This window comes from Herbaspirillum camelliae (genome assembly GCF_001929405.1).
In the GTDB taxonomy this organism is placed as follows: Bacteria; Pseudomonadota; Gammaproteobacteria; order Burkholderiales; family Burkholderiaceae_D; genus Herbaspirillum; species Herbaspirillum seropedicae.
Genome location: NZ_KV880769.1, coordinates 1,982,885 through 2,040,297, shown reverse-complemented (window position 1 = coordinate 2,040,297; position 57,413 = coordinate 1,982,885). Strand labels below are relative to the sequence as shown.

General features: G+C 56.4%; 54 protein-coding genes and 1 pseudogene (1 of these 55 cut by a window edge). 32 read left to right on the top strand and 23 right to left on the bottom strand.

Going from position 1 to position 57,413, the window contains the following annotated elements; genetic code table 11:
* From BGK68_RS09085 to BGK68_RS09075, 3 genes are all read left to right on the top strand, one after another.
* A protein-coding gene (locus tag BGK68_RS09085; RefSeq protein ID WP_013232620.1) for an MFS transporter crosses the window boundary here: on the top strand, positions 1-1,176 show its 3' portion. Its footprint begins 111 nt before the window's first position; 1,176 of the gene's 1,287 nt are visible here — the last part of the coding sequence; the start codon falls outside the window, past its left edge; it ends in the stop codon at positions 1,174-1,176.
* Positions 1,177-1,273: 97 nt separating this feature from the next.
* Entirely contained in the window at positions 1,274-1,999 is a 726-nt protein-coding gene (locus BGK68_RS09080; protein WP_075256827.1) for an SDR family NAD(P)-dependent oxidoreductase, read from the top strand.
* A 123-nt stretch (positions 2,000-2,122) separates the two neighbouring features.
* Positions 2,123-2,920 carry an IclR family transcriptional regulator gene (locus BGK68_RS09075; protein ID WP_075256826.1) on the top strand — a complete coding sequence of 266 codons (798 nt, stop codon included), beginning with the start codon at positions 2,123-2,125 and terminating at the stop codon, positions 2,918-2,920.
* A gap of 46 nt (positions 2,921-2,966) precedes the next feature.
* On the opposite strand, the gene BGK68_RS09070 is transcribed toward BGK68_RS09075, so the two are convergent.
* Together BGK68_RS09070 and BGK68_RS09065 are read right to left on the bottom strand one after the other, a co-directional pair.
* Positions 2,967-4,595, bottom strand: coding sequence for an alkaline phosphatase D family protein (locus BGK68_RS09070; RefSeq protein ID WP_075256825.1), 1,629 nt, complete (start codon positions 4,593-4,595; stop codon positions 2,967-2,969).
* 205 nt (positions 4,596-4,800) lie between these two features.
* A complete protein-coding gene (locus BGK68_RS09065; protein WP_075259755.1) occupies positions 4,801-5,643 on the bottom strand; it encodes an oxidoreductase in 843 nt (280 codons plus the stop codon).
* Between the two features lie 164 nt (positions 5,644-5,807).
* On the opposite strand from BGK68_RS09065, the gene BGK68_RS09060 reads away from it, so the two are divergent.
* Positions 5,808-6,776 (top strand): AraC family transcriptional regulator, encoded by a 969-nt coding sequence (locus tag BGK68_RS09060; protein ID WP_075259754.1) that lies wholly within the window; start codon positions 5,808-5,810, stop codon positions 6,774-6,776.
* A 56-nt stretch (positions 6,777-6,832) separates the two neighbouring features.
* Here the strand turns inward: BGK68_RS09060 and BGK68_RS09055 are convergent, their stop codons facing one another.
* On the bottom strand, positions 6,833-7,738 hold the full coding sequence (locus BGK68_RS09055; RefSeq protein ID WP_075256824.1) for a LysR family transcriptional regulator: 906 nt from the start codon (positions 7,736-7,738) through the stop codon (positions 6,833-6,835).
* A gap of 113 nt (positions 7,739-7,851) precedes the next feature.
* Between BGK68_RS09055 and BGK68_RS09050 the strand changes: the two genes are divergently transcribed.
* Both BGK68_RS09050 and BGK68_RS09045 read left to right on the top strand, forming a co-directional pair.
* Positions 7,852-8,646, top strand: a complete 795-nt coding sequence (locus tag BGK68_RS09050; RefSeq protein ID WP_075256823.1) for an alpha/beta fold hydrolase — start codon at positions 7,852-7,854, stop codon at positions 8,644-8,646.
* A 233-nt stretch (positions 8,647-8,879) separates the two neighbouring features.
* Entirely contained in the window at positions 8,880-10,082 is a 1,203-nt protein-coding gene (locus BGK68_RS09045; RefSeq protein ID WP_075256822.1) for an ammonium transporter, read from the top strand.
* A gap of 112 nt (positions 10,083-10,194) precedes the next feature.
* On the opposite strand, the gene BGK68_RS09040 is transcribed toward BGK68_RS09045, so the two are convergent.
* Positions 10,195-11,142, bottom strand: a complete 948-nt coding sequence (locus BGK68_RS09040) for a LysR family transcriptional regulator (protein WP_075256821.1) — start codon at positions 11,140-11,142, stop codon at positions 10,195-10,197.
* A 245-nt stretch (positions 11,143-11,387) separates the two neighbouring features.
* Between BGK68_RS09040 and BGK68_RS09035 the strand changes: the two genes are divergently transcribed.
* The 11 genes and pseudogenes from BGK68_RS09035 to BGK68_RS08985 all read left to right on the top strand — a co-directional run.
* Positions 11,388-12,713, top strand: a complete 1,326-nt coding sequence (locus BGK68_RS09035) for a cation:dicarboxylate symporter family transporter (RefSeq protein WP_075256820.1) — start codon at positions 11,388-11,390, stop codon at positions 12,711-12,713.
* Between the two features lie 23 nt (positions 12,714-12,736).
* Positions 12,737-13,297: a carboxymuconolactone decarboxylase family protein gene (locus BGK68_RS09030; protein WP_075256819.1), complete on the top strand. Its 561-nt coding sequence runs from the start codon at positions 12,737-12,739 to the stop codon at positions 13,295-13,297.
* Positions 13,298-13,308: 11 nt separating this feature from the next.
* A complete protein-coding gene (locus BGK68_RS09025; RefSeq protein WP_075256818.1) occupies positions 13,309-14,142 on the top strand; it encodes an SDR family NAD(P)-dependent oxidoreductase in 834 nt (277 codons plus the stop codon).
* Between the two features lie 11 nt (positions 14,143-14,153).
* Complete coding sequence (locus tag BGK68_RS09020) at positions 14,154-14,969, top strand: amidohydrolase family protein (RefSeq protein WP_075256817.1); 816 nt, start codon at positions 14,154-14,156, stop codon at positions 14,967-14,969.
* Positions 14,970-14,981: 12 nt separating this feature from the next.
* The gene (locus tag BGK68_RS09015) at positions 14,982-16,274 is read left to right on the top strand and encodes an MFS transporter (protein WP_075256816.1); all 1,293 of its coding nucleotides are present in this window, start codon (positions 14,982-14,984) and stop codon (positions 16,272-16,274) included.
* Between the two features lie 3 nt (positions 16,275-16,277).
* Positions 16,278-17,219 carry an SMP-30/gluconolactonase/LRE family protein gene (locus tag BGK68_RS09010; RefSeq protein WP_075256815.1) on the top strand — a complete coding sequence of 314 codons (942 nt, stop codon included), beginning with the start codon at positions 16,278-16,280 and terminating at the stop codon, positions 17,217-17,219.
* A gap of 43 nt (positions 17,220-17,262) precedes the next feature.
* Positions 17,263-18,051, top strand: a complete 789-nt coding sequence (locus BGK68_RS09005; RefSeq protein WP_083657769.1) for a molybdate ABC transporter substrate-binding protein — start codon at positions 17,263-17,265, stop codon at positions 18,049-18,051.
* Between the two features lie 24 nt (positions 18,052-18,075).
* The gene (locus BGK68_RS09000) at positions 18,076-18,972 is read left to right on the top strand and encodes an alpha/beta fold hydrolase (protein ID WP_233149274.1); all 897 of its coding nucleotides are present in this window, start codon (positions 18,076-18,078) and stop codon (positions 18,970-18,972) included.
* Between the two features lie 33 nt (positions 18,973-19,005).
* Positions 19,006-19,905, top strand: a complete 900-nt coding sequence (locus tag BGK68_RS08995) for an alpha/beta fold hydrolase (protein ID WP_075256814.1) — start codon at positions 19,006-19,008, stop codon at positions 19,903-19,905.
* 200 nt (positions 19,906-20,105) lie between these two features.
* Complete coding sequence (locus BGK68_RS28605; protein WP_075256813.1) at positions 20,106-21,650, top strand: methyl-accepting chemotaxis protein; 1,545 nt, start codon at positions 20,106-20,108, stop codon at positions 21,648-21,650.
* 501 nt (positions 21,651-22,151) lie between these two features.
* Positions 22,152-22,250: pseudogene (locus tag BGK68_RS08985) on the top strand (transposase); the annotation flags it as partial.
* 70 nt (positions 22,251-22,320) lie between these two features.
* Here BGK68_RS08985 and BGK68_RS08980 read toward each other — a convergent pair.
* The 5 genes from BGK68_RS08980 to BGK68_RS08960 form a co-directional block, all read right to left on the bottom strand.
* Positions 22,321-22,872 (bottom strand): DUF5131 family protein, encoded by a 552-nt coding sequence (locus tag BGK68_RS08980; protein WP_075256812.1) that lies wholly within the window; start codon positions 22,870-22,872, stop codon positions 22,321-22,323.
* A gap of 95 nt (positions 22,873-22,967) precedes the next feature.
* Positions 22,968-24,296, bottom strand: a complete 1,329-nt coding sequence (locus BGK68_RS27420) for an ATP-binding protein (protein ID WP_143433004.1) — start codon at positions 24,294-24,296, stop codon at positions 22,968-22,970.
* On the bottom strand, positions 24,293-26,305 hold the full coding sequence (locus BGK68_RS27415; RefSeq protein WP_143433003.1) for a transposase: 2,013 nt from the start codon (positions 26,303-26,305) through the stop codon (positions 24,293-24,295). Before BGK68_RS27415 ends, BGK68_RS27420 begins: the two co-directional genes overlap by 4 nt.
* The gene (locus BGK68_RS08965) at positions 26,296-27,273 is read right to left on the bottom strand and encodes a PDDEXK family nuclease (protein ID WP_075256809.1); all 978 of its coding nucleotides are present in this window, start codon (positions 27,271-27,273) and stop codon (positions 26,296-26,298) included. The genes BGK68_RS27415 and BGK68_RS08965 overlap by 10 nt, the downstream gene beginning before the upstream one ends.
* Before the next feature lie 209 nt (positions 27,274-27,482).
* The gene (locus tag BGK68_RS08960; RefSeq protein WP_075259751.1) at positions 27,483-27,740 is read right to left on the bottom strand and encodes a DNA-binding protein; all 258 of its coding nucleotides are present in this window, start codon (positions 27,738-27,740) and stop codon (positions 27,483-27,485) included.
* 46 nt (positions 27,741-27,786) lie between these two features.
* Here BGK68_RS08960 and BGK68_RS08955 point away from each other — a divergent pair, with 46 nt between their 5' ends.
* From BGK68_RS08955 to BGK68_RS08935, 5 genes are read left to right on the top strand one after another with little or no spacing between them, the layout of a single operon-like run.
* Positions 27,787-28,296, top strand: coding sequence for a helix-turn-helix domain-containing protein (locus tag BGK68_RS08955; protein WP_198937183.1), 510 nt, complete (start codon positions 27,787-27,789; stop codon positions 28,294-28,296).
* The gene (locus BGK68_RS08950) at positions 28,297-29,814 is read left to right on the top strand and encodes a TniQ family protein (protein WP_075256808.1); all 1,518 of its coding nucleotides are present in this window, start codon (positions 28,297-28,299) and stop codon (positions 29,812-29,814) included.
* An 8-nt stretch (positions 29,815-29,822) separates the two neighbouring features.
* Positions 29,823-31,292, top strand: coding sequence for a TnsD family Tn7-like transposition protein (locus BGK68_RS08945; protein WP_075256807.1), 1,470 nt, complete (start codon positions 29,823-29,825; stop codon positions 31,290-31,292).
* 31 nt (positions 31,293-31,323) lie between these two features.
* On the top strand, positions 31,324-31,917 hold the full coding sequence (locus tag BGK68_RS08940) for a 3'-5' exonuclease (RefSeq protein ID WP_075256806.1): 594 nt from the start codon (positions 31,324-31,326) through the stop codon (positions 31,915-31,917).
* The gene (locus tag BGK68_RS08935; protein WP_075256805.1) at positions 31,914-32,378 is read left to right on the top strand and encodes a 3'-5' exoribonuclease; all 465 of its coding nucleotides are present in this window, start codon (positions 31,914-31,916) and stop codon (positions 32,376-32,378) included. Before BGK68_RS08940 ends, BGK68_RS08935 begins: the two co-directional genes overlap by 4 nt.
* A 233-nt stretch (positions 32,379-32,611) precedes the next feature.
* On the opposite strand, the gene BGK68_RS08930 is transcribed toward BGK68_RS08935, so the two are convergent.
* Genes BGK68_RS08930 through BGK68_RS08920 form a run of 3 tightly spaced genes read right to left on the bottom strand, consistent with a single transcriptional unit; the run spans position 32,612 to position 35,988 of the window.
* A complete protein-coding gene (locus BGK68_RS08930) occupies positions 32,612-33,511 on the bottom strand; it encodes a plasmid partitioning protein RepB C-terminal domain-containing protein (protein WP_075256804.1) in 900 nt (299 codons plus the stop codon).
* Positions 33,508-34,425, bottom strand: a complete 918-nt coding sequence (locus BGK68_RS08925; protein ID WP_075256803.1) for a ParB/RepB/Spo0J family partition protein — start codon at positions 34,423-34,425, stop codon at positions 33,508-33,510. The genes BGK68_RS08930 and BGK68_RS08925 overlap by 4 nt, the downstream gene beginning before the upstream one ends.
* Before the next feature lie 9 nt (positions 34,426-34,434).
* On the bottom strand, positions 34,435-35,988 hold the full coding sequence (locus tag BGK68_RS08920; RefSeq protein ID WP_075259749.1) for a recombinase family protein: 1,554 nt from the start codon (positions 35,986-35,988) through the stop codon (positions 34,435-34,437).
* A gap of 1,146 nt (positions 35,989-37,134) precedes the next feature.
* Between BGK68_RS08920 and BGK68_RS08910 the strand changes: the two genes are divergently transcribed.
* From BGK68_RS08910 to BGK68_RS08890, 5 genes are all read left to right on the top strand, one after another.
* A complete protein-coding gene (locus BGK68_RS08910) occupies positions 37,135-38,679 on the top strand; it encodes a methyl-accepting chemotaxis protein (protein ID WP_075256801.1) in 1,545 nt (514 codons plus the stop codon).
* A gap of 213 nt (positions 38,680-38,892) precedes the next feature.
* Positions 38,893-40,022 (top strand): IS3 family transposase gene (locus tag BGK68_RS08900; RefSeq protein WP_143433002.1). Its coding sequence is split into 2 segments (ribosomal slippage): positions 38,893-39,145 and positions 39,145-40,022, totalling 1,131 coding nucleotides; the frame shifts between segments, so codons are not numbered across the junction.
* 92 nt (positions 40,023-40,114) lie between these two features.
* Positions 40,115-40,321: a hypothetical protein gene (locus BGK68_RS27405; RefSeq protein WP_143433001.1), complete on the top strand. Its 207-nt coding sequence runs from the start codon at positions 40,115-40,117 to the stop codon at positions 40,319-40,321.
* A gap of 701 nt (positions 40,322-41,022) precedes the next feature.
* The gene (locus BGK68_RS08895; RefSeq protein WP_233149272.1) at positions 41,023-41,886 is read left to right on the top strand and encodes an alpha/beta hydrolase; all 864 of its coding nucleotides are present in this window, start codon (positions 41,023-41,025) and stop codon (positions 41,884-41,886) included.
* A 143-nt stretch (positions 41,887-42,029) separates the two neighbouring features.
* A complete protein-coding gene (locus BGK68_RS08890; protein WP_075256798.1) occupies positions 42,030-42,692 on the top strand; it encodes a TIGR02466 family protein in 663 nt (220 codons plus the stop codon).
* Positions 42,693-42,728: 36 nt separating this feature from the next.
* Here the strand turns inward: BGK68_RS08890 and BGK68_RS08885 are convergent, their stop codons facing one another.
* Positions 42,729-43,178 carry a hypothetical protein gene (locus BGK68_RS08885; protein WP_075256797.1) on the bottom strand — a complete coding sequence of 150 codons (450 nt, stop codon included), beginning with the start codon at positions 43,176-43,178 and terminating at the stop codon, positions 42,729-42,731.
* Between the two features lie 30 nt (positions 43,179-43,208).
* Between BGK68_RS08885 and BGK68_RS08880 the strand changes: the two genes are divergently transcribed.
* Entirely contained in the window at positions 43,209-44,240 is a 1,032-nt protein-coding gene (locus BGK68_RS08880; protein ID WP_324617599.1) for a GlxA family transcriptional regulator, read from the top strand.
* A 43-nt stretch (positions 44,241-44,283) separates the two neighbouring features.
* Here the strand turns inward: BGK68_RS08880 and BGK68_RS08875 are convergent, their stop codons facing one another.
* The 3 genes from BGK68_RS08875 to BGK68_RS08865 all read right to left on the bottom strand — a co-directional run bounded on the left by BGK68_RS08875 (position 44,284) and on the right by BGK68_RS08865 (position 46,296).
* Entirely contained in the window at positions 44,284-45,108 is an 825-nt protein-coding gene (locus tag BGK68_RS08875; RefSeq protein WP_075256796.1) for an alpha/beta hydrolase, read from the bottom strand.
* Positions 45,109-45,239: 131 nt separating this feature from the next.
* Positions 45,240-45,845 carry a class I SAM-dependent methyltransferase gene (locus BGK68_RS08870; protein ID WP_075259747.1) on the bottom strand — a complete coding sequence of 202 codons (606 nt, stop codon included), beginning with the start codon at positions 45,843-45,845 and terminating at the stop codon, positions 45,240-45,242.
* Between the two features lie 76 nt (positions 45,846-45,921).
* Positions 45,922-46,296, bottom strand: coding sequence for a winged helix-turn-helix transcriptional regulator (locus BGK68_RS08865; protein WP_069372993.1), 375 nt, complete (start codon positions 46,294-46,296; stop codon positions 45,922-45,924).
* Between the two features lie 123 nt (positions 46,297-46,419).
* On the opposite strand from BGK68_RS08865, the gene BGK68_RS08860 reads away from it, so the two are divergent.
* Positions 46,420-47,403 carry an MBL fold metallo-hydrolase gene (locus BGK68_RS08860; RefSeq protein WP_075259746.1) on the top strand — a complete coding sequence of 328 codons (984 nt, stop codon included), beginning with the start codon at positions 46,420-46,422 and terminating at the stop codon, positions 47,401-47,403.
* A gap of 24 nt (positions 47,404-47,427) precedes the next feature.
* Here BGK68_RS08860 and BGK68_RS08855 read toward each other — a convergent pair whose 3' ends face one another.
* Positions 47,428-48,315: a LysR family transcriptional regulator gene (locus BGK68_RS08855; RefSeq protein WP_075256795.1), complete on the bottom strand. Its 888-nt coding sequence runs from the start codon at positions 48,313-48,315 to the stop codon at positions 47,428-47,430.
* A gap of 173 nt (positions 48,316-48,488) precedes the next feature.
* Here BGK68_RS08855 and BGK68_RS08850 point away from each other — a divergent pair, with 173 nt between their 5' ends.
* Genes BGK68_RS08850 through BGK68_RS08840 form a run of 3 tightly spaced genes read left to right on the top strand, consistent with a single transcriptional unit; the run spans position 48,489 to position 53,233 of the window.
* Entirely contained in the window at positions 48,489-49,727 is a 1,239-nt protein-coding gene (locus BGK68_RS08850; RefSeq protein WP_233149271.1) for an MFS transporter, read from the top strand.
* A 31-nt stretch (positions 49,728-49,758) separates the two neighbouring features.
* On the top strand, positions 49,759-51,255 hold the full coding sequence (locus tag BGK68_RS08845) for an N-acyl-D-amino-acid deacylase family protein (protein WP_075256793.1): 1,497 nt from the start codon (positions 49,759-49,761) through the stop codon (positions 51,253-51,255).
* 22 nt (positions 51,256-51,277) lie between these two features.
* Positions 51,278-53,233, top strand: coding sequence for an amidase (locus BGK68_RS08840; RefSeq protein WP_075256792.1), 1,956 nt, complete (start codon positions 51,278-51,280; stop codon positions 53,231-53,233).
* 169 nt (positions 53,234-53,402) lie between these two features.
* Here the strand turns inward: BGK68_RS08840 and BGK68_RS08835 are convergent, their stop codons facing one another.
* The 6 genes from BGK68_RS08835 to BGK68_RS28255 form a co-directional block, all read right to left on the bottom strand.
* Complete coding sequence (locus BGK68_RS08835) at positions 53,403-54,296, bottom strand: Rossmann-like and DUF2520 domain-containing protein (protein ID WP_075256791.1); 894 nt, start codon at positions 54,294-54,296, stop codon at positions 53,403-53,405.
* Positions 54,297-54,986: 690 nt separating this feature from the next.
* Entirely contained in the window at positions 54,987-55,214 is a 228-nt protein-coding gene (locus BGK68_RS27400; protein ID WP_143433000.1) for a hypothetical protein, read from the bottom strand.
* Between the two features lie 63 nt (positions 55,215-55,277).
* Positions 55,278-55,694 carry a hypothetical protein gene (locus BGK68_RS27395; protein WP_143432999.1) on the bottom strand — a complete coding sequence of 139 codons (417 nt, stop codon included), beginning with the start codon at positions 55,692-55,694 and terminating at the stop codon, positions 55,278-55,280.
* 126 nt (positions 55,695-55,820) lie between these two features.
* Complete coding sequence (locus BGK68_RS08825) at positions 55,821-56,120, bottom strand: hypothetical protein (RefSeq protein WP_075256789.1); 300 nt, start codon at positions 56,118-56,120, stop codon at positions 55,821-55,823.
* A gap of 64 nt (positions 56,121-56,184) precedes the next feature.
* Complete coding sequence (locus tag BGK68_RS08820; RefSeq protein WP_075256788.1) at positions 56,185-56,757, bottom strand: class I SAM-dependent methyltransferase; 573 nt, start codon at positions 56,755-56,757, stop codon at positions 56,185-56,187.
* 25 nt (positions 56,758-56,782) lie between these two features.
* Positions 56,783-57,413: MFS transporter (locus BGK68_RS28255; RefSeq protein WP_233149270.1), on the bottom strand; the 631-nt coding region annotated here is incomplete at its 5' end.

Genomic DNA, 57,413 nt, shown 5'->3' with positions numbered 1-57,413 from the left:
ATCGCCAATCACTCGGTAAGCCAGGAACTCAATCTCTCCGCCTCGCAGATGGGCCTGTTGCTGTCAGCCTTCTCGCTGGCCTATGCCTTCTCGCAATTGCCCATCGGCGCCATGCTCGACAAGTTCGGCGCACGTGTGATGCTGGGCGCGGGCATGTTCATCTGGTCGGTGGCGCAGCTGGCCGGCGGCTTCGTCAACAACCTGCAGCAGTTCCTGGTGGCGCGGGTCTTCCTGGGGCTGGGCGAAGCGCCGCAGTTCCCGGCCGGCGCCAAGGTGGTCTCGGAATGGTTTGCCATGCGCGAGCGCGGCGGACCGACCGGCATCTTCGTGGCCTCCTCCACCATCGGACCGGCGCTGGCGCCGCCCATCCTGACGATCCTGATGCTCTCCTTCGGCTGGCGCATGATGTTCGTCATCATGGGCGTGCTGGGCATCGCCGTCTCGGTGGGCTGGTACCTGTTCTACCGCAATCGCAACGAAGTCCAGCTCACGCCCTCCGAAGTGCTCTACCTGGCCGATGACCACGACAACGATCCCAACGCCAATGCCAAGCTGAGCTGGAGCGAATGGAAGAGCCTCTTCACCTACCGCACCACCTGGGGCATGCTGTTCGGCTTCATGGGCGTGATCTACATGGTGTGGCTGTACCTGACCTGGCTGCCGGCCTACCTGGAGCATGAGCGCCACCTCTCCATTGCGCGCACCGGCTGGGTGGTGGTGATTCCCTACATCTTCGGCACACTCGGCATGCTCTCTTCCGGCTATATCGCCGATGGCCTGATGAAGCGCGGCATGCCCGCCATCCGCAGCCGCAAGTGGCCGATCTGCGCAGGCCTGATCGGCGCCGGCGCCTTCACCATCCCGGCGGCCTACACCCCCAGCACGACCATGGCCATCGTCTACATCTCGCTGGCCATGGCCTTCGTGAACATGGCTTCGGGCGGCGCATGGGCGCTGGTGTCGGTGGCCATTCCGCGCCGCCTGGTGGCGTCGCTGGGCAGCATGCAGAACTTCGGCGGCTATCTCGGCGGCTCGCTCGCCCCCGTGATCACAGGCGTGGTGGTGGACCAGACCCACTCCTTCGTCAACGCCCTCCTGATCAGCGCCGCCGTCGCCTTTGCCGCAGCACTGGTCTACATGTTCGTGGTGGACAAACCCATCGAGTCGCACGCCTGATCCTCCCCACCGTCATGCACCAGTAGCCTGACCCGATGCCGCCGCCTACGGGTAGCGGCATCCAGCCAGTCTCCTGCCACTCACCACAAGGAAAACAATGAGCTTCATTCCCGATCTGCTCAAGGGCAAGACCGCCCTGGTCACCGGCGGTACGCAAGGCATAGGCGCGGCTGTCGCGCGACAACTGGCTGCGCTGGGCGCACGCGTGATCGCGGCCGGCCTGCCGCCCTTTGCGCATGAAGAGTTCGAAGGCAGCGGCATCACTCTGGTGGAGATGAACGTGGCCAGTGAAGAGAGCGTACACGCTGTATTGTCCGGTCTCACGCAACTGGACATCGTGGTCAACTGCGCCGGCATCATCAAGCGAGGTGCGGAACTGGAGACGGAAGTATTCGAGCAGGTCATCGCCGTGAACCTCACCGGCACCATGCGCGTATGCGCCGCCGCGCGCGAGCTGCTCAGGCAGTCCAGGGGCTGCATCGTCAATACGGCATCCATGCTCAGCTTCTTCGGCGGCGGCCTGGTGCCGGGCTATAGCGCCAGCAAGGGCGGCGTGGCGCAACTGACCAAGTCGCTGGCCATTGCCTATGCCGCTGACGGCATCCGCGTCAATGCGGTGGCCCCCGGCTGGATCGCCACCCCGCTGACCCAGGCCCTGCAGGACGACCCCGTGCGGGCCGGCCCCATCCTGGCGCGCACCCCGCTGGGCCGCTGGGGGCAGCCGGAAGACGTCGGCCAGGTAGTGGCCTTCCTGTGTTCACCAGCGGCGTCCTTCATGACCGGCGCCATCGTGCCGGTGGATGGCGGCTACCTGGTGGCCTGAGCCATCCGCCCCGCTTTCACGTGCAATGCCATTTGCCCGCGCCGATGCTCCAGGCGGCGCGGGATTTTTTACGCAGGGGCTCCGCTATAATCTCCCGCGACTCCGTTTCCATCGCCCGCGCTCATGCCCGCCCACGACCCACATCCAGACGACGCCACCAGGATCGCCGGCACCGCCGCCTTCTCCAAGTTCATGGTGGTGCTGCAACTGATCGCCGACCAGGACGCGCCATTGAACATTGCGCAACTGTCCGCTCTGTCGGGCTATCCGCGCCCCACGGTCTATCGCATCCTGGCCGCGCTGATGGCCGAAGGCATGGTAGTGGAAAACCCGCGCAACAAGCAGTATGAAGTCGGCCCGCGTCTCATCAATCTCGCCAGCCGCGCCTGGGACCGCAGCGACATCCGCACCACCGCCATCGAGTCCTTGCGCCAGCTGCGCGACCTCACGCGCGAGACCGTGCACCTGGCCGTGCCCAGCGATCACAGCATGGTCTATATCGAGAAGCTGGAAAGTCCGCAAGCGGTGCGCATGGATTCGCGCATCGGCACCCGCGTGACCTTGTATTCGAGTTCAGTGGGCAAGGCCTATCTGGCCGGACTGGAGGAAGCCCATCGCGAACGTCTGATGCGTACGCTGCATCTGCAAGCCTTCACCGCCAACACGCATACCGAACTGGCCGCCCTGCGCGCCGATGTGGAAGACACCCGCGCACGCGGCTACGCCGAAGACCGCGAGGAAAACGAAGCCCAGATTTTCTGCTACGGCGCGGCCATCGTCGGTGCCGATGGCGCGCCGGTCGCCTGCGTGAGCGTGAGCATTCCGCTCTATCGTCGCCTGCCCGATGCACAGCAGGCCTATGTGCAGCCACTGCTGCAAGCCTGTGCGACGATCTCGCGCAAGCTCGCCGGACCGGGCTGATCCCGGTCCGGCCTTGCTACAACACATCCATCAAGGGATCACCCGATCAGGCCTCCGGCGGCAACTCCACCTTGTAGATCTCCTTGCCGTCCGTGTTGTGCAGCGTGACGGTGAGCGTCTTGCTCTTCGCATCGATCTTGCCGATGCCAAAGAATTGCAGCAGTTCCGCCGGTGAGCGGTTCTGCTTCATGTCCGCCGGGATGCTGACGAAACGCACATCCGGACCGAAGGTGCGATCGATCTCGCCAGGCCCGAAGGTGCCGGCATTGATCGGCCCGCCGACGAATTCCCAGAAGGGCTTGAAGTCGGTGAACTGGGCCCGCTCCGGTGCGTAGTGCGTGGCCGAGGCGTAATGCACGTCGGCCGTCACCCAGACCACGTTCTTGATGTCATGCTGCTTGATGAAGCGCAGCAGCTCGGCCACTTCCAGTTCGCGTCCGGACGGCTTGCCATTGTCGGCATTGGCCCAGGCTTCGAAGGTCCCCTGGGGCACATCCGGGTTCAGGTCCGGCACCACGATGGAGAGCGGCATATCGCTGGCGATCAGCTTCCAGGTCGAGCGCGAACGCAGCAGCGCCTGCTTGATCCAGCGCATCTGCTCGGGGCCGAGGAAATCGGCATCGTGCCCGCCCTTCTGGCGGTTGGGCGAATTGCGGCCGCGATAGCTGCGCTCGTCCAGCATGAACACTTCCAGCAGCGGCCCATGGTTGAACGCGCGATAGATGCGGAAAGGATCGGCGCTGTCGATGCGGAAGGGATTGTGTTCGAACATGGCCTGACGCGCGCGGGCGGCCAGCACATCGATGTTGCGTTCGTCGTAGCGTTTTTCCGCCGCGCCGATCTCCTGGCCCGGATACCAGTTGTTGCGCACCTCGTGGTCGTCCCACTGCACCAGGAAAGGCACTTCGGCGGCGAAGCGGCGCTTGTTGGCGTCCAGCATGTTGTAGGCGAAGTTGCCGCGATAGTCGTCCAGCGTCTGCGCTACCTTGGACTTGGCTTCGGTCACCACATTGCGCCACAGGCTGCCATCGTCCAGCTTCACTTCAGCCTGGATCGGACCATCGGCATAGATCTGGTCACCCGAATGAATGAAGAAATCCGGCCGGAAGCGGCGCATGCTTTCGTACACGCGATAACCGCCCCACTGCTCGTTGATGCCCCAGCCCTGGCCGGCTTCATCGCCCGAGAAGGCAAAGGTGATGTCACGCGCCTGGCCGTGCACGGATGCCGGCATCATGAGACTGCCGGTAAGCGGCTCGCTCAGCGCCGACTCATGCACCAGGTCCTGGAAGCGTACGCGGTAGTAGATGCGCTGACCGGCAGGCAAGTCGCGCAGGTCCACGCGGGCGGTGTAGTCCTCCCGCGCCAGCGCCGTGGGGCCAGCGATACGGACGGGGTTGGTGAAGTTCTCGCTGGTCGAGTACTCGACCAGCATGCGCGCATTGCGGTCGGCCCGCGCCCAGAGGATGGCGCTGTCGCGGGTGACATCCCCGCTCATGACGCCGCCCGGAAATTGCGGGCGCAGGCGTTCGGAAGTGACGATGGCCGGTGCGGCCGGGGTGGCGGACAAAGCGGCCGGGCTGGCAAGCGCGGCGGCGGCGCCGACGGTGGTGACCGCACTGTCGCGCAGGAAGCGGCGGCGGCTGTGGTCGGCTGGCGGGTTCTGGTCTGGCATGGCGACTCCTGTGAGGGGGTGAGCGATACACGGGGGGATTGCAATTTAGCAATCGAATGTGACCGTCCGATGAAACCCGCCTGACCAATACTGACCCACAGAGAATGCCAACCACCACTTGAGAAAATGCGGCCGCGAGGCCGCGTGCTCATGCTGCTACCTGCGACAAACGCAAGCCGATGTCGCCAATGCGATGCAAGGGCATTTACTGGAAGTCAGTCGAAACAGAGACTTTTTCCCACGCATCGATGTCCGCCCCCATCTTCGCCATCTTCTCCCGTACCAGTTTCACTGCATCGCTGCCGAGCAAGAGATGGATGGGCGCGTCAGGAGCGCAGGCAATATCGAGCAGCACTTGCGCCGCCTTGGCAGGATCGCCGAGTTGACGTCCGCTCTTGTCCTGACGCGCAGAACGAATCGGGTCGATCACCGCATCGTAATCGGGAATGCTGCGCGGCGAGCGCACCATGGACCGCCCAGCCCAATCGGTACGGAAAGAGCCTGGCGCCACTGCGGTGACCTTGATACCGAAATCAGCCACTTCCTTGGCAAGCGTTTCGGAAATGCCTTCCAATGCAAACTTGCTGCCGCAGTAGTAGGCGATACCGGGCATGGTAATGAAACCACCCATGGAGGTGATGTTGATGATATGACCGCTACGAAGGGCACGCATCGACGGCAGCACCGCTTTGATCATGGCGACGGCGCCGAATACGTTGACGTCGAACTGACGCCGCATTTCATCCAATGATGACTCTTCAAGAGCGCCTTCGTGTCCATAACCAGCGTTATTGACCAGGACATCGATCGGCCCCACACCCTCGACCGCCGAGGCGATTGCCCCGTCAATGGAGGAGAAATCGGTCACGTCGAGGACGATAGCCTTTGCGCCTCCCGGGGCGATGTTCTCAAATTCTCGTTTGGCGTCCTGGCTTCGTACTGTGCCTATTACTGAATGACCTGCCTGCAAGGCGGCATCCGCAAAAGCATGACCGAATCCTGAACTGACGCCGGTGATCAGAAAGTTCAATTTCCTGGATACTCCCATCGCTATCTCCATCTATCCTCTGATAAAACCTCCCTGAGGAACCCATGCAGTTCCTCACCCGGGGAAGTCGATGAGGTGGATGATAGGCAAGCGCGTCAGATCGCGCCATGTCGGTTGGCATTCAATGTTTGCCTAAAACTATGAAAACACCTATGTTGGAAGGCATGAAGAAATCGGCACCGAAAGAATTGCGTGGGCATTTGAGTCCACAATTGAGTGCGCACCAGCGCATGGTGGAGCTGCTTACCCAGCTCGCTCCTGAGGAAGGCTATCACCTGTCGCGGCTTGCGGATGTCAGGTTCTTGAGGTCCAACCGCGCGTTGACTGAAACGCCCGTCTTGTACGAGCCGGGCATCGTCGTGGTCGTTCAGGGACGAAAGCGCGGATTCCTGGGCGGACAGACCTATCTCTATGACGCGCAACACTATCTGGCCGTCTCCGTTCCCGTGCCCTTCACGATGGAAACCGACGCCAGTGCGAAGGCGCCGTTGCTGGCAATCTACTTCCGGCTGGACTTTCAACTTCTTGCGGAGGTGCTCTTGCAGATGGACGAGGCCGATATATCCGCAAGCCCGCAGACCATGTTTGCTACGCGCATGGACCACAGGATGCAGGCATCCGTTCTCCGTTTTCTGGAAGCCGTGAGTATCCCGATGGAAGCGCGGATCCTGGGCAAGGCATTGGTGAAGGAAATCTATCTGCGCGTACTGACCGGCGAGCAGGGCGCCTCGATGAGAGCAGCGCTGCGCAATGATGGACAGTACGGGAAAGTGGCCAGGGCAATCCGGAAGATCCACGCCGCCTACGCAGACAAACTGGACGTTGAACAGCTTGCGCAGGAAGCCGGGATGAGCCCGCCTTCCTTTCACGCGCATTTCAAGTCGGTCACGGCCACTTCTCCGATGCAATATCTCAAGTCGACGCGCTTGCATCAGGCGCGTTTGCTGATGCTGCGCAACGGCCTGACGGTGGCCGCCGCAAGCGCACGCGTCGGCTATGAAAGCGCATCGCAGTTCAGCCGTGAATTCAAACGTCTGTTTGGAAGGTCCCCGGTTCAAGAGGTGGCGCGGATGAGAAGTGCGTACGCGCTCCCCGATCCGGAACCGTCCGCGATGTTTGTGTCATCGCATTAAGGTCGTAGGTAATCTGCCGTCTCCTTGACGTCGAGGTGAACCGCACCCCAGTGTTGCTACCCGTCCCATGGAGGATGATTGCCGAAGTCCTTGGCAAGATAGTCGACGAAGCGCCGCACTTTTACCGGGATTCCCCGCGCGCTCGGATAGACCGCTTGGATGGCCAATTCAGAAGTGCGGTAATCCGGCAGCAATGCCAGCAGCCGCCCCTCCCTGATGTGCTCGCCAAAGACGAAGGCTGGCCCGTAGGCCACGCCCGCACCAGCCAATGCGCAGGCCAGCAGCATCTGCATGTTGTTGGCCACTACCCGACAGGGGCCGTCGATGCGATACGAGCGCTGCGATGCGTCGATGAAGGTCCAGTCCCCGGCGGACACGGCCTCGCTGAAGGCCAGACGCGGTGCGGCCGCCAGATCGGCTGGCGTAAGCGGCATGCCATACCGTTTGATAAATTCCGGCGCGGCGCACACGACCATGGGGCAGGAGGCAAGACGACGCATGACAAGCGCGGGATCGTCGAGTCGCCCGATGCGGATGGCGACGTCCACGCCGGCATCGAGCAGGTCGATATAGCGATCGCCCAGCAAGACTTCCACGTTGACCTCGGGGTGGTCCGCCACATAGCGCGCGACCACCTCGCCCAGATGCATCGCACCGAAGGTGATCGGCGTGGCCACACGGAGGGTTCCGCGCACGCTGGCCTGGGCGGCGGCGGCTTCCCGGTTCGCCTCATCGAGCGCGGCAAGAATGTGCCGACAACGTTCGTAGTAGCTCCGGCCCACATCGGTGAGGCTCAGGCTGCGTGTCGTACGCTGAAACAAACGGGCATTCAATTCGGATTCGATCTGGCTGACGTGCTTGCCCGCCATCGCTGGCGACAGTTTCAAGCGCCGCGCCGCCCCGGCAAAACTGCCTTCCTCCACCGCCACCACGAAGACATGGAGGCTCATCAGTTGGTCCATGCCACTTCCTTATTCGATCTTCACAGTATCGACTGTAGCTAACAATTCGCCAATTATAAATTTAAGGAATCGAATATAACATTGCCTTACCGAATCACACAGGGAGCAGAGAAATGAAAATCGAAACGAACGGAATCCGCATCCATGTGACCCTGCAAGGCAGCGGTGAGCTGGCGCTGGTGTTCCTGCATTACTACGGTGGCTCGTCGCGCACCTGGGATGCGGTGGCGAAAAGACTGGCAGACCGGTACCGGATCATCGCCACCGATCATCGCGGCTGGGGTCAATCCGATGCGCCTGCCGAGGGCTATGGCATTGCCGATCTGGCAGCCGACGCCGAGGGCGTCATCGCGGCGCTGGGGCTGCGACGCTTCATCCTCGTGGGGCATTCCATGGGTGGCAAGGTCGCGCAACTGATGGCGTCGCGCCGGCCGCACGGGCTCGAAGGGCTGATCCTGGTGGCGCCGTCGCCACCCTCGCCCATGCTGCTTTCCGATGAGCAGCGCAGGATGCTGGTCGGCGCCTACCAGTCGCGGGAATCGGTGGAGTTCGTCCTCGATCATGTGCTCACGACCCAGCCCCTGAGCGCCGCCATGCGGGCCCAGGTCATCGAGGACAGCTTGCGGGCAGCGCCGCAGGCCAAGCGCGCCTGGCCCAACGTCGCGATGGCGGAGGACATCACGACCGACGTGGCTGCCATCGATGTCCCTACCCTCGTCATCTCTGGAGAGCACGACCAGGTAGACCGGGTAACGACATTGCAGGCCGAGCTTCTGCCGCGTCTGCCGCACGCAGTCCTCCACATCCTGCCCGGCGTGGGCCACCTGTCGCCACTGGAGAGCCCCGAAGCGGTGGCGCAGCAGATCACCAGCTTCATCGGCGCCCTGTCGGAGAAAAAACCGGGCTGAACGGGAAGGGGGAGGTGCAGGCCATGCATGCTGCGCACCAAAATGCAGCCCACCTCCCTCACCCCGGCGGAATATGCACGAAGTTCGTGCGCCACCATAGCTGACATCTCGCTGACGCACCACAAAAGTCCTTTCAAATCAACGTACTGCGAATTTCTCACCAAAATGGAACGGAAATTGCTTGAGTCGTGGCTTTCAAGCATTTTCTCGCACACTTTTTGGGAGATTTTCTGGTGGACGATCACAAAAACGGCGCAGACGCCCTCTTCATCCTGCTGGGGGCGATCATGATCCTGGCCATGCATGCCGGTTTCGCCTTCCTTGAGCTGGGCACAGTGCGCAAGAAGAACCAGGTCAATGCCCTGGTCAAGATCCTGGCGGACTTTGCGGTCTCGACCATCGTCTATTTCTTCATCGGCTATTACGTCGCCTATGGCGTGAGCTTCTTCGCCGGCGCCGAGACGCTGGCGCAGCGCAGCGGCTTCGAGCTGGTGAAGTTCTTCTTCCTGCTGACCTTTGCCGCCGCGATCCCGGCCATCATCTCGGGCGGCATTGCCGAGCGTTCCAAGTTCAATCCGCAGCTGGTGGCCACGGCCGTGCTGGTGGGCCTGGTCTATCCCTTCTTCGAAGGCATTGCCTGGAACCAGCACCTGGGCGTGCAAGCCTGGCTGGCCGCTACCTTCGGCGCAGAATTCCACGACTTCGCCGGCTCCATCGTGGTCCACGCCGTCGGTGGCTGGATCGCCCTGCCCGCCGTGCTGCTGCTGGGTGCGCGCCGAGGCCGCTACAGCAAGGAAGGCGCGGTCGCTGCGCATCCGCCCTCCAACATCCCCTTCCTGGCACTGGGCGCGTGGATCCTGACGGTGGGCTGGTTCGGCTTCAACGTGATGAGCGCGCAGACGCTGGACAAGATGAATGGCCTGGTCGCGATGAATTCGCTCATGGCCATGGCCGGCGGCACGCTGGTAGCGCTGCTGATGGGCCGCAACGACCCCGGCTTCGCCTACAACGGCCCGCTGGCCGGACTGGTGGCGGTATGCGCAGGCTCGGACCTGATGCACCCGCTGGGCGCGCTGGTCACCGGCGGCATGGCCGGGGCGATCTTCGTGTGGATGTTTACCCGTACCCAGAACAAATGGAAGATCGACGACGTGCTGGGCGTGTGGCCGCTGCACGGGCTGTGCGGATTGTGGGGCGGCCTGGCGGCGGGCATCTTCGGCCTGCAGGCGCTGGGGGGGCGGGGTGGCGTGTCCTTCCTGTCACAACTGATCGGCAGCGTGATGGGCATTGTCATTGCGGCGCTGGGCGGGTGGATCGTGTATGGCTTGCTCAAGAAGGCAGTCGGTATCCGCCTTGATCCGGAGCAGGAATTCGAAGGGGCGGATCTGGCCATTCACAAGATTTCTTCTACGGCGGAGAGGGAGACCAGTTGGTAATCTGATTGATAATTAACAATAAAGTCCGTAATTCTTCAGCGCCTAAAATCTGCGTCACAACGAAGGGCATCGATTAGCGAAATTATTTCAAAGTCTGTATGGATTTATTCGTCTACCCGAGATCGCTTGCTTGTTGATAAAGCCATGTCACTTCTGAGCGCCATTCTTCACTTTCAGTCAGTTCTCTGAGCTTTTCGCACAGCAGATTTATCCAGGCCTCTCGCTGGCGTGAGGCCTGTCCCTCGCGCAGCGTGGTGATGGCCACCGTAGAACGAATGGCAGGCCGTGCGATCTCGTGTGCCATAAGTTCTCCCCGGTCAACCTCATTCTTAACCGCGACAAAGGTCAGTAGCGAATAACCCGCGCCCGATTTCACCAGTTGCTTGGTTAGGGCCACACTATCGACCTCGAGCTCGACGCGCAGCCTGACCCCATGCTGAATCGCCGCATGCTCAATAAGGCGGCGATTGCTATGTGGCAGTCCCGGGAGGATAAGCGGAATACTTGCCAGGTCGCGGATCTGGAGGGCCGGGCGAGCATTGCTCCCGGGGGGGGCCACCAGTACCATCGGTTCCGAGAACAGCGGTCGGACATCGAAAGCTTCCAGAAGCGGCTGGTTATATACCACTGCCAGATCAACCCGCTTATCCAGTACCCATTCCTGCAACGAGCTGCTCAAGCCCTCGCGCAGATGTAGCAAGACGCCTGGCCATTGCTCACGGAAATCGCGTATTAGAGATGCGCCGATCAGCGAGCCTATCGTCGGGGGCAGTCCCACTGACAGATAGCCCCGCTCGGTGCTGGCGCTGGCGCGCACATGTTCGCCAGTATCGTTGACCATGTGCGAAATCATCTCTGCGCGTTCAAGCAGTCGCGCGCCGGCCTCGGTCAGCTTCACGCCTCGCCCGTGTCGCACAAGAAGAGGCAATCCTATCTCCGACTCCAATTTTGCAATCTGCCGGCTCAGCGCCGGCTGCGCGATGTACAGCTCGGAGGCAGCGCGGCTGAAGCTGCCGGCACGCGCCACGTGAATGAAATTGCGGAGTTCACGGATATCCATATGATTTTCCAAGATATGCTTTCATGGCATAGCTTTCCATGTCGATAAGGTCTTTGTCAAAAGGTTTTTATCATCCTATGCTTTCCTGCGATGCCTAATAACAAAAATTGCAAGGAGACATGCGGGGCCCATGCCCTAGCGCCCATCCCTGTTCTTCCAGCAGACCAGATCAATAATGCTGGCTCTCACCCGTTGAGGGCATCACCGATTTCGATAGCAATAAGCCCGCAAGGGCAGGAGACCTCATGAAGCAACTCAAGAAATTGCACATCCAGGTGCTGATCGCGCTGGCCTGCGCGGTCATCCTCGGTATCACCGCACCGCAGACCGCCATTGCAATGAAGCCGTTGGGCCAGGGCTTCATTGCACTGCTGAAGATGATGTTAGCGCCGATCATCTTCTGTACCTTGGTGCATGGCATGGCTCACGTCAAAGACCTGCGCAAGCTGGGCCGTATGGGCGTGAAGTCGTTGGTCTACTTTGAAGTGGTCAGCACGCTGGCCATGGTGCTCGGCTTCGTGATGGTCAACCTGTTCCAGCCCGGTGCCGGCCTGCACGCTGCCAACATGCTGGAGAGCAACGAGGCCATAAAGGCAACCACCAACGCTGGTGGCATCTCAATCATCAATTATCTGCTGGGTCTGATCCCGCACACACTGGTTGACGCCTTCGCAAAGGGCGATATCGTCCAGGTACTCATCATTTCCATCCTCGCCGGTATGGCTCTGAATGTCTCTGTCGGTGCCGATTCAGTGATCCTGCGCGGCATAGATGAGGCACAGACCGTACTGTTCCGGATGCTCTCCTTCATCATGAAGCTAGCTCCGCTGGGGGCCTTCGGTGCCATGGCCGCGGCCATCGGCAGTTATGGCGGCATGACCCTTGTTTACCTGCTAAAGGTCATCGTGCTGTATTACGCTTCGTGCCTGATCTTCGTTTTCGGTATGTTGGCACCGATCAGCTGGTCCATCGGCTTGCCTTTCTTCGCCGTGCTGCGCCTGATCCGCGACGAGATGCTGCTCATCTTCGGGACCGCCTCCAGCGAGGTCGCCTTCCCGCGCCTATTGGAAAAGCTGCATCGCGCCGGCTGCGACGAAATGGTGGTCGGCTTCGTGCTGCCCTCGGGCTACAGCTTCAATCTCGACGGCACTGCCATCTACATGGCTGTGGCCATCGGCTTCATCGCCCAAGCTACTGATACGCCTTTCTCGCTATGGCAGCAGGTGGGCTTGCTTGCCATCCTCAGCTTCACCTCAAAGGGCGGCACGACTGTGGCGGGAGGGGCCTTTGTCAAGTTGGCCGCCACCTTGCAGTCGGTCAAGGCATTGCCGCTTGGCGGCCTGGGTCTGCTGTTCGGCATCGACCGTCTGCTGGCCACCGCGAACGCACTTACTAATGTGGTCGGTAACACCATCGCGGTGTTCTGCATTGCCAGGTGGGAAAACGCTTTCGACCCCGCTGCCTTCCAGCGCGAGACCGGCTCTACCCCTGGCAAGTCGATCTTCCGCCTGCGTCAAAGCGAGGCCGCAAAGGCTGCGGCGCAGACGCAGAAGCTGGCCGGTGAAAACTAGATTCCTCTCAGTTGAAAGTTATCATGCAACGCATTCCTCCTCTCGACATCGACAAGCTCAGCCCCGATCAGCGGGCCGTCTACGACGCCATCGCCAGCGGCCCACGCAAAGGCGTGCGTGGCCCCCTGGCGGTGTGGCTGCAGCGACCACTGCTAGCTGACCGCGCCCAAGCGCTGGGACGCTACTGCCGCTATGACAGCAGCCTGCCACCGCGGCTGTCCGAACTGGCGATCCTGATGATGGGGCGCCATTGGCTGGCTGAATACGAATGGGCAGCGCATAAGCCCTTCGCGCTGGAAGCCGGACTGGATAGATCCATCATCGATGCCATCCGCGATGGTCGCGAACCAGATTTCGTCAATCGTGATGAGGCGCTGATCTACCGGTTCATGTGCGAGCTCCATCAGCAACTGGGTATTAGTGATGTGCTCTATGCAGAGCTGAAGGCGCACATCGGCCAGGATGGCTTGGTAGACCTGGTTGGTATCGCCGGTTACTACACCCTCATTTCCATGACCATCAAGGTCTTCCATGTGCCGCCCCCAGCCGGGGTGGCACCGGAACTTCCCGTCACCGCATCGTAAGGATATCTCCCATGAGCACAACACAAACCTCTGCTACCACCAACACCAATGGCCGCCTCCAAGGCAAGGTCGCCATCGTCACTGGTGCCGGGTGCGTCGGCCCCGGCTGGGGCAATGGCCGCGCGGTGGCCGTCCTGTTCGCCCAGGCAGGTGCGACCATCTTCGCTGTTGATAAGAATGCCGATGCGATGGAAGAAACCGTCCGTCGCGTTCGTGAAGTCGGCGGCACTGTCAGCGCGCATACCTGCGATGTCACTGACAGCGCGTCAGTCGCCGAAATGGTCGCAGCCTGCGAAGCGCAATATGGCCGCGTCGATATCCTGGTTAACAATGTCGGCGGCTCGGCCGCCGGTGGTCCGGTGGCCCTGGCTGAAGACAAGTGGGATGCCCAGGTGGATTTCAATCTCAAGAGCGTCTACCTGACCTGCAAGCATGTGCTGCCCGTTATGGAAAAGCAGGGCAAAGGTGCCATCGTCAACACCGCGTCCACCTCCGGCATCCGCTGGACAGGTTCGGCGCAGGTCGCCTATGCGGCTTGCAAGGCCGGGGTGATCCAGTTGTCGCGTGTGGTGGCGGTCGAGTATGCGAAGAAGGGCATTCGCGTCAACACCGTGGTGCCGGGGCAATTGCATACCCCGATGGTGGAAGTGCGACTCGCCGGCCAGCGATCCGGCGGCGATGTCGACAAGCTGCTGGAAAGCCGTGTAGCTCGCATTCCGCTGGGCTTCATGGGCGATGGCCGCGATACGGCCAATGCCGCACTGTTCCTGGCCTCGGATGAAGCCCAGTTCGTCACGGGTACAGAGATCATCGTCGATGGCGGCATGACCGCACGTTGCGACTGAACGGAGCAGACGTGAACCCACCAGTCCAATGGGATTGCCATACCCATATCTATGGTCCTTGGGAGAGCTTCCCGCTACCGCCCGATGCAGCCTATCGTCCGGCCGAGGCGCCGATGACGCAACTGCTGGCCTTGCATAGCCGGTTGGGAATCACTCACGGCGTTCTGGTCCAAGCAGCGTGCTACCGGGGCGACCACAGCGCGTTGCTAGCGGCACTGCACAGCACCGGCGGGCGCTATCGCGGCGTCGCGCTGATCGATGGCGATACCGATGAGGCCAGCCTGCAAGCGTTGCACGATGGCGGCGTGCGCGGCATCCGCTTCAATTTCATGGGGCATCTTCCGGGCGAACGCAACCTTGTGCAACTTCGTCAGCAAGCCGAGCGGGTGCGTCAGCTCGGCTGGCATGTGCTGTTGCACGGGCAGCTCGACCAACTGCTGCCGGTGCTTGACGCCTGGCATGACTTGGATGTGCCGCTGGTGATTGATCACATGGCGCGGGTGGATGGCACCTTGCCGCTGGACGAAGAGTCGCTCGTGGCGCTGCAGCGCCATCTGGCGCGTGCCAAGCGCTGGATCAAGCTCTCCGGTGTGGACCGCGTCATGCAGGGCGCGCCGGGCCCGTGGGAAGCCGCCTTGCCGCTGGCGCGCCGCCTGCTGCAAGCGGCACAGGGACGTGCGATATGGGGTAGCGACTGGCCGCATCCCAATATCCAGGGAGCGCCGCCGGACGAGCATCAGCTGCTGGAATTCATCCGGGCAGCCTGCGGCAGCGCCGCCAACTTCGACGCCGTCATGCGCGGCAACCCGCAGATCCTCTACACCTAGACGGACACCATCATGGACAACTCAGACACTGCCCCGGAGGCCTCCCGGGCGGCGGAGCTTCGCGCATGCAAAAAAGCCGCATGGAGGCTATTGCCACTGCTCGCGCTGGGCTATTTCATCAATTATCTGGACCGCACCAATGTCGGTTTTGCCGCGCTGACGATGAATAGCGACCTCGGGCTGACTGCATCGCAGTTTGGTTTCGCTGCGGGGATTTTCTATATCGGTTATTGCCTGTTCGAAGTCCCCAGCAATCTGGCCTTGTACCGTTACGGAGCGCGCATATGGCTGGCTCGCATCATGGTCACGTGGGGGCTGTTTGCTGCCGCCACAAGTCTGGCCGTTGGGCCAGTCAGTTATTCGGTGATCCGCCTGCTGGCGGGGATCGGTGAGGCTGGGTTCTTCCCCGGCGTGATTTTCTACCTGACCTTGTGGTTTCCTGCGCAATACCGCACTCGGATGATGGCTTATTTCCTGGCTGCCATCCCGCTCTCCTCGGTGCTAGGAGGTCCCCTGTCTGTCGCCACGCTGCAGCTCAATGGCTGGCTCGGATTGCATGGCTGGCAATGGCTGTTCATTCTTCAGGGCTTGCCGGCTTGTGTGCTAGGTGTGATCTCGCTGTATGTGCTCACCGATACACCCGCCAAGGCCACTTGGCTCACCGAGGAAGAACGCACTGCATTGCAGGGTGCCATTGAGCGTGAGCGCCAGGTACGTGGGGGACACAGTTTCGCGCAGTCGCTCAAGGATGTCCGTGTCTGGCTACTGGCGGCGATCTTGTTCTGCTACATCATCGGCATTCTCGGCGTGGGTGTGTGGCTGCCGACGATCCTCAAATCGCATCGTCTGTCGGATCTGCACGTCGGTTTCATCAGCGCCTTCCCCTACATCGTCGGTAGCATCGGCATGCTGATATGGGCGCGCTATCTGGCGCGTAGCCAGAAGTTCGTTCTGCACCTGGCGCTGACCTGTGGTGTCGCCGGGGCAGGGTTCTTCGCGTCGGTCGCTTCTGATTCGCTCATTCCCGCCGTGGTCGGCATCACCGTGGCGTTGATCGGTCTGTCGTCGGTGCGGACCTGCTTCTACAGCATCCCGGCGACTTTCCTGAGCAAGGAGGCCGTGGCCGGTGGTCTGGCCTTCATCAATGCGGTGGGTAGCCTGGGTGGATTGGTGGGCCCTGCGATGGTGGGCTGGCTGCGCGATGTCACCGGATCCTTCAAGGCCGGCTTGATCGGCATGGGCGCGATGCTGGTGCTGGCAACGCTGCTCACCCTCGTTCTCAAATTCCTCATCAAGGAGCGTTGAATCATGTCGCATGACACCTGGCAACCCAGTCTGCGCACGCCCGATCCGGCGGTGCGTATTCTCGATCCGCGTTTCGAACATTACCGCCTGCCGCATGCCACCGTGGAGCGTCTTTGGACTGGTGCGCGCTGGTCAGAAGGCCCGGTCTGGATCGGTGACGCCCGGGCGCTGCTGTGGACCGACCTGCCCAATGACCGCATCCTGCGCTGGGACGAGGTCACCGGCCAGGTCGCCGCCTACCGTACTCCGTCCGACAAGGCAAATGGCATGACCCGCGACCGCCAAGGGCGGCTGATCGTCTGCGAGCACGGCGCACGCCGGGTGACTCGCACCGAATACGATGGTTCCGTCACCGTGCTTGCCGACAGCTATCAGGGCAAGCGCCTCAATTCCCCCAACGATGTGATCGTCGCCAGCGACGATGCGGTGTGGTTCACCGATCCGCCTTTTGGCCTCGTCAGCGACTACATGGGACAGGTCGCGCAGCCAGAGCTGAGCGCCAACCTGTATCGGCTCGATACTCGCAGTGGTGTGCTGGAATGTGTGAGCGACCAGATCCCCGGTCCTAACGGCCTGGCCTTCTCGCCTGATGAAAAGAAACTCTACGTCGTCGCCTCGCGCGCACGTCCGCGGACCATCCTGCAGTTCGAGGTGATCGATGGCCGTCGCCTCGCTGGTGGCGAGGTGCTCATCGATGCCGTCGATGGCACGCCAGATGGGTTCCGCGTGGATATCGACGGCAATCTCTGGTGTGGCTGGGGTACCGGTAGCGCAGAACTGGATGGCGTACGCGTCTTTGCACCTGACGGTAGTGCCATCGGTCATATTGCCCTGCCCGAGCGCTGCGCGAACCTGTGCTTCGGTGGCCATCTGCGCAACCGTCTGTTCATGGCGTCGACCTCGTCGCTATATGCCCTCTACGTCAATACCCGCGGCGCGGTTTAAGTACCGCAGCCGCGCCATTCCAACCCCTGTAAAGGAGGAGACCATGCACTATCTGAAAATGACCCTTTCGACGGCGGCCGTCGCCTGCATGATGACCGCTACAACCCTGCCTGCCCACGCGGCCGAGATTCACGTATTGGCGACCGGCGCCCTGTCGGCTGCCTTCAAGAAGCTGGTGCCGGCTTTCGAGAAGAAGACCGGCGACCATCTCATCATCGCCTGGGGACCGTCCTACGGCAGCTCTGCGGATGCATTGCCGACCCGCATCCGCAACAAGGAAGCCATGGATCTCTGCTTCATGATCGGCGCGGCCTTGGATGGACAAATCCAGCAGGGAGTCTTTGATCCGGCCACCCGCGCAGATCTTGCCCAGTCCCGTGTCGGCGTGGCCGTGCGGGCCGGCTTGCCTGTACCGGACGTGAGCAGCGTGGAGAAATTGCGCACGGCCTTGCTTGAGGCTAGATCGGTGGCGTTTTCTGAAGGAGCAAGTGGCACCTTCATCGTCAACACGCTGTTCCCGAAGCTTGGAATTGTCGAGCAGATGAAGAGCAAGAGCGTGCTGATACACGGCAAGGAGCTGGTAGGTACGGCCATTGAACGTGGCGAGGCCGATCTCGGCCTGCAGCAGATTAGCGAGCTGCGCGCCATTGCGGGGATCCAATTTGCCGGGCCCTTGCCCGATGCCGTGCAGAACCCCAACGTAATTGCAGCGGCCATTGCGCGCGATGCCAAAGAGAGAAAAGCGGCCCAAGGTCTGATCGACTACCTGCGAACAGCAGAGGCCAAGGCCATCTTCGAAAGTACGGGTCTCGATCCCGTTTCCGCTCGCTGAACCGTCATCATCCGTGGAGCTGACATGATGAAAACACGATATCAATGGGTGGCGGCTGTGTTGACCGCCGTCTTCGCCACTTGCGCATTGGGCGCGCAGGCAGATGCTTCGCCGGAGCCGGCCCGGGTCCAGAGCAAGATCATCCGCAATGGTTCTGGACAGGTCGAGACCCTGATCCAGGGACGTGGTCCGGTGATCGTGATCCTGCCCTCGCTGGGGCGTTCCGCCACAGACTATGACCAGGTGGCCGTCTATCTTGCTGCCGAGGGATTCCGCGTTATCCGTCCCTTCCCGCGCGGTTCGGGGCAGAGCCGAGGGGCCATGACCGGCGTAACCTTGCACGACTTCGCCGCTGACGTGGCCGCCGTGATGGACCAGGAAAAGACCGGGCCAGCCATCGTCGTGGGCCATGCCTGGGGCAGCCAGCCGGCGCGCATGCTGGCGGTAGACCGTCCCGATCTGGTCAAGGCGCTGGTGCTGGCAGCGGCCTCGGTTGGTAAGTTCCCGCCAGGCTCCAAAGAAAAATCATATGGTCGTCTGGTGGAGGCTATCAATGGTTCCGGTGACCCGACGCTTCCCGAGGCGCAACGACTGTCCTATCTGAAGCAGGCTTTCTTTGCACCAGGCAACGATGCCCGCGTCTGGCTCAGTGGCTGGTTCCCAGCGACTCATCATGCACAGGCCGAGGCGCGTGACCATACCCCTATCGATTCCTACTACTACGGCGGCAGCGTTCCCATCCTCGATTTGCGCGCGCAGTACGACACGGTGGTGATTCCGCATGTTCTCAAGGCATTGCTTGGTACACGCGTGACCGAAGGCGAGATCGCAAATGCAGGACACGCAATGGCACCGGAGCAGCCCCTGGCCATGAGCAAGGCAATTGCTACCTATGCGCGGCAGATTTATCAGACGAAGTGAAAAACCAACGACGTTCAATCAAAGGAGATGAAAATGAAACTGATCAAACAAGGCCTTGTTCTGCTGCTCAGCGCAGCACTTTCCGTTCCGCTACTGACTGCAGCCCAGGCCACGCCCAGTAGCGTCGATACCGCCTTGGTGAAGCGCGGTGATGTGCAGATTGAGGTGATGCGCCAGGGACAAGGGCCGGTGATCGTCATGCTGCCTTCGCTGGGCCGCTCCGGACGCGACTACGACGTGGTGGCGGCCAAGCTTGCAGCTGATGGGTTCCGCGTATTGCGCCCCGAGCCGCGCGGCATCGGGCAGAGCAAGGGACCAATGCACAACCTGACGGTACATGATTTCGCCGCAGACGTGGCGGCCGTCGTAGAGAATGAAAAGCAGGGCCCAGTCGTGGTAGTGGGTCACGCCTGGGGCAATTTTGCTGCGCGTCAGCTGGCCGCCGACCGGCCTGATCTGGTGCGCGGCGTGGTCCTGGCAGCCGCATCTGCTGGCAAAGTTCCGCCTGGCTCCAAGGAGAAGCCAATCAGCGACGACATGCGTATCGCCATTGATGGCCCGAGCAACATGAAATATTCCGAAGAGCAGCGTCTGGAATTCTTACGCAAGGCCTTCTTTGCACCTGGCAATGATCCCCGTGTCTGGCTGGGTGGCTGGCATGAAGAGACGCACGAAGCCGAATCCCATGCCCGCAACACGACGCCGGTTGACGATTATTTCGCAGCAGGGACAGCGCCTATCCTCGATCTGCAAGCCGAACATGACGCGGTAGCGCCGCGCCGCTTCTCGGGGGTGCTCAAGTCCATGCTGGGTGATCGGGTGAGCATCGTGGTCATTCCGAATGCTGGTCATGCACTTGCACCTGAGCAGCCGCAAGCCATGGCCGATGCCATCGCTAATTTTGCCCGGCGCGTTTTTGACGTGAAGAAATAAAGAAGTCGGGACGGCGATCATCCCTGTTGGCGTTCATCGAGAAAATCGGCTCATTGAGACGACGATAGTGAACTACCGTAGAGATGATCGCCATGCAGAGGTATGGACCACCGCAAAGTACGTCTTTGGCTGACTCATTGCCACTATGAAATGGCCGTATCCGAATACGTCTGGGGATAATTGGGAAATGAGGGGGAATCATGAATACGTTAAAAGCCAAGTTGATCATGTCGCTGTTACTGATGTGGTGCGGGCTACTGGTATTGTCGGGCTGGTCGGCATTCAATACCAAGCAGACTATGCTCAATGAGCGTCGTGAGGGACTTAAGCAGGTCGTCGAGTCCGCCGAAGGGGTGCTCAAGAGTTATGCCGCAGAGGCGGCGGCTGGCACCATCACGCCGGATCAGGCAAAGCAGCGCGCGTTGGAGCGAATCGCTACTATGCGCTTTGGTAATGGCAACTATATATTTGTGATCGACCAACGTCCCGTGGTTCTAATGCACCCTTGGTCCAAAGAAGTTGTGGGCAAGTTTGTGGGGGACCGCAAGGATAGTGATGGCAAGCCTTACTACACCGAGATGGTCAAAGTCGCACAAGCCGAGAAGCATGGATTTGTCTTTTACATGGGACGCGTTCCGGGCGAGGATGAGTCCAACCGATCATCCAAGATGACCTATGTGATCCACTATGCTCCATGGAACTGGGTATTGGCCTCGGGTGTATTTTTCAACGATATAGAGAGAGACTTCTACAGGAATCTGTTCAAGCTCGGCGCCATGTTAGTGGGCATTGGTCTAGCCGTTACCTTGATGATGCTGGCAATCATACGGAACATCACGGGTATTCTTGGGGGAGAACCCGATTACGCCATGAGTATCGTTAGCAAGATTGCGGCCGGAGACTTGACTGTCCAGATGCGGGATATCACGGACAAACGTAAAAGTCTGATTGCCGAAATGTACGCAATGAAGCAGCGTCTGCTCGAGACTATCGCGGATATCCGTGGTGCGACGCAGGCTATTTACTTAGGCACCAACGAGATCGCATCCGGAAATCTCGACCTCTCTAGCCGCACCGAGCAGCAGGCTGCTGCGCTGGAACAAACTACCTCCACCATGGAGCAGCTAGCTTCTGCCGTGGATATGAATGCAAAGAGTGCGAGAGAAGCCGGCTCTTTGGCGACCAAGACAACCGATCTTGCAAACAAGGGCGAGGCAGCGGTTCAGGAGGTGGTGGTGACAATGCAGGAGATTTCCGAAAGCTCGCGTAGGATAGCAGACATTACCACGGTGATTGATGGCATCGCTTTTCAAACGAACATCCTGGCACTCAATGCGGCGGTAGAGGCTGCTCGCGCCGGCGAGCAGGGGCGAGGATTTGCGGTCGTCGCGGCAGAGGTACGCACTCTTGCTCAACGAAGTGCGACGGCGGCGCGAGAAATCAAGGCACTGATTGACGATTCGGTCAAATGCGTAGCGAATGGTTCCGACCTCGTAGATAGGGCGGGCGCTTCCATGCGCGCGATACTGGAGTCAATTGGACAGTTGGCATCGCTCACCTCGGAAATTTCATCTGCCGTTGAACAACAGAATCTAGATATCTCCGAGGTCACCCGATCAATCGGACAGGTCGATGAAGCCACGCAGCAAAATTCAGCGCTTGTCGAAGAGGCGGCAGCTGCCGCGGCGTCATTGGATGAACAGGCTCAGAGGCTGATGCACGCCGTAGATTATTTCAAAGTTTAATTTGTTGGCCATCCAGAGAACAGCCTTTTTCAAAAGTATGCTAAGTCGCCAGTCATTGATACCGCCAGAAAAGAAAATACGGCATATTTACCTCCAACATCCAAGTGGAGTGTCGCGGCGTGCTGGAACAAGGCTAGTCGATCAAGTGATACGCTTGCCGATCCTTCAGACTATGGCCACTAACATACCTACGCGGACGAAGCCGGGTGGGAGCAGTCAGATGGTCAGCCAAGCTTCTCCTGGGGCGACAGTAGGCGCCGTTTGGCAGATGCTCCCTATCCGAGATGGAGCATGGGCCAATTGCATGCAAAATGACCCATCAATGGTTACGACGAAATAATTCGGAATGGCTAACGGGACACCAGCAATGTGGCGCATATCAAATAGCTGATATGTGTGAGCCTGCTTAATTCGAGTTCCTCAATACGTAAAACAAACCTGACCTGCCCCCAAGATTAGCAACAAGAGTGAGTAGAATCCAATTCTGAAAGGAGTTGGATCATGAAGAAACGCTTTACTGAAGAGCAGATCATCGGGTTTCTGAAAGAAGCCGATTCAGGTTTGCCGGTCGTTGAGCTGTGCCGCAAGCATGGTTTCTCGGCAATTCAATGCGCCCACATAGTGCACTGAACTACGCCACGCCAGCAGAGTTTGCTGCACAACAGGGTTATTAACGGATTCTACTGTTCGGTGTAGCTGATTCCTGGGGGCAGGTCAGTTCGGCAGAAACGAAGCGAACAGCTACGTCGTGTTCTAGTAGGTGCTCTACGCGCCTATTAAGCCAAAGTTGATTTTCTGTACTTGTCCCGAGCCAGATATTAGTTGGCCATTTTCCACGCCATGGAGATAGCTTACGGACATGGCGGATTCTTTTTGTTAACAGGAGCCAATCGAGATTCGGGGTTGCTTCGATAAGGAGCCATAGTCGCTCTCGGGCTGCGTTTAAATCCTCTCGGTCTTCAAATACATCTGCCATGGACGCGCAAAATACCCGGCGTCGCTCACCAGCAGCTTTTGCCTCTCGGTCCCATTTGAGTGGCTCCTTCCAGTGAGCATCGGTGAAAAATCTCCTTGGCGCATCTTTCCCCCATAAATCATCCATTCCCACACGCTTAGCCCAAGTTTCTGCATAGCAATGCTTGCAGGCTGGAGAGATGCGAACGCAACCCCACCATGGATTGAATGTATGGTGTGTCCATTCGATTTTGCTGTTCACTCCCATGTTTTTCTCTTCTGGAAACGCTGTATAAATTATCAGTGGCAATAGAAGGAATGTACCTCAAACTGAATTTTTCGCAAGAGTGGGGGCGACATTTCTTATACATCATCTAAAAAGCTGTCCATGTTTTTGGAGAGAGTAGAGGCGTCTCGAGCTGGAGTTCGGTGAATAGAAAGAACCTTGCTGCCTGAATTCCTGTTTTTTCTTTTAGCTGGATTCTCTATGGCAGCAACGGCTTTGATTTCGGCCGCTGTCAGCGCCGATCGCATCTCAGCATCGGCGGCAGCACGCTCCTGAGCCGCAGTAGAAAATTGCACGATCCGAGCTAACTGTATGTTCCCATCATCAGGAATCGGACACCAGAGGTCTGGGCGGCCCCGACTAGGGCGATTGGCTATTGCCTGTTTGAATAGGAACTCCGTTTCGTCTCGATAAACTGTGTAAGCAGAAGATTTATATGCTTTGGTCAGAGATGTACTGGTGACGCCGCTGCCATTTTGAAATTCGATACGAAATGCCAGCGAGAGCAATTCGGATAATGCGCGTTTTCGCCCGAACGTGTATCGGTGTAAGTCGGGCGCCAGCTTTTGGGGATCGAAGGCGAAATTGGCTGGTGCAACCGCAACGAGCGCCTCGATGGTCTTGGTCCAGTCCTCGCTGTCCGGAGCATCGGGGTGCAAAATAATGGGTTGGGCTAGGAGTCTCTGCTGTTCTTCACCTGGCCGTCTCATCAAACGTTGCAACATTGAGAAGTTTGCCGCAAAGAGAAATGGAATTCCGATATACGCCAGGGACATCAGCATTTGGGAGACTCGAGTGTTTGCACTGTCGCTACCGGTTACAAACTGAAGTTCGTCGGCAACTAAAAACGGGACGGCATCTCGATACGCGAGTTTCCTGCAGCGCTTAATGAGTTCATATGGTTTCCCATCCTGGTTAGCCAATACACCTAGTACGTCACGGGCGGAAGAGCGGCTGCGGACTGTTACTAGCCAAGGGGGAAGTATCCGAAACGGAGGGTGCTTATCATCAACGACAACTTCATCGCTCTGAGATAGAAGACGTTGAAAGGTATTGAGTATTTCAGTTTTTCCGACTCCTGCTAATCCGGTGAGATATAGCGGTGGTGAGAACTCAAGCAGCGGCGGCGATTCTGCATAAACTCCGCTCATGAACGATTTCGCATCTGTATAGGTGGTAGCACAATGCGCAGCTGACACACCAATAAGTCGCCTCAGAATTGAAAGGCATTGGTTGGTCGGGTAAAAGACGGACCGGAAAGCCTGCTGTAGTTGCAGAGATGCTTGCTCCAGGGGGAGCTTGAAAAGATCAATTAGCACGGGGCCGCTTATCGTGGCTTTTTCGCGAAGCACGTCCAAGTTTTCGAGCTCTCGGAAGCGATCGATCCAATATGAATTCGTTCTCATGCAGCGCTCTTCTTGGGAATTGCGGCTATCTGTTTATTCCGCTTTATTTTTCTTCCGTCCTTTCGCTGCCCAGCATCCCATTTCTTGCCGGTACTCGCTTGGAATTTGTTTTGGAAGTCTGCTTCATTGGCATGTTGATGGGTTCTAAACGCCGATTGAGAAATTCTTCGATGTGTGCTCCATTGATTCAGATCGAACAACGACATCCACTGTAAATCTTCGTCTCCTCGGGTTCTAAGCTTGGCCTTGAGCATGATCAGTCGGCCTTGGACTTCGATCCAGGCGTGTCTTATGCATAGATCAATGACAAAGCCACTTACCGTTATATGTGCATCTCCGGCGGGGAGCAGTGAGTTCAGATATTCCAAATTCTCTGCGTTGGTCGGCGTATACCTAAATGACTCAAGGTAAATGCCGTCGTTGCGGATCTTGAAGTCCTGAGGGGTGAGGAAGCTTCGAATAGCATCCTCAGGGCTCATAGGCTGGGCATCATTCCGGAAGCGCTCGTCGTAGTGATTCCAGAGGCCGCTTGGGGTTGGTGAGACATGAGCTAATTCGCTATCTGGGTCCATACGATCTTCGATATTAGATCCGTGATTGAATTTCATAAGCGAAATAATCTCTCGCTTTGCAAGCTGTACGGTCGTTAGCGCGCTTTGTGTATAAGTTGGTTTCCCTTCTTTCTTCATCTCTCTGGGATGGGATGATTCGACTGTGGCTTTTGACTGGCCGGACCAAGATGGCGTCATTCCCCGGATTGAGAATATTTTCTCAGGATACTCCGCAATTTTTTTACTTGAGCCAGGCCCTCTATCTGCCGTGATGTGTCCCGGTAATCCGACGCTCACCCAATCACCTGGGTTAAAAGGTATACCCCACAAAGCGCAGTAGAAGTCTTTGGGGAGGGCCATGCAGCAGAGCATCATGCGATAAGCGGCAGCGCGTTCTTTCCCTATTGAAAAGCCGATGCCGACCATGTAGCCACTTAATACGTCGCGTGCGGTCACTACACAGATAGCCTCTGAAGATCCTCCTTCAACATATGGCTTTGGGACTTCCGAGACGTAATATGCATCTACCTCTACTCTCTCCATTAGGTTGCTGATCTCTTCCGTATAACGTCCCTTGGAGCGAGCAATTTTCGATCTATATCGGGGTGCGCCGTATAGTGTTTTCTGAACTGTTTCCTTTCCTATCACAGTGTGAACAATGTATTTAAATTGATCATAGGTTGGTATTGGCTTTCCCTCTGGCTGTATAAAGATCTTCGATCCAAGAGAGGTTGCGGAAACGTCGCATTTGAAATCTTCAATCATTGCCTTAGCGTATATACGGCTCATCTTCGCTCCGAGATCCGCACGTTTCTGATAGCTAGCAATGCATTTCTCTGTCAGCTCTTTGCTTCTACCATGACCGAAGTTCTTTCCAAAGGCCAATGATGGTGCGCCAAATTTTTTATCCGGGAAGTTCTCTCGTTTCCAATGACCACTGAGATGGAATGGCGGTAAGAGCGACCACTCATTTCTTCCGAAGCAAATGAACGTAAGTAGCCAGAGACGAAATCTTGTTTCGTTTTGTTTGGGTGTGCAGTTGCGTGCGTAAGAATTTATCGCTAGCTTAGGCTGGTGATGTGCAAAGATCTCGTCTATGTGGTAAACGGCATCTTTAATGAAGTTGAGGCGTTCGTTGATTCGATCCTGATGGAGTTTTGCAGCGTGAGGTCTTTGTCTGTCGCGTTCGGCGAGATCAAGGCCTGATAACTGCTCAAGCCAAGGAGGTAGTGTTGCTTGTGTCTCAGCGACTGCAATATCCCCCGCTATTGCAGCGTTCTCAAAGGAATTTCGATCTGCAATGATTAGGTTCGCAGCTGGCGCCTTGCCAGGCGCGTATCGAAATTGAGCAAGCAACACCCGGTCAGACTTGGTATCATTTCGCAGGAAATGATAGGTCACGCCCTTCAGAAGATGGCGCCATCCCTCGGGAGCGATGATTTGAGCGCCTATGTGCATCGCGCACCATCAAACCAGTCTCGGTAGACATCCAATACGTCGCGCTCCTCGGCGCGCATAGGCCGATTGATCAATATTGGCCTAAATAGATCGACTCGAAGATCTCTGTTCCATATCGCTTGGAAGAGGATTGTTCTAGTCTCGCTTACGGGAAAGATGTTCCGTTCCGCGTAGTAGGCGATCACATCGCTCGGTGGAATTTCTAAGCTCAATGCGGACTGATAGCGGCAAGTGATTTCTTGCCTGTGGTCTTCTGAAATAGAGGTGGTGCGCCCGTGATGCAGAAAAAGTTGACGGAGATTCGCGGAGACATGTTCATCGATCTGCTCATTGGCAACAGAGACCGTCCGAATGCCGGCAGACGCATAATGTGCTGCCTCTATCTCATACCGTGCCAGGAGCTGTATCGACGGCGATCCATTCTTGGCCACTGACGCTTGGCTAAATGCAGACGTCTTATCTTTGATATTCCAGTTAATACATCCAATACCGCCATCTTCCAACTGGATCGCCCAGAGAAGGTCGCCACACCATGGATAGACGATACACATTCGAGCGCCTGGCGTACTTGGATCTGGAGCTGAAAGTACTGGTAGTTCATCGGACATTCCCAGCTGTTCTGCCGTTTCGATGACGCCAGCCAGGTGCTTTAATGAACTTCTGTCCGCAGCCGGATGAGACCACAGCGGATGCGGGCTTGCCGTGGGATTGAGCATGCGCTGCTCTTGCAAGCCAATAACGGAGGGGTGATAGAGCCCGAGAAGTGCTGCGTTCCGCTCGCCTGTGGATAACAAATGTACTTCCCGACCACGGAGCTTCCGCGGCGCCAGGATGTAGGCGTGAGAAATGGACGGTGCCTCTTTGGGCGTCGCAAGAATGCCTGGGATATAGCGTTCATCCCAGCAGGCGTCTTTCTGCCGCTGATAGATCGTCTTGGCTCTGGAAATGCTAATACCTTTGCCTGCCATACGGCACTCCAGGAAGGTTTTGTATTAAATTAAATACAATCGACTTGCTCAACAATTTGAGGCAAAACGACTCCTTGACTTGCCTGCCTGGAGGAGTGATACTTCTAGCGCGACCAAGAAGTTATCACCGCTCTCAAGCGGGAAAAGCCGAATCTTTCAGAAATGGGGGTTCGGTTTTTTGCTTTCTGCTTCTGAATTCTCCGAAGTTATTAGTTGGACTCGCCAGGACTACCGTTAGCCAGAAGTCTGCGTGATATCTCATCTACAGCTAAGCACTCTCCACGCTTAAGTCCTAATGCAATAGCAATTTGGTGGCTCTGCCCACGCATACATTTACGCTTCCCTTCCAGGACCTGATAGACCAAGCCGACTGAAAAGCCCTTCACTCGTGCCCATTCCGCAACCGAAGTGCCGCTTATCTCGAAAAGGGCTTTGGCGCTGGCCGTGTCATAGGACTGGGTAGCCATAATCATAGTCAAGTGTATGAAATATCATTCAATTTAGCACAAATATTTGAATGTTTTCATCTTTATGCATACCATGTGGAACATGAATAGCCAAATACACACAGATCTCAACAAAAGCCCGATAGAGGGCTTTGGCGAGCGTCTGAAAGAGGAAAGAAAGCGCCTGAAATATAGTCAGACGCAGCTAGGCGAGATTGGTGGTGTTGCACGCTTGGCGCAGCTTCAATACGAAGCCGAGGCAACATCCCCGACGATTCGTTACATAACGGCCATTGGCGAGGCAGGGGTCGACGTCACGTACTTGTTGTTTGGCGTGCGATTCCCTTCCATTCCGCTGGCTCCCGAGAAGATGGACCGTATTGAAGAGCGAGCCTTTGAATGGGTAGAGGCAGCTGCCGATAAGCAGCCCAATGGAAAATTGGACGCACAGACTCGAAGATTCTTAGTGCGTGTCGTGCGAAATATTTTGGTTCAGATGGAACAAGGATCTTTGCCGAAGGACACAGATGTAGGCTCATTGATCGCATTTGATGTAGCGTCAAGTCGGGGGCGCTAAATGGATCGGCTCAGCGATATTCAAAACGTTGTTGCAGTGCTCGGGGAGCTGATAAGGGATTCCAGTATAAGAACAGCGCCTGCTTCAGATGTCGATGAGCGGTTCTACGCAAGGCTGGCCGAGGCTAACCAGGAATATGAGGAGGTTTCGCGTGAGACGCCAACATGGGGGGCGGCGTCATTGTCTATCGCGAATTTTGCAGCCAATAGGGTAATTAATGAGTCTGGAAATGTCCCAACGTCTTTGAAGGTGTGCAGCCCATTGCTCGATGAGTTACTGAATGGCTGGCTGGGAAGAATGATGATCCTCAACTGCACTGACTCTCAGAAGGCGATGCTAGCGCAGATGCTTGAAAGTGCTCGGCAAGTCAGCCCTGAGATCATGCCTGAATCAGATATCTCGAAGTTCGCTCCGATAATATTGCAGGCAAGCAGAGAGGATTTCCTACGGTTTCTTACCTTCGATGCCTTCAATCGGGCTCTGATCGCTCCCAGTGGAAATAGACCTGGGAAAAAGTCGGTCAAGCATCTCGCTGCATACGAACGACATGCAATTTTCAAATTGCCTAGTAAGTACCTAAGACTCTGCCCCGGTTGTGTAGAGGATGATTTGGCCAAGTATAGCTATTCATATTGGCGCAGAAGTCATCAAATATCAGGATGTCTCTGGTGTGATATTCATGACGAGCCCTTGCGTATCGCACAAGATAAAGATGCCACTGTTTTTTGCCCGCACCAAGTTGACTCATTTGCAGACGTTCGTCTTCTTCAACTGACGACTGACCAGGTCGAAATGTTGAAGCGCTATCGTCGCATTGCCAATGCAGTTCTTCAGGACGCGCCGCAAATTCTAGAGGCGGCAGCTAGCGAGATTTTCGGACGTCGCTCAAGAATGCTTGAACTTAGAAGTGGCAGAGTTGGGAAGAAAAAGACAGTTAGCCAATTTGTACAAGAAATCCTTCCTGCTTGGTGGCTTTCCGAAACATTTTCGCGGATCAAGTGGGCTCCAAACAAACACATTCCTGGCATTGACGGTGCATGCACAACTCAGACGGCTAAGCTGTGTACAACAAACACATTTTGTATGCTGGCTGCAGTTTTCTATGAGAATGCGGAGGAGGCGTTGGCTGCTCTCATGAATCCACAAAGGAAACCTCGTGATCGGGAAAAGGGAGCGGCGTACTGGTCGAGGAAAGAAGTCTGGGATCTCTACGTTAGCGAACGTGGAAACGTGACCCGAGTTGCTGAGCGACTGAACATGTATGCAACTACGGTATCGGTCGGTTTGCGTAATCAAGGGCTCCCCGCATTGGGGCATTCTTCCAGCGTGAAAACGTGCCTTGAGCGATTTCTATCGGGCGAGTCTATAGCTGAAACATGCTATTCAGAGGAGGACATTGCAGCGCTGGAGGCAGTTATCAGAGCTGCGTGTACACCTCTCAAGGCCGCTACGGATGCGATGAAAAGGCAGAAGCGAAACGATGGGGACGATGAGGCGCGCTACGCACGCGTGGGATGAGATGGGTTATGGAAATGACATCTCGATTGTTTCCATACGATTTATGGCCGAAATTTTTGGATCAGGAGTCGCTGTACAGTTGGTGTGCCCGAGTTCATCGATTGTCGGGTGGTTTGTCCTCAAAGGCAACGAGTAAGCAACTTTTCGGCGACAAGTTATCTGGCGTGCGCACCGATTTTCCTACGCCGCTCAACTCATTACTCGGCGAGGTTGGTAGCGCTTTGGGAAGCGCTGAGAGCATTCTGACCGATCGAACGATGTTTGGTTTCTATCGAGGATTCCTGCCGGTCGAGCGATGCGATGAGTTGGCAGACGCTGTAATGAAAGGACCTTTTTCGCGAGTCCACTATGCGCTTGGCCTGTCGGCCAGCCTGTCTTTCACTTCTAGATGTCTGAAGTTCTGTCGGCATTGTCTTGGAGAACAGGCTAATGGCAAAGTCGGATGGTGGAAAATAACTGAGCAATGGCCGGCAGTGTTTGTTTGTAATGTGCACGGTCAGCCGCTTGACCGCTTTCTTATCGAGCGTGGTGCAGAGTGGCTCCTACCAATAGACGCTTTGAGAGCAGAGCCTCTTAGACAGACAGTGCTAGATGGATCAAGCCTTTCACATCTAGCAAAGATTTCTCAGATCTGCAGGGAGATGTTGCAGACGATAGGCCTAGACTTGCAGACCGAGACTTTGCGCTATTGCTATCTGTTTGCGGCCAGGGATCGTGGGCTTCTATCGATGGATGGAGCGTTACGCTTAGCCGAGCTGAGAGCCGACTGGCTCAAGTGGGCAGGTACTGCAATTGAGCTTCCAGAACTCCTGTTTGCAAAGGAAGTTGGAGACGCTAATGGGGGATTCATCGGGCAGTTAGTGCGTTCGTATCCTGGCATACGACATCCCCTCAAGCATTTTCTTCTAATTGCCTATTTATTTGATGGCCTGGCAGAATTTCGCGAAACGAACAAGATTGTCTCTGAGATATTACGGAGCGAAGGTACTGATGCGGCTAAAAGCCATCTCTGCAACCTCAGAACCAAACTGGCAGCACTTGTAGTAGGTGGGGAGAAGTCCGTCAACGCTGCCGCGGCGGACATCGGAGTCGCACCAAGCCAGGCAATCAAGTACTTGAAAAAGGTGAGAATTGAGTACGCAAGGCGCCCTCGAATAGTCGGTACCTCAAAAGAGGAGCGATTGGTTGAGTTGCTTCAATCCGGCAGTCCGCGAAGTGTTATTTGTAGAGAGCTTAATCTTCATAACAGATTCATTAAGGACTATCTTTCCCGCAGGCCGGCGCTCAGATCGACGTATCAGGCAGCTAGTTTGGAGAGAACGCGTGAGGTATATCGGAGTAACTTCCTGAGGATCGTACAAGTGTATCCATCGATGAGGCTTAAAGAGATTCAGAAAATCCCTCAGAATGGCTATCAATGGCTACGGCGGAATGATGCCGAATGGCTTTCCGCTGTGCTCCCTTCGTTATGGGGCTAGGTTGAAGTTATTTTGATAGATAGGAGGAAGTGTGGCTAGGTTTCTAGTGGTCGACTTGGAAGCAACTTGCTCAGATGACGGTAGCATTTCCCTCGAGGAAATGGAAATTATCGAAATTGGGGCGTGTTGGGCGAACGAGTGGGGAGTGATTCTCCACCGATTTCAGCACTTTGTGCGGCCTTTGGAGCGGCCGGTGCTGACGCCTTTTTGCATGGCATTGACTGGGATCTCGCAACGAGATGTAGATCAGGCATCTCTGTTTCCGGTAGCTGCTAGGGCCTTGTCTGAATTCGCCAGCCATTTCGCCGAGCCCGGCGCCACCTGGTTGAGCTGGGGCACCTATGACATGAAGCAGATTGCAAGAGAAATTGTGCGGCATGACATTGCATCGCCATTGGCGATGCCCCATCAAAATGGCAAGAACATGTTTGCCAAGGCGCAGCGAATTGGAAAAGAGGTTGGTATGGCGAAGGCCTGCGAACTCGCGAAGATTCCTATGGAGGGGCTGCATCACCGAGGGCTCGACGACGCGGTTAATATTGCCAGATTAATGCCATGGGTGCTCGGAAACGCTTCTCTGCGTGATGCACCCAATTTAACTTACCGACCGAATGGGGTGCTATGAAATTGAATGTCTTCATCGACACCGAGTTTACGGATTTTCTTGATCCACAACTAATTAGTATTGGGCTTGTGGCCGAAACAGGGGAAGAGTTTTACGCGGAACTTCCCTACAACATCGGGGAATGTAGCGAATTTGTGAAGGCGGCAGTGCTTCCCTTGCTTGGTTACGCTCCTCATGCTGAAGTCAGTAAAGGCGAGTTGTATGGAAGAATCACGCAATGGTTGCGTCTGGTCCGTCCCACCGATGCGGAGATCCATATTTGCTACGACTACCAGACTGACTGGGATTTGTTCTATGACGTACTGAATGGTCGGGTTCCTCCTTGGTGTAAACGCAGACTCGTGGCGGACAGAATCAACGAGTTGCTTCGTTATGAGTACCATAAGAAGAATGCCCTGCCGGAACACCATGCGCTAAACGATGCGAGGGCAAATTGCTACGCCTTTAGAGAAGTGCCCTAGGCTTCTGCGTATGGGATGCATAGCATGCGTCGCACCAATCCATCTCTCATCTATCGTCGGATGTAGAATGGTATTCCTCATAGTTAAGAGAAAATTTCATCAAAATTTGGCGCCAATTGAGAGGAATTGTGAATGAGCGTCGAAGGTCACCCAATCCTGCGCATCACAACGAGCACGACATCGTTACTTCCAGACAATTGAACTTTGAGACATTCCGACCATCGCTGCATCTCCTACTCTTGACTGATCCCGCGACCATCTGCCGCGATGGCATCAAGTGTCGCGGTAACGCTGGAGAGCAAATCTGGATGGTGCCGCTGAAGATGCCGACGAATATTCTCGTTACGAAGAAGACGGTTGATAAAGCCTTTGGCCACGACGAGGGAAAGCATGGTGTCACCGATCGTATCTTCTACAGCTAAGCTGTCGTGTTGCAGTCGCTCCATCTCGGCTTCCATTCGAGTGATATCCTCGGGTGAAATATCTTTTCCCACCTGGCTTTTTGCTCTTTCCATCAACGCCTCTGGCCGAGTAGTCACCAGTATCATGTCCGCATAACTTTTCGCGAACTTATTTGCCGCTATCATCATTTCTGCAGCTTCGATTTGCCGTATGGGCTTCATTTTTCTGAATACTCTGAAGACTTCAGGAGAGACTTGTCTGTCCTTAAGAAGTCTGGCCGCCTCTGGTGCAACTCCATCGAGCAAATGCGCTTTTTCCCGTACTTTTTTGACGTCTATAGCCAGAACCTTTGCGATTCTTTCCTCGGACGCCCCCTTCGCTAGCGCTGCTCGAATCATCCGGTATTCCTGAACTGAGGCAATGCGGTTTATTTGCTTGTTGTAAGTAAAGCTCTCGTCATCCAGTGCCACCATACAGCGAACGGTGCTTTGGCCAAGTGATTTCACAGCTTCCAACCTGAGCCGTCCATCTAAAAGATCGAAATGTTCTGTTTGTCCTTGGGATGGATGTACCGCTAGCGGTTCGATAATACCAAGCTCTTTCACTGAACTTAAAATGCTCCTAAATTTGGCCGTAACAAGTACTTGCTTTTTAAGTGGCACGAGAACGCGGATTTTGTTAATTTCCAATTCTAAGATCTCGCGGTCAAAGCAGTGTCTAATATGGCTCATGGCAGCAGATCTCCAGGAAGACGCCGGGCGATGACTTCTGGGATGTCGTTTACCTGCTCAGCACGAAGAAGAGTTCGGAAGTGTTCATCAGATAAAAAATGCCGTATGGCAGAAATAATTAGTAAAAGGCGCTCTTCTTGAACACGGGCCTTTTGAATGTTCAGCTGCTGCCGACGCACTTCCGTTTTATATATCCGGAGCAGCTTCTGCGGTGTTGGACTATCTTGATCTCTCTTGCGCTTGGGATACGCCGATTTTCCTAGAGCTTCTCGCTTGCTGATTATTTTTCTAACAAGAAGAAGTTCGTCACCCTTTAATGTGCCGTCTTCATATGCATCCATCAACGCTTTCTGCACCCCGTCGTTAGACCCACGTGAAATTTCAACGGCAAGCCAGAAAGGTACTTGCGACTTTTCAACTGCACGGAGAAGTCTTTGTTCGCCGTTATCGAGGAGATGGAGAATACTGCGAACATAGCTCGTCTCCAGATTTGTTTTGATGGCAATCTGCTCTAGACTGTATCCTTTTTGCCGTAGCACCAGAATGCCGCTGAGCAGCTCCTCGGTAGTGTGCCTGCGCCTAGCGATATTTTCAGTGAGCGAGATTAGGAAACGATCTATTTCAGGTGCAGCCACGATGCAGCAAGGTATCTCGGTTTCGCCAAGGTGTTTCAATGCCTCAAATCTGCCCTGCCCGCACAGGACTTCGTACCACTCACCGGCTGCGTCTTTCCCCCCTATAGCGACTGTAACAGGGCGTTTTAATCCTAGTACCGAAATGTTCTCAACAAGTCGAGAAAAAGTGAGTGGATTTCTGCTACGCGGGTTCAAAATCCGAATACGCTCAGCGGGGATAAGCAAAATTTCTCTGGACGCGTCTAATTGTTCCGAATGAAGCTGTCGAGGATTTTCCATAGGTCTCTCTTAAAGCGCTATGCGGCGCGCCAAATAGGTCAGCATGGAGAGATCATCGTAGCGGTAAGCATCGAACCGAGTTTCATCCACCTCCCCAAGTCGGAGCTTTTGAGAAAAGACTTCTATATGGGGAAGGAGATAATAGTCGCGGATCGCGCATGCATCCTCGCTCATTCGGACTGCAATAGTGATTTCGGCTCGTGCTACATTATCGAATCGTAAGATCCACCTATTGACGCCGTTAGTCAGGCTACGGCAACGACATAGCACAAGGGCTGCACTAAACTCCCTGTTGATCCACAGTAGATCGGATTTTAAGTCTTGTTCTGCTGTTGCTCCGACTGCATGTATCGCAGTAATCGCGGCGGAGACAATTTTGGGATGAGCTTCCCGGAGCTTCTTGTTTATTTCAAGATAGCGATAGTCCCGCCCCGGATCGTAGCCAATAAGAGTATATGTTCGAATGAGGCTGCCGAAGCGGCTGGCGAACGCGCTGCTAGACGGGCATCCATTAGATTCATCAATGATTATTCCTGAGAGTCGTCCATGTTGACGCAATAATCGTTTCAGCGCATCCAACATTTCATCGTTAGTAAGCCGATAAGAGCGGGCTAAAATGATCTGACGTGCTGCATTGAAAATAAGGCGCTCTACAAGAGGAGAAAAAGCGCCCTCAGCGCGGGCCCAAGCAGCTGGCGGATTGTGAACACGCTCCAACTTCAGCTTGAACGACGTACGATTCCAGACGTTATCTCCGACATACTTCTCATTAATCAAAATCTGATGAACCGTACCCCGAGTCCATGAAGTCCCGCGGTCTGTTAACTTTCCCTGACCGTTGAGGTTGGCTGCAATTTCAGCTTCGCTCAAACCGTCTTCGACAAACTTGTTGTAAATCCATCGAACCGTTTCCGTCTCGTCTTCCGGTCCTGGGACTAAGATTACCCGATCTGTTTGAATAGATTTATGTTGGCCAGCCTCCAGTATTCCTTTGTGGTTCCCGGTATGGTCAATCAGCATTCTTCGGAGGCCGTAGCCAGCGGCGCCGCCTTGACGAACTCCAAGCTGGATTAACCGTAACTGTCCTGCATGAACCTTTACACTTAATTCTCGGCTGTACTCCCCTGCCATTGTTCGTTTGACATTTTTGATGATGCTAGAAACTGCGCTGCCATCATTTTCAAATTGTTCTGCACAATACAGAACTCGAACACCGGCTTGCTTGCAGCGAATCTCGTAGCTAGCGCTCTCATCGGGATCCTGAAAACGTCCCCATCTGCTGACGTCGTAGACTAAAATAACTGCGAATTCAGCGAGTCCAGACTCCACGTCAATTAAAAGTGACTTCAACTGGTCACGACCTTCTAGTCGTAATCCACTTTTACCAGCATCCGTGTAGACCTTAGTAATTTCAAGGTTTCGTGACAGGGCGAACGCTGTTATTACCTCGAGCTGATTTTCGGTCGAATATTGCTGGTGCTCAGTGGACATACGTACATATGCAGCGGCACGCTGCTGAGTTGATTTGTCCTGGGCGCGATTTGCGGGTCTGTTTGACGACATCGCCTTCACCTCATCCAAAGCATCTACGTTACGACCTAACCTCCTATGTTTGGGATCAATATACTTTCGCCGAGGTGAAATATGTTGCGAGAAGCACGTAAAAAATTGCGGAATGAATCTCCCAAAAAGTTAACAGCTCATGAATATGCGATAGCGATTGAGGTCGCACTCAAGCAAGAGATTGGAAAATCTCGGCACGCTGTGAAGACGCTCTCCAAGCTTACAAACGCAAGCGAAAGGACTGTGCAGAATTGGTTGGCCGGTGTCAGAGGGCCGAATGGTGTGCATCTAATCTTATTAGCGCAAAAATTTTCTTCTGTCCGATCTACGATCATGTTTCTTTCTGGACAGGAAAGACAGTATCCCGTTGGATCAGAGCTAATCGTTGACCTCTTATTTGAGGCTATTGCGCTACTGACGCAGCACTAGGGACAGCAGTAGGAGTTCAGGCTACACCCGATGCGCCCACGCTGATGGGCGCTATGAATCTGGGGCGCTCAATGTCGCCAATGCCATCGGTGCATGGTCGGGTGGATATGCCATTGTCCAAGGTTACGGTTTGCTGTCGGCAGTTTGGGCAGGATTGGGCTCACGTCGGCAGGGCTGGTGTTGTTCCTGTTGGTGCAGCGCAAGCCACGGGCAGTGCGCACTATAGCCTGCCTGCCAGTCCTGAGCGCCTCAGTCCTTACCACCTTGTGGGCCATGAATAACGTGGGCGCAAAAGGCAAGACGATGTCTTAGGGTAGCAACGCCTCATGTTGCAAGAGATATCCCCACGGTGAGATGAGTGCCGTCAGTATCGCCAGAAGGGTCACAGCGTGATAGATGTATATCGGGTTTTTCCGAAGGCCTGTGCATCCTTCGGCGGATGTTCCACCACCCGCTGCACTTCCGGTCGCTCCAGCCTACGCTGGCGGACCGATCAATCCCGTTTTCGTTTGACGCAATTTGACGCAGCCACAGCGTCTATCGCGTTAGTCCGAGCCTGTCAATCAGGAAAATAGAAGTCGCTTTAAGGCGAAATGCAGCAAGCGCATCCTTGTTTCCGGTTGAAAACACAATAAAAAACAAATATAATGAATTAAATGATTAAAAACCGATTAACACAATTTAATCATTAATTCTTCAACAACGAAAGGATGAGCCATGAAGGCGTTCGCAAATATGAAGATCGGAGCAAAACTCGGGGCCGGTTTCGGCGCACTGCTGGTTCTAATGGTGGCCCTTTCGGCTATTGCTTGGATAAGCTTGAACTCAGTCACCAAAGCAATGGAGCACGGCAACGATCTTCAGGTAGATAAGCTAGGCCCTATTTATGTAATGCGGGAAGCGCTCGGGCAGACCGGGCTCGCAGCTCGCAACGGATACATTTTTAAATCCGATACCGACGCCCAAAAAGAACTCAATATCGTCGATGAGCAAAAGAACATCTACTTGGCGGCTCTCAAAAAGCTACAACCTGCCTTGGGAAATACGAAAGAGTTCGGGCCAGTCAGCGCGGGCCTACTCAAAATGGCAGACGAACTTCGTCGACCGCGGGCATATCGTGAAGCTGGGAAAATGCAAGAGTATGGCGACTTCCTGGTTCATGAATGCAGTCCGTTGCGGCGTCAAATTGTGGCCGATATCGACCTGCTCCTGGCAGCGGTGAAGCAAGAGGCTGACACTGCAAGAACGGATGCAGGCAAAACGGCAGACACATCTCGCGTCGTCATCATTTCATTGGCTGCTATTGCGCTGGTTGCAAGCACCATTATCGCCTTACTCATCACCCGAGGTCTCCTTAACCAACTTGGCGGCGAGCCCAGCTATGCGGCAGAGATCGCATCCAAGATTGCCAGTGGAGATCTCTCCATCCAAGTAGATACCAAACAAGGGGATGACGCGAGCCTATTGTTCGCTATCCGGACGATGAGGGAAAGCTTGGCTTCTATTGTTACGCGAGTGCGGGCTGGCACGAACAACATTGAAACTGCTTCGACCGAAATCGCAGCCGGCAATCTTGACCTTTCCAGCCGTACCGAAGAGCAGGCAGGCTCCTTGGAAGAAACGGCGTCGGCAATGGAGGAATTGACATCGACAGTGAAACAAAATGCGGAGAACGCACGTCAGGCGAGCGAGCTGGCGGTGTCCGCGTCTGGCGTCGCAGGTGAAGGAGGGACGGTAGTGAACCAGGTGATTGAGACGATGAGTCAAATCAACGATTCGTCGAAGAAGATTGTCGACATCATCAGCGTCATTGACGGCATCGCCTTCCAAACAAACATCTTAGCTCTTAATGCGGCCGTAGAAGCTGCACGAGCAGGTGAGCAGGGGCGTGGGTTCGCGGTGGTGGCCACGGAAGTCCGTAGCTTGGCCCAGCGTAGCGCCGCAGCGGCAAAAGAAATTAAGGTTCTGATTAGCGATTCTGTTGAGAAGGTAGAGACCGGCAGTCAGTTAGTCGCCCAAGCAGGGCAAACGATCGGTGACGTAGTCGAGAGTGTCAAACGCGTCAGCTCGGTCGTATCTGAGATATCAGCCGCAAGCCGAGAGCAGAGTGATGGCATTACGCAAGTCAACCTCGCCATTACCCAAATGGATAACGTCACACAGCAGAACGCTGCATTGGTTGAGCAAGCGGCAGCAGCAGCCAAATCTCTACAAGGAGAATCAGCGGAACTCTCCAAGATCGTTTCAACGTTCAAAATCTGAGTGCTTTCGGCCATACGGCGGCGGGGAAATACTGACCCGTCGCCATTCAAAAGAGGTGCAAAAAATGGATAAGAAAACTGCAGAACCGCTATCCCAGGAAGATGCGGAAGCTCTATTTCACGCCATGAAAAGGTGATCTGCATCGACGAAATCGGACCGAACCTGGATTGAGTTTTTCGGCAAACTGTGCCTTAACGGAAAAGGAGGTTTGCCATGAAGAAAAAGCGTTTTTCAGTGGAGCAGATCGTGGCGGTGCTGAAGCAGGCGGAACTAGGAATGCCTGTTGCCGAAGTGATCCGCAACGTGGGTATTTCGGAACAGACGTTTTATCGCTGGAAGAAGCAATACGCCGGCTTGCAGTCGGATCAGGTCCGTGAGTTCAAGCAACTCCAAGAGGAAAACGCAAGGCTCAAAAAGCTGGTTGCGGAGCTGAGTCTGGATAAAGCGATCTTGCAGGATGTCGCTGCAAAAAAATGGCCCGGCCCGCGTTGAAGAATGAAGTAGTGGACTATATCGTCAGTCACTACGGCATTCAGATACGTCGGGCCTGCAGGTTGATGCAACATTTGCGCAGCAACTATTACTACCGCAGCGTCAGGGATCCGCAGTTGGCGCTGCGCCGGCGCATGCATGAAATTGCCGGCACCCGTGTGCGCTACGGTTATCGGCGCATCCATGTATTGTTGGGGCGAGAGGGTTGGCAGTTAGGGCGGCATCAAGCTTATCGGATCTACCGTGAAGAACAATTGCAGTTGCGTTCGAAGTTGCCCAAACGACGCAAGATGGTGGTGACGCGCCAGGCCAAGGTGCAGCCAAAACGCCCCAACGAGGCCTGGAGCATGGACTTTGTGGCCGATCAGCTATCAAACGGGGTGAAGTTCAGAACGTTGACGATCGTTGACGTGTTCAGCAAGGAATCATTGGCCATCGAGGTAGGGCAAAAGCTCAGAGGCGAACATGTGGTCGAGATGCTCAATCGCTTGGTGGCGCAACGCGGTGCACCGAAGTATGTATTTGTAGATAACGGAAGCGAATTCTCTGGGCGCTTGATGGACCTATGGGCTTACCACTACGGCGTGCGTATCGACTTTAGCCGCCTTGGAAAGCCAACCGACAATTGCCATATCGAGACGTTTAACGGATCATTCCGGGATGAATGCCTCAATGTGCATTGGTTCAGCTCCTTGGCAGAGGCCAAGGCGATCATTGAGGATTGGCGCAGGGACTACAATGAGAGCAGGCCTCACTCTGCTCTCAATGACATGACACCACTCGAATTCGCAAGTCGGGTAAGGGATTCAGGTCTGGAGCAAGAAATTTTAACGCCGAAAACTAACTCTTAAAATGGTCCGGCGTTCCGTAGCGGATCAAAGGTTAACTACTGAACTTCAGCTCCTGTCTGAAAATTTAGAGCAAGCAGCGCTCGAAATGGAAGATGGCGAAGCCGCAAAGTTTAAACAAGAGGTTTACGACGCTATCGAGAAAATCAGGATCAGATCAAAAGAATAGCGCGGTGGATATCGCCAGCTTAGCTGCTATCAGGGTCTTCCTGATACAGATCATCATCGGTTCAAATGTGTTTGAAGAGCGAGATGAACAGGGAGGGGATCATGCAGGAGGTAGTTTGGAGAGAAATAGTTAATCGGTATCTGCAGGAAATTCCCACATTGGCAAAAACGCCTGCGATACGCGCGTCTTTTGTGTAAGTAACCTTCTGTTTTTAGCGCAGGCATTTCATTTGCCTATAGTGCATTTCTGTTGAACTGAGTGCAGGTGGAAAGCCTACCTCCACCGGAAAATCATTCGCACAAAAATATCGGTTCACCAATTTTTGAAGAGCCACTGTTTTCATTTCCTATTTGTCAGATATCAACAAAATCGTACGTGATATTCGATTGGCCTTTGCCCTGGACAAATCCTATCCATGGCCGATTGCAGAAATTAGCTACAATTACTTTTCGATATTGAGAAGGCCACCGGAATGGTGGCCTTTCCATTGGAGCTGACGCTTTTGCGATTGTGCTTTTAATACAGTATCAAGGAGTCCGACAGACTTTAATGAGCTCGACAGACTTTATTCCGGAAATACAGACTTTATTCTTATTTATCATGATCAAGGTGCTCGGCGATGCACGCTCCTATGATCGTGTTGGTCGAGCCGACCTGCTCCCATGAGGCCATCCACTCAATCTACAAATATCGGCCATGGAATGTACATCGTCCTGAGGCAAAGTCTCGCCCCTGATGGCGCAATGATGTCGCATCGATGCTCTCAAGATCGTGGCAAGGTGCTGACGTTGCTGTGTCGATTTTTCTCTGGCGGTGACCGTGGAAGATGGACGAATGAAAACAATAGAACTGGCCGGTGGCGATCACGCCGTCCTGGCGCTGCACGGGCTATACGGCAATCCACTGGAATTGCGCTATGTTGGCCGGCAACTGCAACGCGCAGGCTATACCGTCGTGATCCCCCTTATTCCCGGCTATGGATATGCCCGAGGCAGCGCCGGGAGCGTCAAGACAGCCACATGGCAGCACTGGTATCAAGAAGTGGAGCGTGAGTTTGATGCGCTTAAAAAGAGATACAAGACCGTTTCGGTGATCGGCTTGTGCATTGGCGCCGTACTCGCCTTGCGCCTGGCAGAAGAGCGTAGTTCGGGCATTGCGGCGCTGGGTCTGTTTGCTCCCACACTCGCCTACGATGGCTGGAGCATTCCTCGTTACAGGTTCTTGCTTCCGCTGGTCTACTACACGCCATTCCGGTTCACCTATGCCTATCAGGAGCGCTTCCCCTACGGAATCAAGAACGAGGTATTGCGTAACAGGATCGCGCAGGAGATGCGCAAGAGCGACGCCAGCCAGGCAGGTGCTTCCGCCTTGCCTGCAGAGGGTATCTTCCAGGCACATCGATTGATCCGCAAGGTCCGCCGTCATCTGGGCGACGTAAGAACGCCGACGCTGATCGTCCATGCTGCCCAAGACGACGTGGCCAGCCGTAAAAGTGCCGATCTGGTCGAGGCGAAGATTGGCGCCCAGTGCCGCAAGAAAGTCATTCTGCAGAATAGCTACCACATGATTACGCTTGATAACGATAAGGAAATCGTTGCCCGCGAAATCGTCGACTTTCTGGCCGTTCAGCGCTTCAAGGCCGATGCACGCCCGAGTCCGGTATCGACGGTACAGAGATTACGGTTCATGGCCGGCTGACAAGACCCATCGCGTATAGGGTGCTCGGTGTGATACCTCCTCCTTTCTTCCTTACATCGCCGGTCGATATGGATCGACGGCCGATGAGCGGGTGACTGCGCATGCCAACGCCATATTTCCTGTAACTGCCAAGGAAAATCACAGTGACCCAACACGTAACCGAATTCGACCTCGGGAAGATCGAGATTCACCGTCTGTTTGCTACCCCGTTGGCCAGTATTGCCGTGCCGGATGCGGAACAACTGAACCAAGCACTCTCTGCTGAGATATTCAGCCGGCAGCGTCACCATCCTTCAGTGCAGCACAGCAATGTGGGAGGCTGGCAATCTGCGCCGGACATATGTTCCTGGCAGAGTCCCGCCATCACCAAACTGATCGACTGGGCGCGATATTTTGCCAACCAGCTGACTGCCATCAACGCGCCAGACGGGCTAGTCGCTTCCACGCTGGATTGGCATATCGAAGGTTGGGCCAACATCAATTCCCATGGTTGTTCCAATGCCATGCATGCGCACCCGGGGGCATTCTGGTCATTGGTATATTGGGTTGACGATGGCTCCGAAGAAGGCGATACCGCGCCTCGCGGCGGCGAACTGGAGTTCTTTGACCCACGGGGCATTTTGCCAGCCATCTATGCGCCCAAGCTTCGCTTCAGGATTGAAGGGTGTCTGAATGCCGGCTATACGCAAATAGTCCATCCCATCTCTGGCCGCATGATTGCTTTTCCCTCCTGGATGCAGCATTGCGTCACACCCTATCTGGGTCACCGCCCGCGCATTTCCATTGCACTCAACTTCTCGCTTTGATACCAATGGACCGATTGGCGCCGCCGCAATATCCGATCAGATCAGATGCTGCAGATGCCGATATCCCGCAACCCTGGCAAATTCGGCAAGCGTCCAGATAGCAGAGTTCGCGCCCCAGCAACCATCCGGCACCTCGAAGAAGACGGTCGACATCAGTAGTCTGCGTCCATCGCCAACAGGCATACTCTTTTCCAGTATCGCGTAGACCCCCTCGAGAAACACCGCACGCATCGCGCTATCCACAACACCCTCTGGCACCTTGATCTCGACCATGCACGGGATAACCGAGTCAGGTATGGCAGACCCTCCGACACTCCAGGACGCCGCCTCCATTTCCTGAAAAACAGCCCAGGACAACATCCGCTTGCTGGTTTGCGCCGGCATCTGTTCCGTGTCTGCTGCGAACGATGCGATCTGATGTGCGGCCGCTGTGCGGGCATCGTCCGTCAATACTCCCCTGGGGATCTGAATCACGATATTGGGCATCTGCGCTCCTCTGATTTGTTGGAGTCGCTATTGAAGCTCTTTACGGAGTTAGGAATAATAGTCAGATATGACAATTATATTGCTGAATCCGACATGCGCGATTTCACCATCCTCATCCTTCCAGGCGCCTACAGCGCCAGCGTGGCGGTTACACAGGACATCCTCGCTGCCGCAGCAGCGGTGGCGAGGCACATGAATTGCCCAGGCCCCGCATGGCGGACGGTCTCACCGGATGGCGGCCTTGTACCATTGAGCGCAGGCTTGTCCATTGATACCCAGCCTCTCCCCAGGCCACGCAAGGATGATCGTTCGCTATGGATAGTGCCTGGCCTGGGACTCGGTGGGGTTGATGAGATCAACGCCGTCCTATCCAGCAGTGCAAGTGTTCGATCGGCAGAGGTATTGAAGCGCCACGTCGAGAATGGCGGGTGCGCCGCTGCTTCCTGTTCGGGTGTATTCCTGCTGCAGGCGGCAGGCCTGCTGCAAGGTCGGCGCGCGACGACATCATGGTGGTTGGCGCCGCAACTGGCAAAAATCGCGCCAGATTGCATCGTCGAATCCGACAGGATATTGGTATGCGATGGCGCCATCACCACCGCCGGAGCCGCCTTTGCGCAGACGGACCTGATGCTTCATCTCATCCAGAAGCGATTCGGCGAGTCGCTTGCACAGACCGTATCCAAGGTGTTGTTGCTAGACAGACGGCAAGCGCAATCCATGTTTGTGGTGCCATCCATGCTAGCCAGCGGCAACACCTTGCTGGAACGTCTGACCACGCGCATAGAGCGCACTCTCCCTAACGTTCTCAGTGTTGCCGGACTAGCCCGTGAGTTCGGCATGTCCGAACGTACCCTGGCCAGGCGGGTTCGCGCGGCAACAGGTGCAGGACCCTCGGCATTGATACAACAGATTCGGCTCAATCTCGCCAGAACCCTGCTTGCAGACAGCCGTCTCCCGTTGGAGGCCATTGCCGCGCGCGTGGGCTATGAGGACCCCAGCGCGTTGTGGCGCTTGATGCGAAAACTGACGGGACGCAGCCCGGGAAAATTTCGCTCAGACTAAAGGTCGGGCAAGCAGAAGCGGACACCTCTGATTTGCCGACATCTCAATGATCACAGTACGGCGCTTCCTTCAGCAAGGTCGGCCATATCGCCGCCCAGTCTCCCTCATGGGATAGCCCTGGCAGCACTCTCTGATGCGCGCAGGCTCCGACCTGCTGGACGAACGCCGTGGCAAACCGTTGCGGCACGATGACGTCGTCGCTTCCACTGAAATGAAGCTGCGCAATCCCAGCTACGCGGCTTGCCACATCGATGGCGTTGAGTGAATCCGACATCGGCGTCACCTTGTGCCAGCGGTTCAACGCTACGTGATCCAGATTGCCCGCCACCGTGCGCACGGTGGCCACATCGTTGCGGCGTGCGGCGATCAACACCGCGATGGCGCCGCCGCCGGAATATCCGACCAGATTGACACGCTGGCCAGGAACGCGGTCAAGGTAATGCCCGACCGCCTCGTTCATCGCCGCTACCACCTCGGGAGCAAATCGTTTGCCCGTCCAATAGCCGACATTGCAGGCGGGGTTGCTGGCCATGGGCGTGAATTGGCAAGGCCGCGCCAGGTAGACCACGTTGGCGCTGTTGTCCGCCGCCGCCAGCGACAATCCCAAGGCTTTGCGCGGAGTGGGATCTGCGGACGGCTCGTAGCGGCTACGCCAGGCCAGGCCATCGCCCTCGATATACAGGTTCAATGGCTGGTCCGGGCGGGTGATGCGCACATAGGCGGTCAGCAGGAAGGGGCCGTTCCTGGTGGCTTCGCGCCGCAGGCCAGCCGCTTGCGTCAACGCATCGGCGTTCGCCAAGGGGTCGCTGGCGCAAGCGGACAAGAGCAGCAGCAGGGCTGCAATGAGCAGACGGCTCGTGACTGGCATCGTGTCAGCGTGAATTGATCTTGTGTTGATGAACATGCCGGGAAACATGGCGACTGAAGACAGCTCCTTCATAGGTCCGGCCAGGCCGGGATCGAGTCCTACGATGAAATGCGAAAGCCGGGTTCCTGCGGCTATACCTTCTCCAACACAACGACGCTCCAGCTTACATCAGTCCGATCGAACATATCTGGACGTTCGCTGAGGTGTCGCGCCTGCAAACCGGATTGCGCCGCCAGTTCAACAGTTTCGTGCGGTGAGACATCAAACATCTGCCTGCCAGGAGGAACAGGACCATGCCGCAATGTCATCATGACCTTCCCCTTGGGACGCAACAACCCGGCAATCGCTTGCATCGCAATTTCGCGCTCCTGTTTTTCCAGATGCATCCATACCGCGGTAAGCAATATCAAGTCAAAAGTTCGCGCCAGTTGCCTGGCTACCTGCAGATCAGGAAGATGGTCATCAATCCAGTGGATATCGAGCATGGCGTGACGTCGCTGGCCTTCTTCTCGCAATTCCTTGGAGGGTTCTATTGCCGTGACAGCATGCCCCTTGCGCGCCAGCGCGGCGGAGTCGCGACCAGAGCCTGCGCCTATATCGAGGATTTCGCTGGGCCGGGCTGGAAACAAATGGAGGACGTCATGATGGAGGGCCTCGAATTCGATGCTTTCATACTGCGTTGCCAACATCGCCGCGTTTTCTCCATAGCCGGCGGTGCCTGCCACTTTCTTTTCCATCTTCTTCCTCTCGTTCTCAACACTCATCAATGGCGCTGGTTGCTGCTGGTTGCTGCTGATTGCTGCTGATTGCCAGCTACCGCTTGTTCTCCCACCCGCTGATTTCCAATGCGTGCGTCTCCACCCACGTATCCAAAGCACAAACGATGCTGCTCAGCGATACGCCCAGCGGTGTCAGTGAATATTCAACATGTGGCGGAACGGTCTGGTAGCTCATGCGACTCACCAGGCCATGTTGCTCCAGTCGGCGCAAGGCCTGGATCAGCATCTTTTCCGATACGCCACCAATGCGCCTTCTCAACTCGGCTGTTCGGTAGGTCTTCTCGCTTAACGCATGCAAGACGAGCAGGGTCCATTTTTCGGCCAGCAGCGCCAGCACGTCCCGCGCGGGACAATCGGCCAGAAACACACTGCAGTCAATCTGGCGGAATTTTTTTCTCTCTTTTTCCATACTTACCATCAGGTTAGTACTTTAACTATCGTAACTTAGGGCTCACTATTATCAGCCACAAGTTGCCTGTCGCGGCAATTGATGTCGTTGATGCTGTTTATCTTACTTTTTATGGTGATAGTGATGAAACTGATTGTCCTGATTTTCGCATCCGTACTCTCGGCAATGAGTGCGGCAACCGTCCACGCTGCCGATGGCCCGCAATTGACGGCACCACAAACCTTCTCTCAAGCTCCGGGGATTTATCGCGTGCTTGTTGGTGACTTCAAAGTCACTGTACTAACCGACGGTACCACCCCCGTGCCTTTCGACCAGATCATGCATGGCATGGACAAGCACGCGCTAACCGCCCAATTCCGCAATGCCGGGGAACCGGTGAATCGTGAAACCTCCATCAATGCCTTTCTGATCGATACCGGCGAACGACGCATTCTGATCGACAGCGGCGCCGGCAAGGTCTTTGGTTCTTGCTGCGGCCATCTGGTCGAGACGCTCAAGATCGCCGGCTATGATCCCGCCTCCATTGATGCGGTGCTGTTGACGCATGTCCATGGCGACCATTCGGCAGGTCTCGCCCGGGACGGTGAAAGGCAGTTTCCCAACGCGGATGTCTTCCTGGCCAAGAGCGAGCTGGATTACTGGATGAGTGATTCGGCCAAAGCGCAGGCCAAGGCCAGCCACCAGCAGATGTTCGTTGAAGGACGGGCAGCGCTGGCGCCTTATCTGGCGGCGGGACGCATCAAGACATTCAGCGGAAGAACGACGCTGTTCCCGGGCATCGAAGCCATTCCGGCGCCGGGCCACACGCCGGGGCATAGCTTCTACGATATCCAAAGCCGAGGTCGTCGGATGCGGATCGTCGGCGATATCATCCATGCCGCAGAGGTACAACTTCCCCATCCGAACGTGACCGTGGATTTCGATGCGGACGAGGCGCAGGCCGCCCGAACCAGGATAGCAGCGCTGGAAGATCTGTCGCAGTCGCATGAACTGGTAGCGGGACCGCACCTCTCCTTTCCTGGACTGGGGCATATCCTCCGCGCGGGAGATGGCTTTGCCTGGGCGCCCATTCCTTATTCGGCCGTCGTGCGGGACGTGGGCAACTGAGGACAGATCCTCTTCATCGCTCCCTCAGTCCGGCAAGGAACGGATTGCCTCCAACAAGAAATTGGCCGATTTGGGTGCCGGCCTGGAACGATTAGTGATGGCATAGACCTTGTTGGCCGTGGGCAGGTCAATCCGGCGCATCTGTATTACCTTGTCTGCGTGCCCAGCCTTGGCCGTGAACTGATCGACCACCGCGATGCCAATACGCGCCTCCACCAGCGATCGCGCCAAGGTATAGGTCTGCACCGTGACCTTGACATCGGGAGGGGGAGACACGCCTGCCAGCCACGCGGATACCGACGCTCCCAGATGGGAGCGGATATCGATGGAGATGAAAGGCTGTCCCGCAATCTCATCTGGCGTGATGGGGGTATCGAGCCGCTCGTGCGGCCACCACTTGGCCGGCGCGATGGCATAGATATCACAGTCGCACACGACCGTGGTGATCAGGTTGGGATGCGAGATCGGCTGCATGGTCAGGGCGATATCGACCTCGTTGAGCAACAGCGAGTACAGCAGTTCGCGAGTATGCGAGGCCGACAGCAGGCATTCCGAATCGGGATGCGCCTGGCACCACAATGCCACGGCCTTGGGCGCAAGGTGATGTGCAATGGCCGGCGTGGCCGCAATGCGCAAGGGCGCCTCGCTCCCGCTGGCGAGATTGCTGACCACCCGCCGGATGCGCGCCAGCTGCTCGTCAAACGGCTGCAGTTCCTGCTGCAGCCGTAATGCTTCCGGGGTGGGAACGAGCTTCCCGCCCGCACGCAGAAACAATGCAAAGCCCACCGTTTGTTCGGCGTGTCGCAGCATCTTGCTGATGGCCGGCTGCGTCACATTGAGCAATCTTGCCGCCCCGATGGCGCTGCCGGTCTGCATGATGGCGCTGAAAATCTCGATATGACGCAAGCGCATGGCAGCTCCAGACAATGGAAAAACAAGTATATAACCTAAGGTTATGGGGCAGCAATTTCTTCTCATTGGACGATGGCCAGCCCGCTCTCCTATAGTCCACACATGCAGGTGACGGCTCGGCTTGCCGATCATCCGACATCAAGAAAATCGACAATATTGAGGAGAAGATGCCAATGACAACTACGCGAGCGCAGAAGATGATCTGCCTGTCGGCCCTATTCCTGGCCTGGGCCGTGGGCTATGCAGACCGCATCGTGATGAGCACGGCGATCATACCGATCAGCAAGGAATTCGCCCTTGATGCGCAGCAGGCCGGCATGGTGCTCAGCGCCTTCTATGTCAGCTATGCGCTCATGCAACTCATGGGCGGCTGGCTGTCCGACCGCTACGGCTCACGCATCGTCGTTGTCATGTGTGTGGTGGCCTGGTCCTTGTTCACCGGGCTCACCAGCATGGCCTGGTCATTCGCCTCACTGCTGCTGATCCGCTTCCTGTTTGGCGCTGGAGAAGGATGTTTCTCCCCTGCCAGCTCGGTCACCGTCGCGGAAGTCTTTCCGCAACAAGAGCGTGCACGCGCCAAATCCTTTCTGATCTCCACGGTCTTTCTGGGCAATGCCGTCGGCTCAGGAATGGTGGCGCTGACGGTGGTCTATCTCGGCTGGCGCGGCACCTTCCACATTCTTGCCTTCGTGGGCATGATCGTGGCCGCAATCCTGTGGCTGGCGCTGAGAAGCGGCATGGCCGCGCAACAGGCAAAAGGCGCCGCGCGCCCAAGGAATCAACTGCGCGAGCTGGTCAAGAATCCCACCGCCTTGCGCCTGACCGCCATCTGGTTCTGTACCAGCATCGTCTATATCGGGATGATCTCCTGGATGCCCTCCTTTCTGCTGAAGGTGTATCAGATCGATCTGCTGCACATCGGCATCGCATCGGCGATCCCTTATCTGCTGGCGTTTCTGGGCACCAATGTAGTGGGCTGGCTGCTGGACAAGCACGGCAAGGGGCGTGAGAAGTACTTCATGATGGGTGGCGCGCTTGGTTGCGCGGTGTTTCTGGCGCTCATGATCTCGACCTCCGTCATCGAGTTGCTGGTGATCTACTGGACCTTGTGCCTGCTGTCCTTCAATTTTGTCTACGCCACCGTCTTTTCCGTCCCGCTGAAGCACTTCCCTTCGCACCTGATCGGCAGCGCCACTGGCCTGATGAATTTTGGCGGCCAGCTGGCAGGCTCAGTCGCGCCGGTGGTCATGGGCAGCCTGATCGTCGCGTTCAATGGCGCTTACCTGGCCGCCTTCTGGTTCCTGGTGGGTGCTGCCCTGGTGTCCTTCCTCATTGCCATGACCTGGCGGCTGGCGCCGCCATCGGCACCATCGGCACCCATTCCGGAGACGGCGTCTTCCCACACCTCCTGATTCTTTCAACAAGCTCACACGAGAAATACAGATGCAAAACAGTCCAGAATTCGATCTGCTGATCACCGGCGGAACGATCATCGATGGCAGCAAGGCGCCACGATTCCACGCCGATATCGGTGTTCGCCATGGCCGCATTGCCGAGATCGGCAATCTGTCGCATCGCCAGGCGGCGCAAAAGATAGACGCCAGCGGAAAAATCGTCGCGCCTGGCTTCATCGATTCCCATACCCATGATGATCAGGCGGTGCTATCGCAACCCGACATGACATTCAAGATCTCGCAGGGCGTCACCACGGTGATCACTGGGAACTGCGGTATCAGCATCGCACCGCTGCGCGCCGGCACGCCGTTGCCGGCGCCGCTCAGCCTGCTCGACGATGCCGACGGGACCCGCTTTGGCACATTCAGCAGCTATCTGGACGCCCTGCGCCAGACGCCATCGGCAGTCAACGTCGCGGCCATGGTGGGCCATTCAACCTTGCGTGTGATGACGATGGATTCGCTGGAAAGAGAAGCCCGACCAGACGAGATCAGCGCCATGAACGCCCTGCTGGATGAAGCACTGGAAGCCGGCGCCATCGGCATCTCCACCGGAACCTACTACCCGCCGGCGGCGCATGCGAGCACCCAGGAAGTCATCGATGTGTGCCGTCCCATTGCCGGGACCGGCGCACTCTACGTCACGCATATGCGCGACGAGGCCGACAAGTCGATGGAGGCGCTGGAGGAGAGCTTCCTGATCGGCCGGGAGCTGAATGCACCGGTGGTGATTTCGCACCACAAGTTGCAGCGTGCACATAACTTCGGCAAGTCCTCCGAGACCCTGGCGCGCATACGCCAGGCCATGCAATGCCAGTGCGTGGCACTGGACTGCTATCCCTACAACGCCAGTTCCACCATGCTGCACCGGGACCCCAAGCGCTTGGTCGGGCGCATCTTGATCAGCTCAAGCAAGCCGCATCCGGAGCAAGCTGGCCGCGAGCTCGATGCCATCGCCGCCGAATGGGGCGTGAGCAAGGAAGAAGCCGCAGCGCGCCTGCAGCCCGCCAGCGCCGTCTATTTCGGCATGGATGAAGCTGACGTACGCAACATCCTCGCTTTCGACGAGACCATGATCGGATCGGACGGCATCCCCACCGGGGAAAAGCCGCATCCCCGGCTGTGGGGAACCTTTCCCCGCATCCTGGGGCATTACAGCCGGGATCTCGGGCTCTTCGATCTGGAAGTCGCCGTCTGGAAAATGACGGACCTGACCGCGCGCAATTTCAAGCTCCACGAACGTGGCACGCTCGAGGTCGGTCATCACGCCGACATCGTGGTGTTCGATGCGGCCACGATTCGGGATACCGCCAGTTATGAAACTCCTGCAGAACCCGCCCAAGGCATCGATGCCGTCATCGTCAATGGCGTGGTGACATGGCGCCACGGACGACACATGGGGGCAAGGGCGGGCCGCGTAATTACTCGTCACGTGGCGGGCAAGCGGAGCGATCAAGCGCCCTGCCGCTCCGAGGCAAGCAGCTGACCAGGCCACCAGAGGATCGATCATGAAATATCACAGCAACAACACTTCATCATTCGCGCGGGCGTCGTCAATTGTCTTGACCGCCATGCTGCTGGGCGCCATGACGCCAACATCCTTCGGCCAGGACAAGGAAACGGCGAGCCAGCGCAAGCTGGCACAAGACCCGGTCTTCGAAGCCTCCATCACCCATCTCCAGTCCGCGCAGGACGCCGGACGGGCGACCTCACGCAGCCTGGTGCTGGCCTATCTTGCCCGCATCCGCGCCTACGACCAGCAAGGCCCGTCACTCAACACCATCGTCACGCTCAATCCCAAAGCGCTTGAAGAGGCAGACCAGCTCGACCGCGAGCGTCGCCAGTCCGGACCTCGCGGTCCCCTGCACGGCATCCCTATCCTGGTCAAGGACAACTACGACACCGTGGACATGCCCACCACCGGCGGGACACTGGCCCTGGCCACCCTGCAGGCCCAGGCGGATGCTTTCCAGGTCAAGCGTTTGCGTGAGGCTGGCGCGGTCATCCTCGGCAAGACCACGATGCACGAATTGGCCGCCGGGGTGACTACAGTCTCCTCCCTGACAGGATTCACCCGCAATCCCTATGACCCGCGACGTGCACCGGGAGGCTCCAGTGGCGGCACCGGCGCTGCCGTGGCGGCAAGCTTCGCCGCAGCGGGGATGGGCAGCGACACCTGTGGCTCGATCCGCATCCCGGCTGCGCATCAAAACCTGTACAGCTTGCGCACGACGCGCGGATTGGCCAGCCGCAGCGGCGTCATGCCGCTGTCCTCGACCCAGGACGTCGCCGCCCCGCTGGCAAGGTCGGTGGAAGATCTTGCGATCATGCTGGACGCCACGGTGGGCAGCGATCCGCAGGACAGCTCCACCGTGGACGCCAATGGCCACGTCCCCAAGTCGTATCGGGACGGTCTGCGGTCCGACAGTCTCCAAGGGGCCAGGATCGGCGTCATCCGCGCACTCTTCGGCACAGCGCCCGAGGATGCGGAAGTTACTGCCGCCATCAACAAGGCGCTGCAACAACTCAAGGACCAGGGCGCGATTGTCAGCGACGTCACCATCCCGGAACTCGACGGCTTGCTCAGCGGCAGCAGCATCATTCCCTATGAGTTCAAATATGACCTGAGCGCTTATCTCCAGAGTCATCCGGGCGCTCCGGTCGGCAGCCTTGGCGAGATCCTGGCGCGGGGCATGGAGCATGAGCTGCTCGAGCCGGGCTTGCGCCTGCGCAACAGCGTGGACCTGCAGAACCCGAAGGACAAGGAGGAGCTGGAGAAGGTGATGCATAAACGGAGCGCCTTGAAGAGCCTGATGACCGATGTCATGCAGAGAAACCATCTCGATACGCTCGTCTATCCCACCATCCAGCGCAAGGCCGCCTTGATCGGAGAGCCGCAAGGCGGCGCCATGAATTGCCAGCTGAGCGCCACGACGGGATTGCCGGCGCTTGCCTTGCCGGTCGGCTTTACCGAAGACGGCTTGCCGGTATCGCTGGAGCTGCTGGCGCCGGAATTTGCAGAGCCCGCCTTGCTCGGCCTTGCCTATGGATGGGAGCAAAAGATCGGCCCACGGCGGCCGCCGTTCAGCACGCCGGCCCTGGTCGCAGGCAAAGCGCCGGGACTCAGGCGCGTCAAGCCCATCGTGCTGGCGCAGCCCGGCGATGCATCGGTACGCGTAGAGCTTGCCTACGATCCGGTCACCGCCCGGCTGGACTATCACGCCAGCGCCAGGAAGGTGGCGGCGTCCGACGTGATCAGCCTGGCGCTGCAGCGCGGCGAGGCCGACAAGCCGGGACCGGTGGTCGCCAACCTGCTGCGGCAACACCAGAAGAGCGTCAAGGCATCGGTCGTACTGCAGGGAAACGACCGGGAAGCGCTGCTGGCAGGGAAGCTCTACGTGGATTTCTACACACGAAGCGCTCCCTTGGGAGCTGGACGCCAGCCGCTGGTGCTGGCTGACTGAGGATGCACGGGGCTGCCGCCGGGTCGTATTTGACGGCAAAGCAATCATAGCTGTAGATGCCTCACGAGCTACCACGACCGTGCTCGCCAATTGGGCTAGCAAAAAAGAACTGAATCTTTCAGTGGATCAATTCAGAGTCGCAGGATCGGGGGGGATGGTTTCCTCGGCGCTACAAGACCGGGTTACGCGCTCGCTTGAGCAGCTCCTCGATCTGCTGTCCCTGTAATGCGTTTATCGTGCCACGTTCAAGCGCTAAAGGAATGTTGCGCAAAGCAAGCTCACGATACAAGTCAGCAGCGGCTGCGTCGGTTTCGTCCAGTGAAGCCACATGCTTCTGGATCGTTCCTCTATCCCCCCGCGCTACACAACCTCCCATGCCATTTGCGAGTCCAGCGTGCTGCACTGCTGCGACGGTACCCCGGAGAAGCGGCATCAGTGCATCCATGGCTTGACGCTCTGAGGCACCAAAGTGCGCCCACAGCTTCGCGCCCTCTTTCAACAGCGCAATCAGGAAGGGGCCTACGTAATATGCTGATGCATGATAGAGCGGGCGGATACCAGCTGGCAGAGTCATCGGCACACATCCGATACACCGTGCCAATGCTTCCAATTTTCCCAGCAAAGCTTCTTCCGCTTCAATTCCGACCGTGCAACCTGGGAGTCCTGAAAGGGCTACATCTGGGTTGGCAAACATCTGCAAGGGATGAAATCCTCCAATCAAAGCTCCGCGCTCTTTTGCAGATGAGAGCGCCGAAACTTCAGTGGCTCCCGAGCAATGGACTACGGCTGTTCCAGGTCTCCACGATACCTCTTCACAGACTTTGCCAATCACATCGTCGGGCACGGTCAAAAAGACAATGGATGCTTGATCCGCGACTTCCTGAGGCGAGCTCACGATTCTGGAATCCGGGCAGCGCCCATGGAATTGGGCAAGATTGGCGTCGCTTCTGCTGCAGATCGCCACAACAGAATGTCCGGCCTGCGTAAATGCTTCCGCGAGCGTCTGAGCGACCTTGCCAGCCCCTACGAACCCGATTCGAGAAAATGGATTATCTGTGCCCATGACTTATCTCGGATAGACGTTCCAATCCCGCGAGGTTTTCGGCCTACAACGAGCCTCACGGCGCCGCCCCTCAGCGTTAAATGGCCAGAAGTGGCTCTAGCCAAAGCGGCAACTATTGATGCGTTCTCCGGGATCTTGCATATAGTTGCGTATCACAACCATATACCAGGCCAAGTCGTTTAGCAACGACCAATTTCATGCATGGCGGCCTCAGCGTTGATGGATCGACTCTTATCTCCGCAGCTTCGATTGATCCGAATAGCGTGTTTGACCTATGCCGGTTCCGATCTTGGCCGATGGATCTACCTGGTTCCTGCTTGTGTTGCCTCTTGGCTTCGCGTTTCCAGATCGTGCTGAGCTTGCGCCGTGAGATTGGCGAGAACCTGCGTTTGCACAACGGCGCTGGCACCATCCTCTTTTCCCAGGGCAATCCAAGTGCGTCGGCAAGACGCTTCAACAGCTTGCGCAGGAGCGCAACACCGATCTGGTCAGCGCCGCCATTGAGGTTCCTTCCTTTCCGGTTATTGGGCTTCTTGTGGATTTAGTCGGATTGGTTGATGGACAATCTCTCCCCGGGAAATAGGTCGGGTTGCCAGATGTTTTTGTATCGATTTTTCTATAGTCATAAGATCCGGAAAACTAATTTAGACATGGCCGCTTCTGGCCGGCAATAGACGTCCGATGCTTCTCTCATATTGCAGACATCCAGCCGTTGGCTTCAATATTTGCCAAAGCATCTTCAAAATGTTCCATTGCTATATCGCAGTTGACGCGATAGCCTCCCTTCGGATGAGCACCATCGATTTTGGCACTCAAAACTCCCGGAGTATTAACGAGCATTGCCAGTAGCTCGTCTTGCTCTTTAATCGCAGATAGTGCATTGCCTTCAAGTCTTATGAGTCTTAAATAGCCCATCATTTCACTTTATAAAGTTGATCTGGAACGTCCGTTCTGGCCGAACGCAGACTTCATTTCGCAAGATTAAAACTCACCAGGAACAATCAGTTCTTCAGGTAAGACGGAGGGAACGATGTCGAGCAGTTCTCTTGGAATAAATTGGACAAGATGCCCCTCGTCGTCGGCCAGGCAGTTGTATCCGGCGACAAAGTGAGCCACATGGCTGAGATAATGGAGGACAAGCTCTCGATACGGTTCGCTTACTCGCTCCGGATTGGCCTTGCGCAGTTGCTCATATGCTCGTTGAAGAAAGATGGGAACGACTGCGTAGTTCTTGCTCAGATACAGGCCCGTGATTTGATTCACATAACCGACAAGCGGGTAGGCAGAGCTCGACATGCGGTAGCACTGATCCGGTACCAGGCATGGAGAATTGATATGTTCCTGAAAACGCTTGATCGTCCGCCGAGCCTCTTTGGCTCCTTCATTTTCGTTCGACATAGGCTTCCTGATGCTTGATTGGCTGACATCGGCATATTACCGGCTTTGACAGATACTTATGTCCGATTCTGGCCGACTGCACACATTAATTTCCAGCTTCGCCAAACTGAAACTAAGAAGACCCATCTACCTGTCGCCAAATTTCATCTGAAGCTTATCTTTCCAAGCCAGTAAAAGGGCCGCAATCGAATGATCGCCCGCAATATTTTCGGAAAGCCCCATCCGCTCGGTCGTTATTTCGCTCAGGTACCCAGCGATATCGTTTTCCTTGGCATCGGACTTCAGCAATGAAAAAACCTTCGGCACATAATTTGCATATTCATCGCGCGCATCAGGCACATGGGCGACTCCAATCGGGTCCCACAGATAATGCAGAATCTCATCTATACGTTGATGCAGTTCGGCATCATGAGCAGTAACAGACATTCCTATCCTCTTCAATTCGATATCCAGCTCATGGTGGTATTTGGATACTCGTTCATCGCATCAGTCACGCCGCCAACACAGCATCAAAATAATGGTTCCCCCCCTCATCGACATACCCATTCCCAAGATGCATACCTGCTGCATTCAGCAGCCGCCTGTACTCCGCCTCCCCCAGAGACAGCGATAGCTGCCCTGTCTGGATATCTCTCCACTCGCATCGGATAGCAGGCGCACTAAACAGGAAGCGCCCGCCTGGCCGAAGAGCTTGCGCCACCTTTTTGATCATCCCTCGTTGATCACTCTCGGAAAGGAGGAAAAGAAGTCCCACCGCCACTGCACCGTCAAACTTTCTGCCAAAAAGCGTGCTCTCCTGTATCGTTTCACAAACCGCACGCGCTTGCGGGAAGCGATCGGAGAACATGGCCAGCAGTGTTGGGGAGGCATCGATCCCAAAGACAGTGAAACCAGCATCGATTAATGTTTGAGAAACCGGCACACCTGATCCGCAACCAATATCCACTACCTCGCTGCCGGGACCAAATTCAAGCGCCCACTGTCTCACGATCTCGCTACCAATATGGGAGCGAGCGGCAACAAATCCTTCCGCCACCGCTTCCCAGGCCTTTGCGTTGTCCATTGAGGGGTGCTCCTTCTTCTTCGAATTACCTGTCTATTGATTCGCCGCGGCCAGCCATCAGCCAGAACAGCAGCGCAGTGAAGCTCACGGCGGCGCCCAGAAAACACACGCCCTGCCATCCCCTGGCCGCATAGATTGCAGTGGTGGAAATGGCGCCCAGGCCACTGCCTACCGCGTAAAACAGCATATAGACGCCCACCAGCCGGCTATGCGCTTGCGGGCTGGTCCGGAAAATCATGCTCTGGTTCGTCACATGCAAAGCCTGACCTCCCAGGTCGAGCAGGATGATCCCCGCCACCAATGCCCACAAGGAAGACTCCATCAGCGAAAGCGGCCACCATGCCAGCAGCAGCACCGATAATGCAACTGCACTGGTGCGTTGCGCATGCCCCTGGTCTGACCATCTTCCGGCCTTCGATGCCGCCAGTGCCCCAATGACACCCACCAGTCCGAACGAGCCAATCACGGTGTGCGAGAAATGGTTGGGACTTGCGCTCAGCGGCAGGACCAGCGCACTCCAGAAAACATTGAAGGCGGCGAACATCAGCATTGCCAGCACACCACGCACCTGCAGCACTTTATCATCACGCAGCAAGCTCCACATCGACTTGATGAGTACCAGATACCTCAACCCGTTCGCTTGCACTGGTAGCGCC

Bases quoted from the DNA above. Each gene is read 5' to 3' on its own strand.
- BGK68_RS09080 (WP_075256827.1), top strand. From the start codon at position 1,274: ATGAGCTTCATTCCCGATCTGCTCAAGGGCAAGACCGCCCTGGTCACC.
- BGK68_RS09075 (WP_075256826.1), top strand. From the start codon at position 2,123: ATGCCCGCCCACGACCCACATCCAGACGACGCCACCAGGATCGCCGGC.
- BGK68_RS09070 (WP_075256825.1), bottom strand. From the start codon at position 4,595: ATGCCAGACCAGAACCCGCCAGCCGACCACAGCCGCCGCCGCTTCCTG.
- BGK68_RS09065 (WP_075259755.1), bottom strand. From the start codon at position 5,643: ATGGGAGTATCCAGGAAATTGAACTTTCTGATCACCGGCGTCAGTTCA.
- BGK68_RS09060 (WP_075259754.1), top strand. From the start codon at position 5,808: ATGAAGAAATCGGCACCGAAAGAATTGCGTGGGCATTTGAGTCCACAA.
- BGK68_RS09055 (WP_075256824.1), bottom strand. From the start codon at position 7,738: ATGGACCAACTGATGAGCCTCCATGTCTTCGTGGTGGCGGTGGAGGAA.
- BGK68_RS09050 (WP_075256823.1), top strand. From the start codon at position 7,852: ATGAAAATCGAAACGAACGGAATCCGCATCCATGTGACCCTGCAAGGC.
- BGK68_RS09040 (WP_075256821.1), bottom strand. From the start codon at position 11,142: ATGGATATCCGTGAACTCCGCAATTTCATTCACGTGGCGCGTGCCGGC.
- BGK68_RS09035 (WP_075256820.1), top strand. From the start codon at position 11,388: ATGAAGCAACTCAAGAAATTGCACATCCAGGTGCTGATCGCGCTGGCC.
- BGK68_RS09030 (WP_075256819.1), top strand. From the start codon at position 12,737: ATGCAACGCATTCCTCCTCTCGACATCGACAAGCTCAGCCCCGATCAG.
- BGK68_RS09025 (WP_075256818.1), top strand. From the start codon at position 13,309: ATGAGCACAACACAAACCTCTGCTACCACCAACACCAATGGCCGCCTC.
- BGK68_RS09015 (WP_075256816.1), top strand. From the start codon at position 14,982: ATGGACAACTCAGACACTGCCCCGGAGGCCTCCCGGGCGGCGGAGCTT.
- BGK68_RS09010 (WP_075256815.1), top strand. From the start codon at position 16,278: ATGTCGCATGACACCTGGCAACCCAGTCTGCGCACGCCCGATCCGGCG.
- BGK68_RS09005 (WP_083657769.1), top strand. From the start codon at position 17,263: ATGCACTATCTGAAAATGACCCTTTCGACGGCGGCCGTCGCCTGCATG.
- BGK68_RS09000 (WP_233149274.1), top strand. From the start codon at position 18,076: ATGATGAAAACACGATATCAATGGGTGGCGGCTGTGTTGACCGCCGTC.
- BGK68_RS08995 (WP_075256814.1), top strand. From the start codon at position 19,006: ATGAAACTGATCAAACAAGGCCTTGTTCTGCTGCTCAGCGCAGCACTT.
- BGK68_RS28605 (WP_075256813.1), top strand. From the start codon at position 20,106: ATGAATACGTTAAAAGCCAAGTTGATCATGTCGCTGTTACTGATGTGG.
- BGK68_RS08980 (WP_075256812.1), bottom strand. From the start codon at position 22,872: ATGGGAGTGAACAGCAAAATCGAATGGACACACCATACATTCAATCCA.
- BGK68_RS27420 (WP_143433004.1), bottom strand. From the start codon at position 24,296: ATGAGAACGAATTCATATTGGATCGATCGCTTCCGAGAGCTCGAAAAC.
- BGK68_RS27415 (WP_143433003.1), bottom strand. From the start codon at position 26,305: ATGCACATAGGCGCTCAAATCATCGCTCCCGAGGGATGGCGCCATCTT.
- BGK68_RS08965 (WP_075256809.1), bottom strand. From the start codon at position 27,273: ATGGCAGGCAAAGGTATTAGCATTTCCAGAGCCAAGACGATCTATCAG.
- BGK68_RS08960 (WP_075259751.1), bottom strand. From the start codon at position 27,740: ATGGCTACCCAGTCCTATGACACGGCCAGCGCCAAAGCCCTTTTCGAG.
- BGK68_RS08950 (WP_075256808.1), top strand. From the start codon at position 28,297: ATGGATCGGCTCAGCGATATTCAAAACGTTGTTGCAGTGCTCGGGGAG.
- BGK68_RS08945 (WP_075256807.1), top strand. From the start codon at position 29,823: ATGGAAATGACATCTCGATTGTTTCCATACGATTTATGGCCGAAATTT.
- BGK68_RS08935 (WP_075256805.1), top strand. From the start codon at position 31,914: ATGAAATTGAATGTCTTCATCGACACCGAGTTTACGGATTTTCTTGAT.
- BGK68_RS08930 (WP_075256804.1), bottom strand. From the start codon at position 33,511: ATGAGCCATATTAGACACTGCTTTGACCGCGAGATCTTAGAATTGGAA.
- BGK68_RS08925 (WP_075256803.1), bottom strand. From the start codon at position 34,425: ATGGAAAATCCTCGACAGCTTCATTCGGAACAATTAGACGCGTCCAGA.
- BGK68_RS08920 (WP_075259749.1), bottom strand. From the start codon at position 35,988: ATGTCGTCAAACAGACCCGCAAATCGCGCCCAGGACAAATCAACTCAG.
- BGK68_RS08910 (WP_075256801.1), top strand. From the start codon at position 37,135: ATGAAGGCGTTCGCAAATATGAAGATCGGAGCAAAACTCGGGGCCGGT.
- BGK68_RS27405 (WP_143433001.1), top strand. From the start codon at position 40,115: ATGGCGAAGCCGCAAAGTTTAAACAAGAGGTTTACGACGCTATCGAGA.
- BGK68_RS08895 (WP_233149272.1), top strand. From the start codon at position 41,023: ATGAAAACAATAGAACTGGCCGGTGGCGATCACGCCGTCCTGGCGCTG.
- BGK68_RS08885 (WP_075256797.1), bottom strand. From the start codon at position 43,178: ATGCCCAATATCGTGATTCAGATCCCCAGGGGAGTATTGACGGACGAT.
- BGK68_RS08875 (WP_075256796.1), bottom strand. From the start codon at position 45,108: ATGCCAGTCACGAGCCGTCTGCTCATTGCAGCCCTGCTGCTGCTCTTG.
- BGK68_RS08870 (WP_075259747.1), bottom strand. From the start codon at position 45,845: ATGGAAAAGAAAGTGGCAGGCACCGCCGGCTATGGAGAAAACGCGGCG.
- BGK68_RS08865 (WP_069372993.1), bottom strand. From the start codon at position 46,296: ATGGAAAAAGAGAGAAAAAAATTCCGCCAGATTGACTGCAGTGTGTTT.
- BGK68_RS08860 (WP_075259746.1), top strand. From the start codon at position 46,420: ATGAAACTGATTGTCCTGATTTTCGCATCCGTACTCTCGGCAATGAGT.
- BGK68_RS08855 (WP_075256795.1), bottom strand. From the start codon at position 48,315: ATGCGCTTGCGTCATATCGAGATTTTCAGCGCCATCATGCAGACCGGC.
- BGK68_RS08850 (WP_233149271.1), top strand. From the start codon at position 48,489: ATGACAACTACGCGAGCGCAGAAGATGATCTGCCTGTCGGCCCTATTC.
- BGK68_RS08845 (WP_075256793.1), top strand. From the start codon at position 49,759: ATGCAAAACAGTCCAGAATTCGATCTGCTGATCACCGGCGGAACGATC.
- BGK68_RS08840 (WP_075256792.1), top strand. From the start codon at position 51,278: ATGAAATATCACAGCAACAACACTTCATCATTCGCGCGGGCGTCGTCA.
- BGK68_RS08835 (WP_075256791.1), bottom strand. From the start codon at position 54,296: ATGGGCACAGATAATCCATTTTCTCGAATCGGGTTCGTAGGGGCTGGC.
- BGK68_RS27400 (WP_143433000.1), bottom strand. From the start codon at position 55,214: ATGATGGGCTATTTAAGACTCATAAGACTTGAAGGCAATGCACTATCT.
- BGK68_RS27395 (WP_143432999.1), bottom strand. From the start codon at position 55,694: ATGTCGAACGAAAATGAAGGAGCCAAAGAGGCTCGGCGGACGATCAAG.
- BGK68_RS08825 (WP_075256789.1), bottom strand. From the start codon at position 56,120: ATGTCTGTTACTGCTCATGATGCCGAACTGCATCAACGTATAGATGAG.
- BGK68_RS08820 (WP_075256788.1), bottom strand. From the start codon at position 56,757: ATGGACAACGCAAAGGCCTGGGAAGCGGTGGCGGAAGGATTTGTTGCC.